The sequence below is a fragment of the Pseudomonas sp. B13(2017) genome (genome assembly GCF_002113245.1).
GTDB classification, from domain to species: Bacteria; Pseudomonadota; Gammaproteobacteria; order Pseudomonadales; family Pseudomonadaceae; genus Aquipseudomonas; species Aquipseudomonas putida_Z.
Genome location: NZ_NEJX01000022.1, coordinates 56672 through 111150, shown reverse-complemented (window position 1 = coordinate 111150; position 54479 = coordinate 56672). Strand labels below are relative to the sequence as shown.

At 61.6% G+C, this 54479-nt stretch carries 40 protein-coding genes, 6 tRNA genes and 1 pseudogene (1 of these 47 cut by a window edge); 21 read left to right on the top strand and 26 right to left on the bottom strand.

The window, feature by feature from the left end:
• Positions 1 to 515: 515 nt before the first annotated feature.
• The 10 genes from CAG44_RS23735 to CAG44_RS23690 all read right to left on the bottom strand — a co-directional run bounded on the left by CAG44_RS23735 (position 516) and on the right by CAG44_RS23690 (position 10396).
• The gene (locus CAG44_RS23735; protein WP_085592512.1) at positions 516 to 1925 is read right to left on the bottom strand and encodes an amidase; all 1410 of its coding nucleotides are present in this window, start codon (positions 1923 to 1925) and stop codon (positions 516 to 518) included.
• Position 1926: 1 nt separating this feature from the next.
• Positions 1927 to 3204: a Zn-dependent hydrolase gene (locus tag CAG44_RS23730; RefSeq protein ID WP_085693109.1), complete on the bottom strand. Its 1278-nt coding sequence runs from the start codon at positions 3202 to 3204 to the stop codon at positions 1927 to 1929.
• Between the two features lie 153 nt (positions 3205 to 3357).
• Positions 3358 to 4053, bottom strand: a complete 696-nt coding sequence (locus tag CAG44_RS23725; protein ID WP_085693108.1) for an ABC transporter ATP-binding protein — start codon at positions 4051 to 4053, stop codon at positions 3358 to 3360.
• The gene (locus CAG44_RS23720; RefSeq protein WP_085693107.1) at positions 4053 to 4805 is read right to left on the bottom strand and encodes an ABC transporter ATP-binding protein; all 753 of its coding nucleotides are present in this window, start codon (positions 4803 to 4805) and stop codon (positions 4053 to 4055) included. The genes CAG44_RS23725 and CAG44_RS23720 overlap by 1 nt, the downstream gene beginning before the upstream one ends.
• Entirely contained in the window at positions 4805 to 5824 is a 1020-nt protein-coding gene (locus CAG44_RS23715) for a branched-chain amino acid ABC transporter permease (protein ID WP_039614951.1), read from the bottom strand. Before CAG44_RS23715 ends, CAG44_RS23720 begins: the two co-directional genes overlap by 1 nt.
• 1 nt (position 5825) lies before the next feature.
• Positions 5826 to 6686, bottom strand: a complete 861-nt coding sequence (locus CAG44_RS23710; protein ID WP_039614952.1) for a branched-chain amino acid ABC transporter permease — start codon at positions 6684 to 6686, stop codon at positions 5826 to 5828.
• A gap of 65 nt (positions 6687 to 6751) precedes the next feature.
• A complete protein-coding gene (locus CAG44_RS23705; protein ID WP_085592517.1) occupies positions 6752 to 7954 on the bottom strand; it encodes an ABC transporter substrate-binding protein in 1203 nt (400 codons plus the stop codon).
• A gap of 90 nt (positions 7955 to 8044) precedes the next feature.
• Positions 8045 to 8809, bottom strand: coding sequence for a FadR/GntR family transcriptional regulator (locus CAG44_RS23700; RefSeq protein WP_047934916.1), 765 nt, complete (start codon positions 8807 to 8809; stop codon positions 8045 to 8047).
• Positions 8810 to 9051: 242 nt separating this feature from the next.
• Positions 9052 to 9282: a PP0621 family protein gene (locus CAG44_RS23695; RefSeq protein WP_046617024.1), complete on the bottom strand. Its 231-nt coding sequence runs from the start codon at positions 9280 to 9282 to the stop codon at positions 9052 to 9054.
• A 94-nt stretch (positions 9283 to 9376) separates the two neighbouring features.
• Complete coding sequence (locus CAG44_RS23690) at positions 9377 to 10396, bottom strand: outer membrane protein assembly factor BamD (RefSeq protein WP_025337604.1); 1020 nt, start codon at positions 10394 to 10396, stop codon at positions 9377 to 9379.
• Between the two features lie 147 nt (positions 10397 to 10543).
• Here CAG44_RS23690 and rluD point away from each other — a divergent pair, with 147 nt between their 5' ends.
• From rluD to CAG44_RS23645, 8 genes are all read left to right on the top strand, one after another.
• Positions 10544 to 11506 (top strand): 23S rRNA pseudouridine(1911/1915/1917) synthase RluD, encoded by a 963-nt coding sequence (rluD, locus tag CAG44_RS23685; protein WP_025337605.1) that lies wholly within the window; start codon positions 10544 to 10546, stop codon positions 11504 to 11506.
• Positions 11503 to 12243, top strand: coding sequence for a peptidoglycan editing factor PgeF (pgeF, locus tag CAG44_RS23680; protein WP_085693106.1), 741 nt, complete (start codon positions 11503 to 11505; stop codon positions 12241 to 12243). Before rluD ends, pgeF begins: the two co-directional genes overlap by 4 nt.
• Before the next feature lie 250 nt (positions 12244 to 12493).
• On the top strand, positions 12494 to 15058 hold the full coding sequence (clpB, locus tag CAG44_RS23670) for an ATP-dependent chaperone ClpB (RefSeq protein ID WP_025337607.1): 2565 nt from the start codon (positions 12494 to 12496) through the stop codon (positions 15056 to 15058).
• 386 nt (positions 15059 to 15444) lie between these two features.
• A tRNA-Asn gene (locus tag CAG44_RS23665) sits at positions 15445 to 15520 on the top strand.
• A gap of 4 nt (positions 15521 to 15524) precedes the next feature.
• Positions 15525 to 15601: transfer RNA gene (locus CAG44_RS23660), tRNA-Pro, on the top strand.
• Positions 15602 to 15607: 6 nt separating this feature from the next.
• A tRNA-Lys gene (locus CAG44_RS23655) sits at positions 15608 to 15683 on the top strand.
• 47 nt (positions 15684 to 15730) lie between these two features.
• Positions 15731 to 15807: transfer RNA gene (locus tag CAG44_RS23650), tRNA-Pro, on the top strand.
• Positions 15808 to 15812: 5 nt separating this feature from the next.
• Positions 15813 to 15888, top strand: a tRNA-Lys gene (locus CAG44_RS23645).
• A gap of 230 nt (positions 15889 to 16118) precedes the next feature.
• On the opposite strand, the gene CAG44_RS23640 is transcribed toward CAG44_RS23645, so the two are convergent.
• The 3 genes from CAG44_RS23640 to CAG44_RS23630 form a co-directional block, all read right to left on the bottom strand.
• Positions 16119 to 17414 (bottom strand): NAD(P)/FAD-dependent oxidoreductase, encoded by a 1296-nt coding sequence (locus CAG44_RS23640; RefSeq protein WP_025337608.1) that lies wholly within the window; start codon positions 17412 to 17414, stop codon positions 16119 to 16121.
• Between the two features lie 84 nt (positions 17415 to 17498).
• The gene (locus CAG44_RS23635; RefSeq protein ID WP_013970765.1) at positions 17499 to 17672 is read right to left on the bottom strand and encodes a DUF3094 family protein; all 174 of its coding nucleotides are present in this window, start codon (positions 17670 to 17672) and stop codon (positions 17499 to 17501) included.
• A 133-nt stretch (positions 17673 to 17805) separates the two neighbouring features.
• Complete coding sequence (locus CAG44_RS23630; RefSeq protein WP_013970766.1) at positions 17806 to 18435, bottom strand: DUF1780 domain-containing protein; 630 nt, start codon at positions 18433 to 18435, stop codon at positions 17806 to 17808.
• Between the two features lie 133 nt (positions 18436 to 18568).
• Between CAG44_RS23630 and CAG44_RS23625 the strand changes: the two genes are divergently transcribed.
• Positions 18569 to 19276 carry an energy-coupling factor ABC transporter permease gene (locus tag CAG44_RS23625; protein WP_085693104.1) on the top strand — a complete coding sequence of 236 codons (708 nt, stop codon included), beginning with the start codon at positions 18569 to 18571 and terminating at the stop codon, positions 19274 to 19276.
• 74 nt (positions 19277 to 19350) lie between these two features.
• Here the strand turns inward: CAG44_RS23625 and yacG are convergent, their stop codons facing one another.
• The 4 genes from yacG to CAG44_RS23605 are packed head-to-tail and all read right to left on the bottom strand — an operon-like array spanning position 19351 to position 22248.
• Positions 19351 to 19551: a DNA gyrase inhibitor YacG gene (gene yacG, locus CAG44_RS23620; RefSeq protein ID WP_003260624.1), complete on the bottom strand. Its 201-nt coding sequence runs from the start codon at positions 19549 to 19551 to the stop codon at positions 19351 to 19353.
• Positions 19548 to 20171 (bottom strand): dephospho-CoA kinase, encoded by a 624-nt coding sequence (coaE, locus tag CAG44_RS23615; RefSeq protein WP_075043664.1) that lies wholly within the window; start codon positions 20169 to 20171, stop codon positions 19548 to 19550. The genes yacG and coaE overlap by 4 nt, the downstream gene beginning before the upstream one ends.
• The gene (locus CAG44_RS23610; protein WP_085693103.1) at positions 20171 to 21037 is read right to left on the bottom strand and encodes an A24 family peptidase; all 867 of its coding nucleotides are present in this window, start codon (positions 21035 to 21037) and stop codon (positions 20171 to 20173) included. The genes coaE and CAG44_RS23610 overlap by 1 nt, the downstream gene beginning before the upstream one ends.
• Before the next feature lie 2 nt (positions 21038 to 21039).
• On the bottom strand, positions 21040 to 22248 hold the full coding sequence (locus CAG44_RS23605; RefSeq protein WP_085693102.1) for a type II secretion system F family protein: 1209 nt from the start codon (positions 22246 to 22248) through the stop codon (positions 21040 to 21042).
• A gap of 216 nt (positions 22249 to 22464) precedes the next feature.
• Between CAG44_RS23605 and CAG44_RS23600 the strand changes: the two genes are divergently transcribed.
• From CAG44_RS23600 to CAG44_RS23590, 3 genes are all read left to right on the top strand, one after another.
• Positions 22465 to 22875 carry a pilin gene (locus CAG44_RS23600; protein WP_085693101.1) on the top strand — a complete coding sequence of 137 codons (411 nt, stop codon included), beginning with the start codon at positions 22465 to 22467 and terminating at the stop codon, positions 22873 to 22875.
• Between the two features lie 71 nt (positions 22876 to 22946).
• Positions 22947 to 23022, top strand: a tRNA-Thr gene (locus tag CAG44_RS23595).
• An 84-nt stretch (positions 23023 to 23106) separates the two neighbouring features.
• The gene (locus CAG44_RS23590; RefSeq protein WP_085693100.1) at positions 23107 to 23715 is read left to right on the top strand and encodes a DUF6538 domain-containing protein; all 609 of its coding nucleotides are present in this window, start codon (positions 23107 to 23109) and stop codon (positions 23713 to 23715) included.
• Between the two features lie 42 nt (positions 23716 to 23757).
• On the opposite strand, the gene CAG44_RS28580 is transcribed toward CAG44_RS23590, so the two are convergent.
• Positions 23758 to 25218 (bottom strand): hypothetical protein, encoded by a 1461-nt coding sequence (locus CAG44_RS28580; RefSeq protein ID WP_143516033.1) that lies wholly within the window; start codon positions 25216 to 25218, stop codon positions 23758 to 23760.
• A gap of 1851 nt (positions 25219 to 27069) precedes the next feature.
• Between CAG44_RS28580 and CAG44_RS28575 the strand changes: the two genes are divergently transcribed.
• Complete coding sequence (locus tag CAG44_RS28575; protein ID WP_143516031.1) at positions 27070 to 27660, top strand: SLATT domain-containing protein; 591 nt, start codon at positions 27070 to 27072, stop codon at positions 27658 to 27660.
• 207 nt (positions 27661 to 27867) lie between these two features.
• On the opposite strand, the gene CAG44_RS23580 is transcribed toward CAG44_RS28575, so the two are convergent.
• A complete protein-coding gene (locus CAG44_RS23580) occupies positions 27868 to 28503 on the bottom strand; it encodes a 3'-5' exonuclease (RefSeq protein ID WP_158091156.1) in 636 nt (211 codons plus the stop codon).
• A gap of 281 nt (positions 28504 to 28784) precedes the next feature.
• On the opposite strand from CAG44_RS23580, the gene CAG44_RS23575 reads away from it, so the two are divergent.
• The gene (locus CAG44_RS23575) at positions 28785 to 30068 is read left to right on the top strand and encodes a nucleotidyltransferase (RefSeq protein ID WP_085693098.1); all 1284 of its coding nucleotides are present in this window, start codon (positions 28785 to 28787) and stop codon (positions 30066 to 30068) included.
• Between the two features lie 6 nt (positions 30069 to 30074).
• Positions 30075 to 30803: an SLATT domain-containing protein gene (locus CAG44_RS23570; protein ID WP_085693097.1), complete on the top strand. Its 729-nt coding sequence runs from the start codon at positions 30075 to 30077 to the stop codon at positions 30801 to 30803.
• 609 nt (positions 30804 to 31412) lie between these two features.
• Here the strand turns inward: CAG44_RS23570 and CAG44_RS23565 are convergent.
• Positions 31413 to 32186, bottom strand: a complete 774-nt coding sequence (locus CAG44_RS23565; protein WP_085693096.1) for an NYN domain-containing protein — start codon at positions 32184 to 32186, stop codon at positions 31413 to 31415.
• Positions 32187 to 32818: 632 nt separating this feature from the next.
• Here CAG44_RS23565 and CAG44_RS23560 point away from each other — a divergent pair.
• The gene (locus CAG44_RS23560) at positions 32819 to 33046 is read left to right on the top strand and encodes a hypothetical protein (RefSeq protein WP_085693095.1); all 228 of its coding nucleotides are present in this window, start codon (positions 32819 to 32821) and stop codon (positions 33044 to 33046) included.
• 200 nt (positions 33047 to 33246) lie between these two features.
• On the top strand, positions 33247 to 33447 hold the full coding sequence (locus tag CAG44_RS28570; protein WP_143493949.1) for a hypothetical protein: 201 nt from the start codon (positions 33247 to 33249) through the stop codon (positions 33445 to 33447).
• A 101-nt stretch (positions 33448 to 33548) separates the two neighbouring features.
• On the opposite strand, the pseudogene CAG44_RS23555 reads toward CAG44_RS28570, so the two are convergent.
• A pseudogene (locus tag CAG44_RS23555) lies at positions 33549 to 34827 on the bottom strand (flavohemoglobin expression-modulating QEGLA motif protein).
• A gap of 174 nt (positions 34828 to 35001) precedes the next feature.
• Between CAG44_RS23555 and CAG44_RS23550 the strand changes: the two are divergent.
• Positions 35002 to 35931, top strand: coding sequence for a malate dehydrogenase (locus CAG44_RS23550; RefSeq protein ID WP_085693094.1), 930 nt, complete (start codon positions 35002 to 35004; stop codon positions 35929 to 35931).
• A gap of 59 nt (positions 35932 to 35990) precedes the next feature.
• On the opposite strand, the gene CAG44_RS23545 is transcribed toward CAG44_RS23550, so the two are convergent.
• The 5 genes from CAG44_RS23545 to CAG44_RS23525 form a co-directional block, all read right to left on the bottom strand.
• Entirely contained in the window at positions 35991 to 36308 is a 318-nt protein-coding gene (locus CAG44_RS23545) for a DNA-binding transcriptional regulator (protein ID WP_075043684.1), read from the bottom strand.
• Position 36309: 1 nt separating this feature from the next.
• The gene (locus CAG44_RS23540; protein WP_237140965.1) at positions 36310 to 36537 is read right to left on the bottom strand and encodes a type II toxin-antitoxin system RelE/ParE family toxin; all 228 of its coding nucleotides are present in this window, start codon (positions 36535 to 36537) and stop codon (positions 36310 to 36312) included.
• Positions 36538 to 37067: 530 nt separating this feature from the next.
• Complete coding sequence (locus CAG44_RS23535; protein ID WP_085693092.1) at positions 37068 to 38021, bottom strand: arsenic resistance protein; 954 nt, start codon at positions 38019 to 38021, stop codon at positions 37068 to 37070.
• 278 nt (positions 38022 to 38299) lie between these two features.
• Positions 38300 to 39553, bottom strand: coding sequence for a serine hydroxymethyltransferase (glyA, locus tag CAG44_RS23530; RefSeq protein ID WP_025337620.1), 1254 nt, complete (start codon positions 39551 to 39553; stop codon positions 38300 to 38302).
• Positions 39554 to 39837: 284 nt separating this feature from the next.
• Entirely contained in the window at positions 39838 to 43668 is a 3831-nt protein-coding gene (locus tag CAG44_RS23525; protein ID WP_085693091.1) for a bifunctional diguanylate cyclase/phosphodiesterase, read from the bottom strand.
• Between the two features lie 248 nt (positions 43669 to 43916).
• On the opposite strand from CAG44_RS23525, the gene CAG44_RS23520 reads away from it, so the two are divergent.
• The 3 genes from CAG44_RS23520 to CAG44_RS23510 form a co-directional block, all read left to right on the top strand.
• Positions 43917 to 44324, top strand: coding sequence for a hypothetical protein (locus CAG44_RS23520; protein WP_085693090.1), 408 nt, complete (start codon positions 43917 to 43919; stop codon positions 44322 to 44324).
• A gap of 210 nt (positions 44325 to 44534) precedes the next feature.
• Complete coding sequence (locus CAG44_RS23515) at positions 44535 to 46265, top strand: ShlB/FhaC/HecB family hemolysin secretion/activation protein (RefSeq protein WP_085592556.1); 1731 nt, start codon at positions 44535 to 44537, stop codon at positions 46263 to 46265.
• Between the two features lie 23 nt (positions 46266 to 46288).
• Positions 46289 to 54479 carry the 5' portion of a hemagglutinin repeat-containing protein gene (locus tag CAG44_RS23510; protein ID WP_085693089.1) on the top strand. Its footprint extends 4961 nt past the window's final position, so the window shows 8191 of its 13152 coding nt (coding positions 1-8191); the start codon lies at positions 46289 to 46291; the stop codon falls past the right edge of the window.

The following is a 54479-nucleotide window of genomic DNA, read 5'->3' as shown; positions in this document are numbered from 1 at the left end:
ATTGCCGGGGCCGCTTTGCGGCCCTTTCGCCGGCAAGCCAGCTCCCACAGGTCCACCTACAGCCTCGGGACCTGTGCTTTGCCTGTGGGAGCCGGCTTGCCGGCGATGAGGCCAGCAAGGCCAATAAATATTCCAGCCGGCGGGGCCAATAGAGTACTCAACCGGTAGGTTGAGCTGAGATTGCCGGGGCCGCTTTGCGGCCCTTTCGCCGGCAAGCCAGCTCCCACAGGTCCACCTACAGCCTCGGGACCTGTGCTTTACCTGTGGGAGCCGGCTTGCCGGCGATGAGGCCAGCAAGGCCAATAAATATTCCAGCCGGCGGGGCCAATAGAGTACTCAACCGGTAGGTTGAGCTGAGATTGCCGGGGCCGCTTTGCGGCCCTTTCGCTGGCAAGCCAGCTCCCACAGATCCACCTACAGCCTCGGGACCTGTGCTTTGCCTGTGGGAGCCGGCTTGCCGGCGATGAGGTCAGCAAGGCCAATAAATATTCCAGCCGGCGGGTCCAATAGAGCACTCAACCGGTAATCGGTGCCTGCAAGTGCCGGCTAGGGTAATGCTGCTCATAGACCTTGCACACCCGCAGTACCTGCTCATCGGCAAAGCGCCCGGCCACCACCTGCAGCCCCACCGGCAACCCCTCGCGGGTGAACCCGCACGGCACCGAAGCCGCCGGCTGCTGGGTCAGGTTGAAGGGATAGCTGAACGGCGTCCATTCCATCCACTGCGTCATCCCCGACTCCGGCGGCACATTGTGCCCTGCCTCGAATGCCACCAGCGGTAGCATCGGCGATACCAGCAGGTCATGACGCTGGTGGAAGGCATTCATCTTCGCGATCAACTCTGCGCGTGCCTCCAGGGCCTGGGTGTAGTCACCCAGACTGATTCGCGCTCCCTGTTCGGCAATCCAGCGCAGCCCTGGGTCAAGCTGCGCCCGCTGTTCATCGCTGAACGCACTGGCCAACCGCGCCGCCCCGGCAAACCACAGGGTATTGAACGTCTCCAGCGGGTCGCCGAACCCCGGGTCGACTTCCTCAACCTGTGCGCCCAGCCGTGCCAGGCGCTGCACGGCCTGGGCCACCAGTGCCTGGATCTGCGGGTCGACCTGCACGTAACCGAAGTTGGCACTGTAGGCGATGCGCAGGCCGCTCAGGTCCTGCTCCTGGCCCAGCCACGGCGCCTGCCTGGGTGCGCCGGCCAACCCGTCACGGGCATCGGGGCGGGCGACGCAGTCGAGCATCAGTACCGAATCGTCGACGGTGCGCGTCATCGGCCCCAGGTGCGACAGCACGGTCATGGCACTGGCCGGCCATTGCGGTACGTAGCCGAAGGTCGGCTTGATGCCGAAGGTGCCGGTAAAGGCGCAAGGGATGCGAATCGAGCCGCCGGCATCGCTGCCCTGGTGCAGCACGCCCAGGTTCAGCGCGGCTGCCGCCGCGGCGCCACCAGACGAGCCGCCGGCGGTCAGCCGGGTATCCCAGGGGTTGCGGGTGATGCCGTACAGCGGGTTGTCGGTCACCCCCTTCCAACCGAACTCCGGCGTGGTGGTCTTGCCCACCAACACAGCGCCGGCTTCGCGCATGAAGGCCGTGAAGGGCGCATCGACTTCCCACGGGCCGGCACCCGAGGTGGTGCGCGAGCCCTTGCGTGTGGGCATGCCCCGGGTCAGGGTCAGGTCCTTGATCGAGGCGGGTACGCCATCCAGCCGGCCGCAGGGCTCGCCACGCTGCCAGCGCTGTTCGCTGGCGCGGGCGGCGGCGCGGGCTCCTTCGCCATCGACATGACAATAGGCGTTGACCGCCGGGTTGTGCAGGTCGATGCGCGCCAGCACATCGTCGATCACCTCGACCGGTGACAGTTGGCGGCGCTGGTACAACTCGAGCAGTTCGACGGCGGTGAACTCGCCAATCGCGGTTTTCTGGGTCATCTCAACGGGCTCCCGGGTTGGCGGCCTGGAACATGGCGCGCAGCAGCACGTCGCAGCCATCGGCCAGGTCCTGTGGCGCGGCATTTTCGATTTCGTTGTGGCTGATGCCGCCCTCGCAAGGTACGAAAATCATCCCGGCTGGGCCCAGTTCGGCGAGGAAGATCGCGTCGTGGCCGGCGCCGCTGACGATATCCATGTGGCTCAGGCCCAGCTCCCGCGCGCCTTGGCGCACGGCGTCAACGCACTGCTCGGCGAAGTACAGCGGCGGGAAGTCGGCGGTTGGCGTCAGCTCGAAACTCAACCCGTGCCTTGCCGTGCTGGTTTCAATGGCCGCGCGTACTTCGCTGACCATGGTGGCGAGGTGCTCGGGGTCGAGGTGGCGCAGGTCGATGGTCATCTGCACCTGGCCGGGGATGACATTGCGCGAGCCCGGGTGCAGGTTCAGGCAGCCGACGGTGCCGCAGGCATGCGGCTGGTGGGCGTGGGCCACGCGGTTGACCGCAGCCACCACCTCGGCGGCACCGACCAGGGCATCCTTGCGCAGGTGCATCGGGGTCGGGCCGGCATGGGCCTCGACGCCGGTCAGTACCAGGTCGAACCATTTCTGCCCCAGGCAGCCCTGGACCACGCCAATGGTGGTGCGCTGGTCTTCCAGCACCGGGCCTTGTTCGATATGTGCTTCGAAGTAGGCACCGACGGCATGCCCGGTGGGCACGCGGGGGCCGGCGTAACCGATGCGCTGGAGTTCCGCGCCTACCGACAGGCCCTGGTCGTCGACCTTGGCCAGGGTCTCCTGCAGGCCGAACTTACCGGCGAACACCCCCGAGCCCATCATGCACGGCGGGAAGCGCGAGCCTTCCTCGTTGGTCCATACCACCACTTCCAGCGGGGCTTCGGTGGTCAGGTCCAGGTCGTTCAGGGTGCGCAGCACCTCGAGGCCGGCCATGACCCCGTAGCAGCCGTCGAACTTGCCGCCGGTGGGTTGGGTGTCGATGTGGCTGCCGGTCATCACTGGCGGCAGGGCCGGGTTGCGCCCGGGGCGGCGGGCGAAGATGTTACCGATGGCGTCGATGCTGACCGTGCAGCCGGCGTCTTCGCACCAGCGCACGAACAGGTCGCGGGCCTGGCGGTCGAGGTCGGTCAGGGCCAGGCGGCATACGCCACCCTTGGCGGTGGCGCCGAGCCGGGCCAGGTCCATCAGCGATTGCCAGAGGCGATCGCGGTTGACCAGCGGGCCCTGGCCGAGCAGATGCTGCGATGGATCGATGCGGGTGTTCATGGTTCATCTCTCCTGAAATGACTGGGTTGCTTGTGCCGGCCTCTTCGCGGGCTTGCCCGCTCCCACAGGGATCTCACCTCTCTCAGGCCGGTGGAGTACCTGTGGGAGCGGGCAAGCCCGCGAAGAGGCCAGTACAGGTAAACGAGGCCTGTATCAGGCGCTAAGGGCCAGGTAACGGTTCTTGATGCTCGGATCCTCGCGGAACTGCGCCGCACTGCCCTGGTAGGCGACGCGACCCTGTTCCAGCACGTAGTGGCGGTCAGCGAGGGCGTCGCAGACCATCAGGTTCTGTTCCACCAGCAGGATCGACAGGCCTTCGTCCTTGAGCCGCCGCAGAATCCTCACCAGTTCGTCGACGATCACCGGGGCCAGGCCTTCGGTGGGCTCGTCGAGGATCAGCAGCTTGGGGCCGTTGAGCAGGGCGCGGGCGATGGCCAGCATCTGCTGCTCGCCGCCGGACAGGGCGAAACCGCCGTTGCGGCGCCGTTCCTTCAGCCGCGGGAACATGCTGTACACGTCTTCCAGCTGCCAGCGGCTGTCCTTGCGAACGGCAATCCTCAGGTTCTCCTCCACGCTGAGCTGGCGAAAGATGCCGCGGTGCTCCGGCACCAGGGCAATGCCGAGCCGGGCGATATCGAAGATTTCGCGGCCGACCAGCTGCTGGCCGTTGAAGCTGATCTGCCCCTGCCGTGGGCGGACGATGCCGAGGATGCTGCGCAGGGTGGTGGTCTTGCCGGCGCCGTTGCGCCCCAGCAGGGTCACCAGTTCGCCAGCCTCGACCTTGAGCGAGACGCCTTCGAGCACATGGCTCTTGTCGTAGTAGGAGTGGATCGAATCGACATTGAGCATCAGGCGGCCTCTCCAAGGTAGGCGGTGCGGACACGCTCGTCGTTGCGCACCTGTTCAGGGGTACCCTCGACCAGGATCTGGCCGTGGCTCATCACCGTGATGCGCTGGCTGATCGACATGACGATGCTCATGTTGTGCTCGATCAGCAGCACGGTGTGGTCGCGGCCGAGGTCGCTGATCAAGTCGGTCATCACCGGGATGTCGTCGATGCCCATGCCCGAAGTGGGTTCGTCGAGCATCAGCAGGGTGGGTTTGGCGCAGATCGACATGCCCACCTCCAGCACCCGTTGCTGGCCGTGCGACAGCTCGCCGGCCAGGGTCTCGGCGCGGGCGGCAAGCTTCAGGCGCTCCAGCACCTGGTCGGCGGTGTCCCAGTGGCTGCGCTTGTGCTCGACGCTGCGCCAGAAGTTCAGCGCACCCAGGCCATCGCGGCCCTGGGCGGCCAGGCGCAGGTTCTCGCGCACCGACAGGTTCTGGAACAGGCTGGTGAGCTGGAACGAACGGGCCATGCCCAGCGCCACGCGCCCGTGGGACGGCTTGCGGATGATGTCCTGGCCGTTGAACAGGATCTTGCCCGCGGTGGCCTGGCGCTCGCCGGTCAGGCAGTGGAACAGGCTGGTCTTGCCGGCGCCGTTGGGGCCGATGATGGTGTGGATGGAGCCGGCGCGAACCTTGAGGTCGACACTCGCAACCGCCTTGAACGGCCCGTAGGCCAGCTCCAGCTGGCGGGTTTCCAGGAGGTAGTCGCTCATCACAGAGTCTCCTTGGTCTTGGCCTGGGGTTTGTCATTGGCATTGCGGTTAGCCAGCAGGCGCTTGCCCAGTTCGGCCAGGCCGCCCCACAGGCCGCCACGCATGAACACCACCACCAGGATCAGGATCACCCCCAGCAGCATCAGCCAGCGCGGCCACAGCTCCGACAGCACGTCGCCCAGCAGCACGATGGCGCCGGCCCCCAGCAGCGAGCCGAACAGCGAGCCGGTGCCACCCACGATGGTCATGATCAGGATGTTCTCGCTCATCATCAGGTCGATGTTCGACAGCGGCGCAAAGTGCAGCAGCATGGCGTACAGCGCCCCGGCGATACCGGTGATGGCGCCCGACAGCATGAACACCAGGATCTTGAAGTGGCGGGTGTCGTAGCCGATGGCTGCGGCGCGGGTCTCGTTTTCGCGGATGGCCAGCAGGGTGCTGCCGAATGGCGAGCGGATCACCCGCAGCGCGCCGGCAAAGATCAGCAGGAACAGCACCGCGACGAACACATAGAAGTGCCGTGGGTCGGCCAGGTCGACCAGCACATGGCCGGCGATTTCGATGTTGGGCCGGGGCACATCGAGCAGGCCGTTGTCACCGCCGGTCCAGCCGCTGAGGGTGTAGGCCAGGAAGTAGGCCATCTGGCTGAAGGCCAGGGTCAGCATGACGAAGTAGATACCCGTGCGGCGGATCGCCAGGGCGCCTACCAGCAGCGCCAGGAAGGCACCGAACACTGCTGCGCCCAGCAGCGCGGCGAACATGCCCCACTGCAGGTGGATCATCAGCAGCGCCGCGCCATAGGCGCCTACGCCAAAGAAGATGCCCTGGCCGAACGACAGCAGGCCGGTGTAGCCGAGCAGCAGGTTGCAGGCCAGCGCCGCCAGGGCAAAGATCAGGATCTCGGTGGCCAGGGTGGCCGATGGCAGCAGCAGCGGCAGCGCCACCAGGCTGGCGACCACCAGCAACAGTAGGGCCGGGGCGCGGCCCTTGGCGACTGGCAATGGGTTTTTCTCGCTCATCTCAGGCTCTCCCGAACAGGCCATAGGGACGGACCAGGATCACTGCGGCCATGGCGCCGTAGATCATCAGGCTGGCGCCTTGCGGCCAGAGGCTGGTCATCATGCTTTGCACCACACCCACCAGCAGGCCGCCGACCAGGGCGCCGCCGAACGAGCCCATGCCGCCGATCACCACCACCACAAAGGCGATGCCGAGGATTTCCGGGCCGACGAAGGGCTGGGCGCCACGCAGCGGTGCGAACAGCACGCCCGCCACGCCGGCCAGGCCCACGCCCAGGGCGAAGGTCAGGGAGAACAGGCGGAAGATGTTGGTGCCCAGCAGCGACACGGTTTCGGTGCTTTCGCTGCCGGCCCGCACCAGGGCGCCGAAGCGGGTGCGCTCCAGCAGCAGCCACAGGCCAAGGCCGATCAGCGCGGCGAAACCGATCAGGAACAGCCGGTAGTAGGGGTAGATGAAGTCACCGACGATCAGCACCCCGCGCAATTCCGGCGGCACGGCGATGTTCTTGCCCACCGGGCCCCAGATCAGTACCGAGGCTTCCTGGATGATCAGCGCGATACCGAGGGTGACGAGGATCTGGAAGGTGTGCGGCAGGTGGTAGATGCGCTTGATCAACAGGCGCTCGACCGCCCAGGCCAGCGCCGCCACCACCAGCGGTGCGATCAGCAGGGCCAGCCAGAAGTTGCCGGTAATGGCCACGGCGGTGTAGCACAGGTAGGCGCCCAGCAAGAAGAACGCGCCGTGGGCGAAGTTGACGAAGTTGAGCAGGCCGAAAATGATCGTCAGGCCCACGGCGATGAGGAAGTAGATCATCCCCAGGCCCAGGCCGTTGAGCAGTTGGAACAGGTACAAATCGAGCATGAGCGTGCCCTCGACAGCGCGCGATGCGGCTGCCTGTACGAGTGTTTGTGACTGACGCCGCGGCCTCAGGCCAGGGCGCAACCGGTGTGGTCGACTTCGACGAACGAGCGGCCCGAGCTGATGACTTCGGCCAGGTCGTCCTCATCGCGCATCTGCCCCTGGGGCTTGCCGCGCAGCAGGTAGTAATCCTTGAGCACCTGGTGGTCGCCCGGGCGGATCAGTTCTTCGCCGGTCGGGCCCTGGAAGCGCATGCCCTGCAATGCCGCGGACACGGCGGCGCCATCCAGGCTGCCGGCCTTGATGATGGCTTCGAGCATGACCTTGGTGCCGATGTAGTCGGCCGCCAGCGGGTAGTTGGGGTTGATGCCATAAGCCTTGCGGGTGGCAGCGACCAGCTGCTGGTTCAGTGGGGTATCGACCTGGTGCCAGTACTGCGCGCCCAAGTACACGCCTTCGAGCACGTCGCTGCCCAGCTCCTGGAACTGATCGAGGCCGGCGGACCACACAATCAGCACTTTCATGCGCTCCTTGATGCCGAAGTTCACTGCCTGGCGCAGGGCGTTGGACGCCTGGCTGCCGAAGTTGAGCAGCACCAGCACGTCGGGCTTGGCGGCGATGGCGTTGGTCAGGTAGCCGGAAAACTCCTGCTCCTGCAGCGAGTGGTAGCTGTTGCCGATGTGTTCCACACCGAGCTCGGCGAACACCTTGCGGGCGTTGTCCAGCAGGGCATCGCCGAACACGTATTGCGGGGTGATGGTGTACCAGCGCTTGGCCTGTGGCAGCTGGCGGATCATTGGCACCAGCGTTTCGCGGATGGCGCCGTAGGTGGGCACCGACCAGCGGAAGGTCGAGGCATTGCAGTCCTTGCCGGTGATTTCGTCAGCGCCGACCGGGGTCATGAACACGCCGCCGGCCTTGTGGATTTCCTTCGACACCGCCAGTGCCGAGGACGACAGGGTGCAGCCCTGGAAGAAGCGGGCGCCATCCTGGCCGATGGCTTCCTGCACCTTGCGCACCGCCTTGCCGGCGTTGCCTTCGGTGTCGATGACCTTGTACTTGAGCGGGTGGCCGAGCAGTTGCGGGTATTCGGCGATGGCCAGGCGTGAGCCCATGTCGGCGTACTTGCCGTAGCTGGCGAAGGCGCCAGACATGGATTTGAGCCCATAGAAGGTCAATGGTTGCTCGGCGAATGCCCGGTGCGCCCCCAGGGGGAGGCTACCTAAGGCACCCAGGGCAAGGCCTGCCTTGAGCAGGGTACGTCTTTGCATGAGTAACTCCTTGGTTGTGGTTATTAGGCAGGAGTGGCAATGACAAAGCGGGTACGGCCGGGCCTGTGTGCAGGCCTCTTTCCAGGCGGATCAGTGGTGGTGTTCGAACTCCAGCAGGAAGTTGCGGGCAACCTCGCCTTCCAGCGCGGTCATGTGGTGTTCGGCGTCGCACATGTGTTCGTGCATCAGCCGGCGTACGGCGGGCTCGTCGCTGGCGCGCAGGGCGGTCAGCAATTGCTTGTGGTAGGCGATGTTGGCAGCGGCGAACTGCTGGCGCTTGGGCAGGTAGGCCTTTTTCAGCACCACCAGGTCGCGCAGCAGGTCGTTGAGGAACACCGCCATGAAACGCAGCAACGGGTTGGGGCAGCGGTCGGCCAGCAGGGTGTGGAATTCCAGCTCCGCCAGGCGCTGTTCGCGCTGGCCTTCCTCGCTGTCTTCCGGGGCGCTGCAGAAGTCGATGTTGGCCTGCAGCGCGGCGTAGTCGGCTTCGCTCAGCTTGCCCATTACCGATACCGCCAGCTCCACCTCGATGACCTTGCGCAACTGGTACACCTGTTCGCCGTCCAGGTGCTGGAAGTGCAGGTAGTTGCGCAGCGCGCGGCTGGCAGGTTCGGTGCCGACTTCATTGAGGTAGGCGCCGCCGCTCGGGCCGGTGCGGGTGCTGACCAGGCCCTCGACTTCCAGGGCCTTGAGCGCTTCGCGGGCGGTTCCCTTGGAGCACTCGAAATGCTCCATCAGCTCACGTTCGGTGGGCAGGCGGTCGCCGGGGTGCAGCGCTTCGGTGACGATCGAGCGCTTGACCGATTCGACGATCACATCGGACAGCTTCTGGCGCTTGCGTTTGGGTTTGAGCATTTCGCTATTTTTCATATTTATGCGGATAAATAGGATTTAGCGAGTTTTGCCGGGGTGGGTCAATGCTGGCGGCGGGGGAGGGGTCGCAAATGATGCGAAAGGGTCGGGGAGGGATAAGTGATGTTGGATTCACTGGCCTCTTCGCGGGCACGCCCGCTCCCACAGGTACTGCAAAAGGCTCAAGGCCTGCAGGGTTCCTGTGGGAGCGGGCGTGCCCGCGAAGGGGTTCAGGTGATTCAGGTTCAGTTCTGGCGCCCTGGGCCCTGTTGCAGGTGCGCCTGGCTGCAATACCACTCGTTGCCCTGCTGCAGCGCCCGGTCATTGGGCAGGTGCACGCCGCAATGGGCGCAGCGCACCATCTTCAGCGGCGCATCCAGCTTGGCCTCGGGGTGCGACTGTTGGCTGGCTTTGAACTTGCGCCACAGCCAGAACGCTGCGGCGATCAGGGCGATCCAGAAAAGTAGGCGAACCATGGTGTCCAGCTTGTCGGTTGAAGAAGCCGACAGTCTAGGACGCGGCCAATAAAAAAGGGAGGCCCAAGGCCTCCCTTTCATGTACCGCTGCGTATCAGTCGAACAGACCAAAGGTCATGTAGCTGAACCAGGAGCGGTCTTTCTCGGCTTCCTTCGGCCCTTCCGGCACGATCGGGTCACCGTTCTCGTCAGTCGGCAGCAGCTCACGTGGCATCTCGTCACGTGCGTCCTGGAACTGCTTGACCACGTCCTGGTTGGCGCGGGTTTCACCCGGCGGCAGCGGGGTTTCGGTTTCGATCAGGCCCAGGGTCGCCTTGGACAGCCAGCCGCGGCCGTCAGACTCGGTCTGCTTTGGCTGGAACTCGCCATCTGCCAGGCTCGGGTGGTCCGGGTAGTTGAGCTTGAGGGTTTCCAGGCTGGTGGCGGCCAGTTCGTCCAGGTGCATCTTCTGGTACGCCTCGACCATCACCGCCAGGCCGTCGCCGACCGATGGGGTTTCCTGGAAGTTCTCCACCACGTAGCGGCCACGGTTGGCGGCGGCTACATAGGCCTGGCGGCTCAGGTAGTAGTCGGCCACGTGGATTTCGTACGAGGCCAGCAGGTTGCGCAGGTAGATCATGCGCTGCTTGGCGTCGGGCGCGTAGCGGCTGTTGGGGAAGCGGCTGGTCAGCTGGGCGAACTCGTTGTACGAGTCGCGGGCAGCACCCGGGTCACGCTTGGTCATGTCCAGCGGCAGGAAGCGCGCTACCAGGCCACGGTCCTGGTCGAACGAGGTCAGGCCCTTGAGGTAGTAGGCGTAGTCGACGTTCGGGTGCTGCGGGTGCAGGCGGATGAAGCGCTCGGCAGCCGACTTGGCAGCCTCGGGCTCGGAGTTCTTGTAGTTGGCGTAGATCAGCTCGAGCTGCGCCTGGTCGGCATAGCGGCCGAACGGGTAGCGTGACTCCAGGGCCTTGAGCTTGTTCACGGCGCTGGTGTAGCTGGAGTTGTCCAGGTCAGCTTGCGCCTGCTGGTACAGCTCGGCCTCGCTGAGGTTCTCGTCAATCACTTCTTTATTGGAGGAACAGGCCGCGGTGAGCCCGAGGATGGCGATCAGCAGCAGGTGTTTCACTTGCATGGCGGCTTGCGTCCCTTTGACGGCCGCTGTCTTGGGCGGTGCCGTCCTGTTATGATGAGCGCCCCGGCCAACCCCGGGACAAAAGAAGTCGTATTTAACCACAAGCTCGCAGCCGAAACCAAAGGCTGTGCGCCCGCCGAATCGAGCATGTCCGAGATCATTCAACTTAGCGCAGAGGTCCCGTCCGAACTGGGCGGTCAACGCCTCGACCAGGTCGCCGCCCAATTGTTCGCCGAGTACTCGCGTTCCCGGCTGACTTCGTGGATCAAAGAAGGCCGCCTGACGGTCGATGGTGCCGTGGTGCGCCCTCGAGACCTCGTCTATGGTGGCTCGCAACTTGTCCTGGAGGCCGAGCAAGAGGCCCAGGGCGAGTGGGTCGCCGAAGATATCGAGCTGGATATCGTCTACGAAGACGACCATATCATGGTGATCAACAAGCCTGCCGGGCTGGTTGTGCACCCGGCCGCCGGGCATGCCAGCGGGACTTTGCTCAATGCACTGCTGCACCACGTGCCTGACATCGTCAACGTACCGCGCGCCGGTATCGTCCACCGCCTGGACAAGGACACCACCGGCCTGATGGTGGTGGCCAAGACCTTGCAGGCGCAGACTCGGCTGGTCGAGCAGATGCAGGCGCGCAAGGTCAGCCGCATCTACGAGTGCATCGTGATTGGCGTGGTCACTGCCGGCGGCAAGATCGATGCCCCGATCGGCCGCCACGGCGGCATGCGCCAGCGCATGGCGGTCACCGACGGCGGCAAGCCGGCGGTCAGCCACTACCGTGTGCTCAAGCGCTTCCGCTCGCACACCCACGTGCGGGTCAAGCTGGAAACCGGCCGTACCCACCAGATTCGCGTGCACATGGCTCACGTTGGCTTCCCGTTGGTCGGCGACCAGACCTACGGCGGGCGCTTCCGCATTCCGCCGGCAGCCAGCCCGACCATGGTCGAGGCGGTGAAAACCTTCCCGCGCCAGGCACTGCATGCGCGCTTCCTGGCATTGGCCCACCCGATTACCGGTGAAGTCATGAAGTGGGAATCGCCGCTGCCGGATGACTTCGTCTGGTTGCTGTCGCTGCTGAACCAGGACCGCGAGAGCTTTGTCGGATGAGTGGCCTGACGCAGTCGCTGCTGTTCCCCGACTGGCCAGCCCCGGCCTCGGTGCGCGCCTGTGTCACCACCCGCCAGGGCGGCGTCAGCCTGCCGCCCTATGAAACCTTCAACCTTGGCGACCATGTAGGGGACGACCCTGCCGCGGTGGCCGAGAACCGTCGTCGCCTGAGCGACGAATTCGCCATCCAGCCGGCCTGGCTCAAGCAGGTGCATGGGCTGGTGGTGGCGGATGCCGACCCGGCCGTGGTGGCCGAGGCCGACGCCAGCTGGACCGACCAGCCTGGCATTGCCTGCACCGTGATGACTGCCGATTGCCTGCCTGCGCTGTTCTGCGACCGGGCCGGTACCCGCGTGGCCGCGGCGCATGCTGGCTGGCGCGGGCTTGCCGGTGGTGTGCTGGAGGCCACCTTGGATCGCCTGGCACTGCCGCCCGAAGAGGTGCTGGTGTGGTTGGGGCCGGCGATTGGCCCGCAGGCGTTCGAAGTGGGGCTGGAGGTGCGTGATGCCTTTACGGCGGTGCACCCGGAAGCGGCCAGGGCCTTTGTCGATGGTGCCCGGCCGGGCAAGTTGATGGCCGACATTTATGAGCTGGCGCGTATTCGATTGGCGGCGCGTGGGGTGACTGCTGTTCATGGCGGTGGCTTGTGCACGGTCAGCGATGAGCGGTTCTTCTCCTATCGCCGTACCCCGCAAGGTGGGCGCTTTGCTTCCCTGGTGTGGCTGGAACCTCGCTAGCCTGCGCCGGCCTCTTCGCGGGCACGCCCGCTCCCACAGGTACACCACAGGTTTAAAAGGTTGCGGACTCCTTGTGGGGGCGGGCATGCCCGCGAATGGCCCAGCACTAATCCAACAGGTTGACCCCGGTCAACCCCGCTACGCTTGAATCTTCCAGAATCAGCCTTATCTATAAGGTCATCTCAGGCAGGTTTCTTCATAAACAGGCGCTGTCCATCGCTCCGACCTGCCCTTTAAAGGAAGGTACCCCATGCGAATAGACCGTTTGACCAGCAAGCTGCAGCTTGCAATATCCGATGCCCAATCCCTGGCCGTTGGCATGGACCACCCTGCCATCGAGCCCGTGCACCTGTTGCAGGCACTGCTCGAGCAGCAGGGCGGTTCGATCAAGCCGCTGCTGATGCAGGTAGGCTTCGACATCAACAGCCTGCGCCAGGCGCTGGTGAAAGAACTCGACCAGCTGCCGAAAATCCAGAACCCCACCGGCGACGTGAACATGTCGCAGGACCTGGCGCGCCTGCTCAACCAGGCCGACCGCCTGGCCCAGCAGAAGGGTGACCAGTTCATTTCCAGCGAGCTGGTGCTGCTGGCCGCCATGGACGAGAACAGCAAGCTCGGCAAGCTGTTGTTGAGCCAGGGCGTGACCAAGAAGGCCCTGGAAAATGCCATCAACAACCTGCGCGGCGGCGCGGCCGTCAACGACGCCAACGCCGAGGAATCGCGCCAGGCGCTGGACAAGTACACCGTCGACCTGACCAAGCGTGCCGAAGAAGGCAAGCTGGACCCGGTGATCGGCCGTGACGACGAAATCCGCCGTACCGTGCAGGTGCTGCAACGCCGTACCAAGAACAACCCGGTGCTGATCGGTGAGCCTGGCGTAGGCAAGACCGCCATCGCCGAAGGCCTGGCCCAGCGCATCATCAATGGTGAAGTGCCCGACGGCCTCAAGGGCAAGCGCCTGCTGGCGCTGGACATGGGCGCGCTGATTGCCGGTGCCAAGTACCGCGGCGAGTTCGAAGAGCGCCTCAAAGGCCTGCTGAACGAGCTGTCCAAGCAGGAGGGCCAGATCATCCTGTTCATCGACGAACTGCATACCATGGTCGGCGCCGGCAAAGGCGAGGGCGCCATGGATGCCGGCAACATGCTCAAGCCGGCCCTGGCCCGTGGCGAGCTGCACTGCGTTGGCGCCACCACGCTGAACGAGTACCGCCAGTTCATCGAGAAGGACGCGGCCCTGGAGCGCCGCTTCCAGAAGGTGCTGGTCGAGGAGCCGAGCGAGGAAGACACCATCGCCATCCTGCGTGGCCTGAAGGAGCGCTATGAAGTGCACCACAAGGTGGCCATCACCGACGGCGCCATCATTGCTGCGGCCAAGCTCAGCCATCGTTACATCACCGACCGCCAGCTGCCGGACAAGGCCATCGACCTGATCGACGAAGCGGCCAGCCGCATCCGCATGGAGATCGACTCCAAGCCGGAAGTGCTCGACCGCCTCGACCGTCGCCTGATCCAGCTGAAGGTGGAATCCCAGGCGCTGAAGAAGGAAGAAGACGAAGCGGCAAAAAAACGCCTGGAGAAGCTGACCGAGGAAATCGACCGGTTGGAGCGGGAATACGCCGACCTGGAAGAAATCTGGGCTTCCGAGAAGGCCGAGGTGCAGGGTTCGGCGCAGATTCAGCAAAAGATCGAGCAGGCCCGCCAGGAGCTGGAGACCGCCCGTCGCAAAGGCGACCTGAGCCGCATGGCCGAGCTGCAGTACGGGGTGATCCCGGACCTGGAGCGCAGCCTGCAGATGGTCGACCAGCACGGCAAGACCGAGAACCAGTTGCTGCGCAACAAGGTCACCGAGGAAGAAATTGCCGAAGTGGTGTCGAAGTGGACCGGTATCCCGGTGGCCAAGATGCTCGAAGGCGAGCGTGAAAAGCTGCTGAAGATGGAAGAGCTGCTGCACCAGCGCGTGATCGGCCAGGGCGAGGCGGTAACCGCGGTGGCCAACGCCGTGCGCCGTTCGCGTGCCGGGCTGTCCGACCCGAACCGGCCGAGTGGCTCGTTCCTGTTCCTCGGCCCGACCGGGGTGGGCAAGACCGAGCTGTGCAAGGCGCTGGCCGAGTTCCTGTTCGACACCGAAGAGGCGATGGTGCGCATCGACATGTCCGAGTTCATGGAGAAGCATTCCGTGGCTCGCCTGATCGGTGCCCCACCAGGCTATGTAGGGTATGAAGAGGGCGGTTACCTGACCGAGGCGGTACGGCGCAAGCCATACTCGGTGGTGCTGCTGGACGAGGTGGAGAAGGCCCACCCGGATGTGTTCAACGTGCTGCTGCAGGTGCTGGAAGACGGCCGCCTGACCGACAGCCACGGGCGCACCGTGGACTTCCGCAACACCGTGATCGTGATGACCTCCAACCTGGGCTCGGCGCAGATCCAGGAACTGGTGGGTGACCGCGAGGCACAGCGTGCGGCGGTGATGGATGCGGTGGGTTCGCACTTCCGTCCTGAATTCATCAACCGTATCGACGAAGTGGTGGTGTTCGAGCCACTGGGCCGCGAGCAGATTGCCGGCATTACCGAAATCCAGCTGGGCCGCCTGCGCAGCCGCCTGCTGGAGCGCGAACTGTCGCTGAGCTTGAGCCCGGAGGCGTTGGACAAGCTGATTGCCGTGGGTTACGACCCGGTGTATGGCGCACGGCCGCTGAAGCGGGCGATCCAGCGCTGGATCGAAAACCCGTTGGCGCAGTTGATCCTGGCAGGCAAGTTCATGCCTGGGACGGCGATTACCGCCAAGGTGGAAGGCGACGAAATCGTCTTCGGCTGATCTGTTTCACCATGAGCCCCGCATCTGCGGGGCTTTTTTTTGCCTGTGGGAGCGGGCATGCCCGCGAAGAGGCCCTCACAGCCCCAGCAAATCCGGGCCTTTCCGGCGTCCCGGATAACTTGCTGAAATTTTTGAAATTTTTGCTTGCATCTAAAATCGAGTGCCCCTAATATACGCCGCGTTGTCAGGCACTAAGCGAATCACCAGCAACATCGGTGACCGCAAAACAACTTACAAATCAGTAAGTTGAATGAAAAAAAGTGGTTGACAAGCAAAACGAAGAATGTAGAATAGCCGGCCTCAGCAGCGACAACGCGAAAGCGGGTAGCCAAAGAGACCGAAGCTAACACAAGCTTCGAAGCTGTAAAGATGTACCGAAGTTCAGTTCCGCGATAGCTCAGTCGGTAGAGCAAATGACTGTTAATCATTGGGTCCCTGGTTCGAGTCCAGGTCGCGGAGCCAATCTCGGGGTGTAGCGCAGTCCGGTAGCGCGCCTGCTTTGGGAGCAGGATGTCAGGAGTTCGAATCCCCTCACCCCGACCATTTTCCGGGTCGTTAGCTCAGTTGGTAGAGCAGTTGGCTTTTAACCAATTGGTCGTAGGTTCGAATCCTACACGACCCACCATGTAAAAAGGGCATCTCAAGCGAGATGCCCTTTTTCTTTAAGTATCACGGGGTGTAGCGCAGTCCGGTAGCGCGCCTGCTTTGGGAGCAGGATGTCAGGAGTTCGAATCCCCTCACCCCGACCATTTCCGGGTCGTTAGCTCAGTTGGTAGAGCAGTTGGCTTTTAACCAATTGGTCGTAGGTTCGAATCCTACACGACCCACCATGAAAAAAAGGGCATCTCGCATGAGATGCCCTTTTTTTTGCCTCGAATTTATCCAACCAAAAATGCCCCCTTCGGTGCATCTCGGCGATCGTCTTGCAAGAGGGCTACCGGCCCTATCGCCGGCAAGCCAGCTCCCACCAGGAGCTCCACAGACCTCGAGTCTTGTGCAGTCCCTGTGGGAGCTGGCTTGCCGGCGATGAGGCCAGTACAGGCAACCGCTATTGCATGTGTCAGTGCAATTTCAGGCGCGGCTCGGTACCCCGGCCAATCTTGCTACCCAGCATCATCAACGCCGTACGGAAGAACCCGTACAACGCCATCTGGTGCATCCGGTACAGCGACACGTAGAACATCCGCGCCAGCCAGCCCTCCAGCTTCACGCTGCCCATCAGGTTACCCATCAGGTTGCCCACCGCCGAAAAGCGCGACAGCGACACCAGCGAACCGTAGTCCTTGTACTCATAGGTCGGCAGCGCCTTGTTCTCCAGCCGCGCCTTCAAGCTCTGCGCCAGCATCGAAGCTTGCTGGTGCGCCGCCTGGGCACGTGGCGGCACGTTGCGGTCGCTACCCGGTTGCGGGCAGGCGGCGCAGTCACCGAAGGCAAAGATATTGTCGTCGCGCGTGGTCTGCAGGGTAGGGCGCACAACCAGCTGGTTGATGCGGTTGGTTTCCAGGCCATCGATGTCCTTGAGGAAACCCGGCGCACGGATACCGGCCGCCCACACCTTCAGGCTGGCCTGGATCACTTCACCGTCCTTGGTTTTCAGGCCATCCTCGGTCACTTCACTGACGGCGGCATTGGTCATCACCTTCACCCCGAGCTTTTCCAGGGTCTTGTGCACCGGCACGCTGATGCGCTCTGGCAGTGCCGGCAACACGCGCGGGCCTGCTTCGATAATGGTGATGTGCATGTCCTTGGGCTGGATGCGGTCCAGGCCATAGGCCGCCAGTTCGTGGGCCGCGTGATGCAGCTCGGCGGCCAGTTCCACACCGGTGGCACCGGCGCCGACGATGGCCACGCTGATCTTCTCGCTCGCCACATCACCGGCATGGGCACGCAGGTAGTGGTTGAGCAACTGCTGGTGGAAACGCTCGGCCTGCTTGCGGGTGTCGAGGAACAGGCAGTGCTGCGCCGCGCCCAGGGTGCCGAAGTCGTTGGTGTTGGAACCCACGGCAATGACCAGGGTGTCGTAGCCCAGGGTGCGCGCAGGCAGCAGCTCGCGGCCCTCTTCGTCGAGGGTGGCGGCCAGTTGAATCTGTTTGCCTTCACGGTCCAGGCCGCTCATGCGCCCCAGCTGGAAGTTGAAGTGGTTCCACTTGGCCTGGGCCACGTAGTTCAGTTCGTCTTCCGAGGAGTTCAGCGAGCCGGCGGCCACTTCGTGCAGCAGGGGCTTCCAGATGTGCGTGAGGTTGGCGTCGACCAGGGTGATCTCGGCCTGCTTGCGCTTGCCCAGGCTTTTACCCAGGCGGGTCGCCAGTTCCAGGCCGCCGGCGCCGCCGCCGACAATCACGATGCGATGAGTCATGGGGATATCTCATAAGGTTTACGGAATTCGTGGCCCCGGGGGCCGGCCGCAAACTGCACGAGGGGAGGGCGAGCGCGAAGCAGCTCATAGCACCAGTCCACTGAGCAGGCGGCTGATGAGACCCAACCCGATTGTCACGGCCACCACCAGCACAAGGAGCAGCCAGGGCCGGAAGGGCCTGCGCTCGACTTGGTGCTGGGGGGCTCGCAGATACTCATCGACACGACGCTGATCTTCCGGATTCAGGCGGCTGGTCATGGTAGGGCCTCGTCAGGTAGACGTTTGTGACTGCGTAAACGCTACAGCGTTCACGCAAGCGCTTGAAACAAATGATAATGCTTTCTATATCTGGCGCCGAGTGTACGCCATCGCAAACATTCGCTGCACTGGATCAAAGACTGATGCCCACGTCGAAAACAATGCTGCGGCCCAGGTTGCCGCGCAGGAAGTCCGGCGCGTCGGGGTGGGCGAACAGCACCCGGGCAAAGGTCGGCCCCACCAGCGACAGCGAGCGCCAGCCCTGGCGCAGGTATTCGGTGGGTGGCGGGAAGTGGGTGTTGAGGTCGAGCACTTCGCGCTTGAGGCTGGCGAAGGCAATGATGTCCAGCTCGTTCAGCTCCAGCCCGCGTTCCCGGTAGTTGTGCGCCTTCTTGCGCAAGGTCGGCGCCAGCCGCCCCAGCAGCTCGGTGGCACTGATGCGCCGCGGGCGCGCCTCGCGGCGTACAAGCTGCGCCAGGGAGAATGCACTGCGCCGGCGCTGCAGTTCTTCGCGCCATTCATCGTTTAGCCGGCGGCCCTCGTCGAGCACGAAAAACACCTCGAATGCAGCGTCGCGGAATAGCACATCTGGCGGTTCTTGCCCGGCCGGGGTGAAGTCCTCGCTGCGGTAGGGGATGTTCAGCCCCTGCAACAGGCGTTGGCACACCCAACGCTCCCGCTCCCACTTGCGGGCGTTGGAGAGAAAGGCATTGGCTTGTTCCGCCTGGATGGTAAGCAGGCGCAGGTAGTCTGAGTCATCCATGCAGACAAGCTTAGCCGCTAATCGGTGACGATAAGATGCTGTTTGTGCGCAGGAATCAGCCCGGTACCGGCGCACTGTTGCGCTACCCCTGCCAGATGAAATGGAGAATGGGTGTAGACTCGGCTTTATCCACATGGCTGCAAGGGGCATTCCTCAGGTGATCAGCGCGCAGGTGTTGTCCGGCACCACCCTTACGCTTGGCTGGCTGGGATATGTGCCGTTGCTGATCTGGGCGGTCAGCCAGGTGCGCTGGGTTGAGCTGTTCACTGACCGGCGCCGCCAGCATCTGCTGTTTGGCACGGTGTTCTGCCTGTTTGCCTTGTGGTTGGTGCGGCGCGATTTCGATACCGGGGTGTCGTACCACTTCATTGGCATGACGGCGGTCACGCTGTTGCTGGACTGGCCACTGGCGGTGCTGGGCGGGTTCATGGCCCAGCTCGGCTTGCTGGCGCTGGGGCGCCAGGACCTGGCGGCGCTGGGGGTGAATGGCTTGTTGCTGGTTGGCCTGCCGGTGCTGATAGCCGAGGCGTGCGCGATAGGGGTCGAGCGTGCCCAGCCGCGTAACCTGTTTGTGTATATTTTCTGTTCAGGGTTCTTCCCGGCGGCACTGACCGTGCTGGCCTGCCTGTTGGCTGCGCTGGGGCTGTTGTGGCTGGACGGGCGCTTCGCCATGCCGGAGTGGCTCAGCGATTTTGTCGGCTACCTGTGGCTGATGATGTTCCCCGAAGCGTTCATCAACGGCACGGTGATCAGCGCGCTGGTGGTGTTTTGCCCGGAGTGGCTGGAAACCTTCAACCGCACGCGGTATCTGCAGGCGCCGTGGAAGGAGGATGATCGTTGATTCTCTGGTGGCTGTACTGGCCCTTTCGCGGGTTCACCCGCGAAAGGGCCCTGAAGGACAACTTGGCTATCGGATCAATGCCGCGGCTCCAGGTCCCCCGAGTACAGCTCATCCTCGGACTCTTCCGCCCCCGGAATCTTGTGCTCCTCCGCCGCCCAGGCGCCCAAGTCGATCAGCTTGCAACGGTCCGAACAGAATGGCCGGAACGGACTTTTCTCGTTCCATTCCACAGGTGCGCCACAGGTCGGGCAATCGACGGTCAATGGCTGGCTCATGGCTGGCCTCCTCGTAAAGTCAGGTAAAAGTGGTGCAGGCGGTCAATCTGCTGATGCAGCGCGGCCAGGTCGCCGTCATTGACCACCACATCATCGGCATGGCGCAGGCGCTCCTCGCGGGCCAGCTGGGCCTTGAGAATGGCCTGCACCTGCTCGGCACTGGTGTTGTCACGCGCCAGGGTACGCGCCACCTGCAGCTCCTGCGGCGCATCGATCACCAGCACCCGCTGGGTCTTCTGGTACTGGCCCGACTCGATCAGCAGCGGCGACACATACACCGCATACGGCGACTCCGCCTTGGCCAGGTAGCTGAAAATCTCCTGCCCGATCAGCGGGTGCAGCAATTGCTCCAGCCATTTGCGCTGCGCCGGGTCGGCGAAGATCAGCTGGCGCAGGGCGGCACGATCGAGTTGGCCGTCCGCCTGCAGCACGCCGGCGCCGAAGCGCTCGACGATGCTGGCCAGGGCCGGGCGGCCAGGCTCGACAACCCAACGCGCCGCCTGGTCGGCATCGACCAGGTGCACGCCAAGCTCGACGAAACGCTCGGCAGCGGCGCTCTTGCCGCTACCAATGCCGCCGGTCAGGCCGAGAATCCAGGGGGTAAAGGCCGCAGTGGTCATCAGAATCCAAGCAGTTGTGTGTATGAAGCGTATATTTCATCACCCCAGAGCACGGCAATCCACCCCGCAATCGCCAGATAGGGGCCGAACGGGATCGCCGTACCCATGGCATGCCGGCGCAGACGCAGCAGACACAGCCCAGCCAGCGCCCCAACCACCGACGACAGCAGCAGGGTCAACGGCAACACCTGCCAGCCACCCCAGGCCCCGATCAGCGCCATCAGCTTGAAGTCGCCATAGCCCATGCCTTCCTTGCCAGTGACCAGCTTGAACAGCCAATACACCGTCCAAAGGCTGAGGTACCCGGCCACCGCGCCCCACAGCGCGCTGGTCAGCGGGATGTAGAGGCCGAAGGCGTTGACGATCAGCCCCAGCCACAGCATCGGCAGCACCAGCGCATCCGGCAGCAACTGATGCTCGGCATCGATCAGGCTCAGGGCCAGCAGGCACCAGGTCAGCGGCAGCGCCAGCAAGGCCTCGGGCGAAGCACCAAAGCGCCAGGCCACCACCAGCGACAGCAGCGCGCTGGCCACCTCCACCAACGGGTAGCGCGGGCTGATGCGGGTTTTGCAGGCTGAACAACGCCCGCGCAAGGCCAGGTAGCTGATGACCGGAATGTTCTCCCACGCGCGAATCCGATGCGCGCAATGGGGGCAGCGCGAGGCAGGTAGCCACAGGTCGAAACGCTCGTGCGGCGTGATCGGCAATTCCAGCATTTCCTGCGCCTCACGCTGCCATTGCCGCTCCAGCATGATCGGCAGTCGGTAAACCAGCACATTGAGAAAACTGCCCACCACTAGGCCCAGCACCGTGGCCAGGGTGAGAAAGTACGCCGGCTGCTCAGCCAGCAAAGTCCATAAAGTCATGTTCAGATCAAGCTACCCAACTGGAAGATCGGCAGGTACATCGCCACCACCAGGCCGCCCACCAGCAGGCCCAGGACCAGCACGATGGCCGGCTCCAGCAGGCTGGTCAACTGGTCCAGCGCCTGGCTGACCTGTTCCTCGTAATGGCTGGCGGCTTTTTCCAGCATCTGGTCCAGCGTGCCGCTGGATTCCCCGATGGCCGTCAGTTGCACCAGCAGCGGCGGAAACAGCGGCTCAGCGGCCATCGCCTGGTGCAGCCCCTGCCCATTGGCCATGCCCTGACGCAGCCGCAACACCGCCTGTTCATGCAGGTCGCCGCCACTGACCCTGGCCACCGTGCCCAGCGCATCCAGCAACGGCACCCCGGCGGAGTAGGACGTTGCCAGGCTGCGCGCAAAGCGCGCCAGCGCCGCCTGCCCCAGCAGCGTGCCGAACACCGGCAAACCCAGCACCCGGCGAGATATCCACAGGCGCGCTGGCGGGTGCTGCCGGTAGAGCTGGCGCATGGCAACACCCAGCACCACACCCATCACCAGCAACAGCGGCGCAAACCGGCTCAGCCCTGTGGACAAGTCGATCACCCATTGGGTAAATGCCGGCAACGCCACGCCCATGCCCGAGAACATACTCTCGAATTTCGGAATCACCTCCAGCAACAGGATCGCCGACACCCCCAGCCCAGTCAGCAACAGCAGCAACGGGTAGATCATCGCCTTGCGCACCTTCTTGTGCAGCACCCGACGCTGCTCCAGCATGCCTGCCAGCTGTTCCAGCTGCCGGTCGAGCGTGCCGGACTGCTCCCCCACCCGCACCAGGTTGCAGTACAGCGCATCGAACCAGCCCGGGTGGCGCTGCAACGCATCTGCCAGCCCCAGGCCCGAGGCCACATCCTGTTTCAATCTATCCAGCAATGCCGCCTGCGCCGCATCACAGCCACTGCGCCCCATCACCTCGAACGCCTGCAGCAGCGGCACCCCGGCCTTGAGCAAGGTCGCCAGCTGCCGGCTGAACCCCGCCGGGTCGGCCTTTGCCCGCCGTTTCGGCAAACTGAACGTCAGCCCACCGGCAGGCCGCAAACTGGCGACCTTGATGCCCTGGCGAATAAGCCCGGCACGCACATAAGCCGGGCTGCGCCCGGACGTTTGCCCGCTGACCGGTGTGCCGTTGGCGTCGGTGCCGTGCCAGGTGTAGAGGAGTGTGGATTGGGTCATGCAAAGGTCCTTTTTCTGCCCGTGCGACAAGCCTGGAAACAGCTTGCCGCGCCCATGCAAGGGCGTGCCTCCGAGATGCTCACTAGAGTAGTTCAGCGAAGACGACGCCCGAGCGGGCAGGGGTGACAAAAGGTGTCTGTTCAGGCCTACTGCGCCGCTGCCAGCCGGGGTCGAGCCTGACCTCAACGAGTACGCGTATCAAAAAGGAAAACGTTCATGAAAGGGCAACGCGGTATCACCCTGATCGAACTGATGATCGTCGTCGCGATCATCGGCATTCTGGCGACCATCGCCTTACCGATGTACACCAACCACCAGTCACGCTCCAAGGCCGCGGCCGGGTTGCTGGAGATCAGCGCGCTGAAGACGGCGATGGACCTGCGGCTGAATGATGGGAAGGATGTGCCGGATGTGGCCGCGCTGGGGGGCCAGCCGGCGACGGCGCACTGTGCGATCACGGCTAGCGGCAAGGCGGCGGATGGCACCGGGAGCATCGTGTGCACGCTGGTGGATGCGCCGGCCACTGTGCTCGGCAAGGCACTGACCCTGACGCGTTCGGCTACTGGGTGGGCGTGTACGACCAACATCGAGGAAGACCTGGCGCCGAAGGGGTGCAAGGCGCCTTGAGGGTGGGGCAATAAACTAGCGGAAACAGGGGTTTGCGTAACGGGTGCGAGCAGTGGTACGTTGCGCTACACGCCGGTGTAGCTCAGTCGGTAGAGCAGCGCACTCGTAACGCGAAGGTCGCAGGTTCGATTCCTGTCTCCGGCACCATGAAATCTCCATAAAACCCTTTAAAATCAAGGGGTTGCGACCTCTAAAGCCCCTCTCGCGTGGTACCTTTGTGGTAACTACTCGATGAAAGCTAGCTTTGGCTCCCTCCAAGTGAACCTCCGCTACACCTACTCCCGCAAAGGGACGCTGTACTATCAGCGACCCATTCCGAAAGAACTCCAGCCCCGATACGGCAAAAAACTCGTGAAGGTGAAGCTTAAGAGCGCGGATGTGCTCCTGGCTAGCCGCGAGGTGGATCGCTTGAACCGACAGGTTGAGGCTGAATGGGAGGGCCTGAGGGCGGAGCCGACATCCTCCCCACAAGCTATCAGGGCCCACGCCGTGTCTCTCCTCCGTGATTGGGGGCTCGCCGATCAGCCCGCGAAGAATGACCCTTCCATCGTCGAGGTGTTTTTCGACTTCCTGGATGGCAAGCGGCCAAATCACGCAGTGGAAGATGAAGATCAGCGTGCGCAACCCAACCCCGTGGACTCCCTCTCACCCACTGAGCGGGAAGCGGCAAAGCTGCTGGCTGGACGGGTTGAGGTACGTCTGAGCGATGCACTGGAGTTCTACCTGAACACCCACACGAAGCGTGACGATGCCAAGTTCTCCGCAGATGCTCGGCGGGTGTTCGATGGACTGATGAATGTGATTGGTGACAAGCTCTTTGAGTCCTCTCGCAGCCCATAATTCAAATATTTGAGTTGTTGGTAGCTGCGAGAGGTTGGGGTTTTAGTCTACTGTCCAGCCAAGTTGTCTGGCATATGACTGGAGTTTGTTAAGAGCATACTGCGCCACCGTAGACCGATTCCCTGAGTCCAGGAATTGCCCTTTGCGCCAGGTATATTCGATACAAAGCACGCGATCTTCGTAGTGAATTGCATTGTCTGGGATTAGGGCGCAATAGGGAAGCTTTGTTTCGGATGTCACCTCGATAAAACCTATCTCTGAAGCCTCCAAGGTCTTCTCGACAGCGGTCTTCATTATTTTATTGAGATTTTTGTCTTTTCCGAGGTTAAAACCTTGCTCTGAAAGTAGCTGAAACGCTGTCGCGGCCTCATCTCCTGGTGTTCCTCTTGACTCATGCCGGGAGATTGAAAGCTCGCATATCATCTTTCCGAAGTCAGATCGAGATAAGTCTCGAACACCTCTGCCTGGGCCGTACCTTCGGTATCCAACTTCGTCGAAGAGGGGCATGGATTCAGAAAAATTACGAATTGATGACGCGGCGGCCGTTGGTGCTAGGCAAAGTGCGTGAGCGTTCAGTTGAACAATTGTGCGTGTCAAAAGCCCTCGCCTATGGCTCCACCACTTACCTATCTCGCTCTGCGCGGTTACGGAGATGAGAGCGTGTGAGTCAAGGAGGCCATAGTGAGATGGGGAGGTTAACTGGGTTAGCACTCCAGGGTCTGCGCTCTCGCTTGCATAGACGATGAGCATCGAGACAGGCTTTTCCAGCTCAGCTCTGAGGTCAAGAATTCTTCTATTGAAGTCTTGGGAGATTTTGCGTAAGAAGGTTCCTAGGCTGTGGAACTCATCGGGGTTGTAGTTTTCTGGATCAACACCGAGTTCTTCAAGATTGTTTATGCGGTTCGCAATAGACAAGGTGTGTTTAGCAATTTCCACCCATCCACTTTTCTCAGGGCCTTTGCATACGAGCGGAAGAGGGATCGCTGTTGGACCTGCAATCGCTACGTATCTATCTGCTAGCTTTGTCGCTACTTCACTACTGGTTTCGGGCCAGAAAATTAACGCGGGAACACCAGCCGCGTTGGTCCTAAGGAAACGTTTGAGTGTCGCAAGTTCAGCATCGCTAGGTGGAGAGTTTTCGCGGTGGTCAATGTTAATGGGGATGATTTTTTTGTTGTTTGCAGGTAGACCTACAGAGAATTCCTTAACTGCTTGGACCAAGCCTTCAAAGGTAAGGTCGCCCTCATAGAGGCAGGTGGGACCAAACTCTGTGGGAACCCATTGACTTACGTTCATCGCGAACGTCGTTTTGCCGATGCCTGTAGTTCCCACCAGAGGAACTAAAATTCCCTCATCTCGAGAATAAATATCGCTGGCCAAGGATTGTAGCGCAGAGATATTTTCCGATGACGGGGCGGTCAGTAAGTTGGCAACTTCAGTTCCAAGCCGGGTTACTAAACGCTCATAGCGATCAGGTAAAGAAAGATCTTTAAGCAGATGCATAGCTGACCATCCTGTCTAGCGCCATCTTGCTTCCTTAGCGCGGTTAAGGTGAAGAATTAGATGCTATCAAAATGCCACTTTTTCGGCTAGAGGCGTTCGAACAGGTGGAGCGCAGCCCGCTCGGACCAACGGAGGTATTCATCTATAGGCAAGGACATACATTGCTGCGCAGGCCTGCTTTCGGAGCGTATTCCTATGCTCGTGGTTGAGGCCTCGTGGTAATCCTGTGGTAACCTCGCCAGCCCTGCACGCGATTGCACCCGATTCCATTGGTCGCCACACCCCGGTTCGATTCCTATCGTTTCTGTCTCCGGCACCAGATCTTGTTGGCACGATGCAGGTTTTCCTAGTTTCGGCTCTTCCAAAAATGCCCGCCTTGTGCGGGCATTTTTGTCTCTTCCTCAATCTGCTTTTGGTCGATCTGGCTATCTTCAATCCACCGCTTCGTCTGAGTGAATGGGCCGCGGCTTTTCACTTACGATTGCACGGGTTTCTAGATAATGGGTGGCTGGCATTTTGCTTTCGCCCAGTGTTTTCGGGGTGTTTGGCAAAATTTTTTAAGATAGTGTTTTCACCGGTTAGATATATCTCAGATGGCCTGCCTGGTCACCATAGCCAGCAGACACTCCGCATTACCCTGAGGGAGCGAGTTCACTCGCGAACACCGGCGAAGCCGGAGCCATTCACCGAGGTGCTTTCTTCCCGGATAACCCAGCCCTCCAGGGATAGCCTCAGGCAAAGGGGCATGCCATACCTGCAGAGGCAACTGTCGTGCTCAATACGAAAATGGATAGCGTGATCCCTGTGGGAGCGGGCGTGCCCGCGAACACGGGCGAAGCCCGTGCCATGCACCGAGATGCTGACCCGCCGTAGGCGCGTAGAAAGAACAGTGCCAATGCAATTTTCACCAGCGACCCTGTGGTACGAGCCCTGAAAACCACGGCAATCATTTTTGGCGAATCTCCCCAAGCTGATAGCTCGCATGTTCCCGACCCATGTGATGGACGCCAATTCCAGTACACCGCTTTCGTGTGTCGGACGCTCCTCTTTACTTCGCGGTCCTGCAGCAACCTATCCGCTTGGACGAATCCTGCGCCGACCAGTGCCCGTCTCTTTCTGTGGAAAGAAACGGGCACTTCCAACACCGCTGCAGCCCTGATCGCACATGGCTTTGCGGCATTTCCCCTCGTGGCAATCGGCGTGACAAACGCCGATGTCACCAGCAACAGTCATGCAGATGATGGTGCCGCAGATCAGGGAATGGACTGCGCCTGACTGACAGTCAGGCATGCCCCAGTCACCGCATTGCTGCTTGCACCTGGCTCAGGATCTCGCGGCACTGGTCTCGTCAGCCAATGCAGCCTCCACCCGCCCACCGGTAACGGTGCTCACGAGGCCAGATCATGAGATGCCCTTGCTCCCGGACGTAAGGAGCCGCCAGTCCCGCGTAGAGAACACTCCCCACAGGTCGCAGGGGCCTTGATCCCTGATAACACTCAGCATTCTTGGCGGGATGACGTGGGGGAAGGACTGGAGAGCAGAATATGAGGTGAGCGACATGGGACTGGTGGGTAGACGCGATGGCCGCAATTTCGGCTACTCGTTCGTCGCTTAGAGAAGCCATGACTATTCAAGTGCCTGCGATCGCGCTAATGCAGTCGGTCGACTCGGTGGAGCGCGCTACCTCAGAGACGTTGACAGGCTGTTTCTCTGATTCGTGGTTCATTTCTAGTACGCAGGAACATCCATAGGTTTCGTCAATTTCACCTGTATCAACAAAATACTTTAGTGGAAAAAATCCCTCTATCTGGTAGATTGCCGCCGTTCGCAGATGGCAGGAAAAATGTTGGTATGTCGACACAGGACTTAACAAATGACGACGCTCAGTATGCTCTGGTTGCTGCCGAGATGGAGAGGCATCGAGAAGATACTGAAATCTCGAAACTAGGTCATTGGGCTGCCGCGTCGACTTACGAAAGGCGGCACAAGGTCTACCTAGGATTTCCTGCAACAATTGGTTCTTTACTTCTCACTTGGTTGCTTTCTTCGGATGTTAAGAAGATATTCGAGAGCTCTGGAGATGGGTGGGTCGTTGGCATGGTGCCGGTAGGCCTTAGTCTAATTGTTTCTCTTTTGACGGGGGTCGGTGCTTTTTTAAACTTTAATGAGATGGCGATCAAGCATAGAAGCGCTGCAGAAAGTCTACATTCACTCTGGCGTGACTGTCTTAATTGGAAAACAGACTTCCCAAATTCGAAGAAAGTTGCTGACGCGGTTTCGGCGGTTCAGCGCTATCGTCAACGCCTCAATGATATCAATCGAGATGCCCCCCAGATTCCATACTGGGCCTACAAAAAAGGCAATAGGCAGAAGGCACAAGGCTCTACTCGCTATATTGCTCAGAAAGACGGCTGTCAATGTAATTGTAAAGGCGTTCAGTGAAGAGGCTTTTAACCAAGTAGGTGGATTTTCTTGGCCTCGGACAATAGCATTGCTGTCTCACAAAGTTTATGCGGGCCCTTGAGTGAACAAACACTTAAGGATCTGGTGCTCTCGATGACATGACACGGCTTGTACCGATGATTGTTACGGTATGTCAGACGAACTTCTGAATCAAGCCGGTGCACGAATGATGCTGATCCGACGGTACTAATTGCTGTCGAAGAGCATCGTTAGTAGGCGCGCTAAATTTCGAGCGTCATCGCATGCTCGATGATGAGCACCGTCCCAAGCGATCCCCATCGATTCTGTGGCCTCCTCCAGACTAGGTGCTGGAATGCCGAGGGCATGGCTGTAAAGCTCATCAATGCCTAAATGCTCGAGTTCTGTCAATGATGAGGAGATGTTCAGCCTTGTGGAGTCTTGCCTCAGTTGATCTGCATCGTAGCGTCCCCAAGAGCACCATATTGCGCCTTCTGTGAGATAGGGTTCAATGAAAGTATTCAGCTCTTGATTGACTTTTGAGAATGTCATTGCCTTATCCACATCTACCTGCTGGATACCTGTCAGAGTCGTGCAGAAACGCGTCAATTTTGGGTGAGTGGTGGGGCGGACCAAACGGGAAAATTCAGCCACCATCGACAGGTTGTTGACGCGGTCTAAGGCGATAACGCCAACTTCGATGATTTCCATGTCTTCCGCTTGAATGGAAGGCTGCCAGTGTGATGCTTGGGTGCCTGGCATGACATCATCGCAAGTCGCTTCCAAGTCCACGCAAAAAACGTAGCGAGAACCTTTAAGACGATCCTTGAAGAGGGTGATCGCTTGGGGGTAAGAGAGCTGCATTATGTCTTCCCTCATGTACGGGCATTGATTTTCTTGAAATCGTAACCTGTTGGAAATTACGGATGATAGTCTTCTGTAAGTACAGAGGACTGCTACTGCACAGGAAGGTTCAGGTGTTGAGTGGGGGCTTCAAACGTTTTACACTCTCCACGAAAATGCTAAAGCGATACCATACAGTTTGACGTCAAAAAAACGCCGCTGAAATCCTAGCATTTTACTCGCGTATACAGACCACATGCTATGCCTTTGTGCGTCAAGATCAGTTCACAAGGAACGAGAAATTGAGTATTGCCGAGAAATTTCAGACTTTTCTATCAAATATAAAAATCGATAACGATGAGCAGATCAGTTGCCGCTATGGTGATATCACGTCATGTTTAAATAAATATTTCCGTGATACGTCGTCGTCTACGGCTAATAATCTACAGGTTGGGTCGTATGGGCGCTGGACAGCTATTCGCGGCGTATCAGATTTAGATATGATTTACATTATGCCGTCAGGGAAGTGGGATGACTATAACGTTGTTGGTGGTCAAGCCAAGTTATTGTCGGATACAAAGGATGCGCTGAAAGCTCGGTATCCGAGGACTGATATTTTTGTTGATAGTCCTGTTGTGCGTGTCTTATATACAAATTTTCATGTCGAAGTTCAGCCCGCATTTGAACAAGATGACGGGAGCTTTAAGTTTCCTGATACCCGCAATGGCGGTAGTTGGAAGGTGACAAAGCCTCGGGCTGAGATTGAGGCAATGAAGGAGGCCAATATCGAGAAAAATCGAAATTTGCGTCGACTTTGCAAAATGGCTCGAGCATGGAAAAACAAACATGGCGTTGCGATGGGCGGGCTGCTAATCGACACGCTAGCCTATAACTTCCTGAAGTCAACTGATTCGTACGATACTAAGAGCTATTTGTACTACGATTGGATGAGCCGAGATTTCTTCAAGTATTTGGCGGATGAGCCGGAAAAGGAGCGTTACGCAGCACTGGGCAGCGGGCAGCATGTCAAGGTCAAGGAATCGTTCCAAAAAGCGGCAGAGAAGGCATATGACCTTTGCATCAAGGCCATCGCGGCTGCAGGCAACGATACTGAAAATGCTAAATGGCAGAAGGTATTTGGTACTCGTTTCCCTGCTCCTGAAAAGCAAATTGCTAAAGCCTCGGATCGAGTGTTCCGCGAAACAGAAGAATTTGTTGAGGATCAGTTCCCCGTCGACATTCGTTATAAGCTTAAGATCGACTGCGAGGTTACTCAGAACGGTTTTCAACCCCGTACGCTTAGAAGTATGCTGGGGAAAAATTTCAAGCTCAGCGCTCAGAAGTCGCTTAAGTTCGAAGTCGTCGACATCAAAGTGCCTGGTTCATATGACATGTACTGGAAAGTCCTCAATAGGGGGGATGAAGCAGAGCGTCGCGACTGTATTCGTGGGCAGATCGTAGCGGATGGTGGGCGTCAAACCGTATCGGAACATACAAATTTTGCGGGTGATCATATTGTGGAATGCTATGCGGTTAAGAATGGGGTTGTTGTGGCGAAAGATCGGATTCACGTCCCTATTGAGTGATCTGAAATGAATAGAGATGCATTGCTGAAGTCTATTGCAGAGCTAGGCTATAACGTCGGTATCGGGTGTAAAAAGCATTGGGCTACTCTTGATATTGTCGATAAGGTTCCTGGCTTTATAGGGTTTGTCTCAATGGCTGTGGGTGTTTTTGCGCTTGTTATCGACGAGTTAAGCGCGAAAGTTCCTTCGGCAATTATGCTGGTGTTTGGTATATGCGCTCTTTATATATCTTATTATGATCACAAGAAAGGGGATTATGAAGCCGCCGCGCAGAAGCTTACGGAGCTTCTTGATGAGCTTCGAGATTTTTATCGAGAAGTGCAAGGGCTCGCTACGCCACCTACTTCTGTGCAAATTGATAAGTTACAAGACCTTAGAAAGACTTACTACAAGGTTTGCTTGAGTAAGCAGATTCTTTTTAGTGATTGGTATGCTCATTATAAGTTTTTCTGGCAGCATCAGATTAGCTGGATGGATGAGCAATTGAGGTTTAAACTTATTCGGGACAAGCTTCCTCTGTCGCTGATGTTTTGGGTTGTAGTTGGTATGGCTGTTTCTGCTTACGAATTGCAGGATAAAACATTTAAATTTGTGAGTAAGGCTGAGGCACAAAGCGCCCAGGCTAGGGTCGGTCAGAAGAGTCATTTAGGAAAATTTACAATGACTTGGGCGGCGTGCTCGGTAGATAATGTTGAGCATGGTGAGTTACTGAAAATCCCTCACGTTGTACGCTAGTTTGTATGGGACTTGGAGTCATTGCTAAGTTTGTGCTTGGAGTGACTTCAAAATCCGAGTAAGCAAATTGATGTCCCTCGCGAAAAGACAGTTTTCATGCCGGTGAAGTGTCTGTGTATTGGTTGAGGTGACTTAAGTGTATGTTCGGTTTTATCAAATTTCTAAGCGGTAAAGAGAAGTGCTGTCTTATGGGTGATCTGCACTAGTTTTGTGAAATGATACTCGTGTTTTTATTTCGAAGCTTGCTCTATGCTTAGATATGCAGTTGTTCAGCGCGAGCCTCTATGCGTTGCTGAGCCAAGCTTTTAAGGTTTCTTTGGTGTCTAACTGTCTATGTGTTGCAATCGGTTGTGTTCAGGGGTGATACGTTGCTGTTACTGAATAATTGATTTGTTATCTTATAGAGCGCTTGCTCAACTCCAGTTGAAAGCCTAAATATTAAAATCCTGAGGGGGTTAGTCTGGGCTAGAGAAGCTCAGTAAGTGCGTCAGGCCTAAGTCTGGCGATCGTCTAAGGATAGTTTTAGAGGTAGAAAACATCATCGCTTCGAATTATATTCATTAAAATCAATGGCTTTTGTGTCGATACGATTCCAGTCTCCGCACGCGTTCATGAGGTGGAAAATTCAGTTTGGGAGTTCGTTATCGGGTTCGATTTCCGAGCAGCTTTGATGAACATCGCCGTACCACCTTGCCGCATATCGATCTCGAACAGCCCTGAGGTTCGAATCAGATCGCTAAGGGTCCGATGCCCGTAGTTCACGGCTGAAAACGAGCTGTTGTTGCGGATAAAATTACCGACCTGGCTGAGGCGCGACCAGCCTGTGTCATCGGCGGTCTTCTCTGCAGCCGTTCTCAGCAAGCGCACAAGTGATGTGTCATTGCGAAGCTCGTTTCGGGTGCGTTTACTGCTTTTCGACGCTTCGCCTTCAACTGCTTTCTCCTGATCATCGCCAAGCAGGTTCTCTGTGTAGATAAACTGCGAGCAGGCATCTACAAAAGGCTTCGGTGTCTTTTTCTCCCCAAAGCCGTAGACCGGCAAGCCGTTTTCCAGCAGCCGAAGCACCAACGGTGTGAAATCGCTGTCGCTTGTCATGAGCGCAAAGGCATCGACGTTTTTGCTGTATAGCAAATCCATCGCATCGATGATCATCGCTGAGTCAGTGGCATTTTTGCCCTGGGTGAAAGCAAATTGCTGCATGGGGCGGATGGCGAACGGGTGGATCTTTTCGACCCAGCCAGCGAGGAGGGGAGAACTCCAGTTCCCGTGTGCATGCCTGATGTTGACCACGCCGTACTTGGCCAACTCATCGAGCACGCCCCCGATGGAAGCATGGCTCACATTGTCGCAGTCAATCAGCAGTGCTATCCGTTTCGACTCCACGGTGTGCCCCCGTCAGTCCCTGTGTCACCAAACTCTAGCTCAACTGCCTTGGCAGCACTTTCAATGTTCATATCGTGCACCTCATCTCACCTTGGGGATTTCAGCTGAGCCTAGTTCGCTGCATTCGAAGTTTGAATGGGGATTTTGATGTACATGATCGGATGTGGATTTATGGTTGCGTTCAACGCTGTTCGCACATAATTCAGAGACGTTTCCTACAGCTTTGACACTTGCTTGGCCGAGATACATGAGGCTAAATTTCCTCCGTCGCGGAAAATTCCGTGACCGGGCGTAGGAACCCGTTGGTAAACTTGGCGCACGCACTAGGCGCCCTGCACCACAGCTGGCGCTTTTTTTGTGCCTGCCGTGCTGTGTCATGGCGGCTGTGTGTGGGCAGGCTTCGGCCTGGCCGGGTTTCCAAGTTTCCCGGTATTCCTACCCCATGCACAGCTGCCACCCAATCCCGTAGGAAGGATCGTGGCAGCTCCAACTAAAACTTGGAGTGTCATGCATGCTTATCTCAAGTCCATCCAGGATCCACGCATTCGTTCTCCACCGTCGTTCCTCGACGGCCCTCAGCGATCTCACCTCCAGTCAATCTCGCTCCGTCTCTGCAGCCAGGGAGGTGCACCATGACTGACCAAGAACGCCTATCCACCATCCAAAGCTACGCCTGGACCCTGGAACTGCTAGGCGAAGCCCTGGTCCAGCACGACGAAATGCTGGAGTGCGAACACAACCCACACCTGAGCTTTCGCAACACTGCCGGTATCCATCAGGCGATCCGGATCATCAGCCGTTTGGCCAGTGAGCAGTGTGGGAAGGTGATGGAGCGAAACGGGCAGGACTCTGTGAGTTAGGAAGGATCATTGATGAGCGGCGGGGCCAGATATAACCATTGCGGCTGGCCCTCTGCTCAAGGCCGCCTGGTGGTTTATTTCTGTCGGGTAGGGTTATGGGGCTGCTGCGCAGCCCATCGCAGGCAAGCCAGCTCCTACAGGGGGCGCATTAATTCATGGATATGTGTTTTACCTGTGGCAGGGTGCAGGTGGTGGTGTGGATGGCACTGGTACCTGAGCACGACAAGCTGGCTTACCGGAAGAAAGTGGATTTTGTTGATTGGCGGATTCGAGGCTGGCGGATCGTTCTGGACCAGGTGCGGGTTGGCCTTTTGCTTGTGGCCGGAAGTATTTCAGATGCGTTGTTGGGGCTGCTGCGCAGCCCATCGCGACGCAAGGCCGCTCCTACAAGTACTGCGTGATTTTTGAGTACTGGTCATGGCAAGTGGCGGTGGGGGATGGCACGGGCTTTGCCCGTGTTTGCGAGTGAACTCGCTCCTACTGGAGTAGTGATGGCTTCAGGTCACTGGGCACTGGCGTCCGCTTCGTGCTCGTCGGCAAAAGGCCATGAACATCTGCAGGTCGAGCACATCGAGTCTGATCTGGGCAATGAAGGCCGAGAAGGCCAGGTTGGCGGCGAGGCGGCGCATGTCGCTGGCCCAGGCTGGTACATAGGTCGGCGCTCGGAGCCAGCCAGACTCGAACAGCGGCGCAAGGCGCACGGTATCGGCCAGGCTCAGGCGCCCTGCAAACAGGCGGCCCACCAGCTCCGGGCGGTTGTCACGGATCGCCACGCGCAGCAAGGTATGCACACCCAGCAAGCCGGTGAGGTAGGCGGCGTCCTTGGTAAAGGCCGAGCCGCCACGCAGATCGGCACCGCGGAAAATCCGTTGGGTGGAGCGGAAGGACTCTTCCGGCGATTGGCCGGCTTGCAGAAAACCTTCGAATACCTGGATGAAATCCGCGCCATCCAGTGCCTGCTGCACCGCGAGCACGCGCAGGGCAACACGGCGCAAGCGGTTGATGTCCATGCTGCCAGTGAACAACTCGGCCAGCGTGGCAATGCCCTCCTGGGTCTGGGTGGTGCGCGGCGCACCAAGGCCCAGGCACTTGAGGTTGGGCTGGTTGGCGCCATTCTGTGCAGTAGCCACATGCACGAAGGCTTCGTGCTGCAACAGTTGCTGCTTGTCCAGTTCGCTGAACAGGGCACTGGCACGCAACCGGATGCGGCTGCTCCCGGCGATCGCCTTGGCGGCCAGGGCCGGGTCCAGCACGATCCTGACCCGACCGGCACCGAAAAAGCGGTCCAACTCTGGCTGCATCCAGGCGGCGAAATCCTCGGCCGGGATGTCGGCCTCGCTCGGCGGAATCTGGTCACCGCCGAGCAGGGCGTCGGTGGTCGTGAGGAAGAAACGGGCCGCGTCGAGCATGGTCAGTTTCTGCTTGGGATAGAAAAAGTCCGGGCGGCGGTACAGCGCCGAGGAGTATCGGGTAAATGCGGGCGTGCCGATGGCCCCTAGCATGCGCCCGGCGGTGGCATAGCTACGCGCTGTTGTGGCCAGGAAGTGCCCGGCCGGGTGCCCCTGATCGCACTGCCCGATAAATGCCTCCAGTGCGGCAATATCGGCGCTGTGGTCGCGTGGTTGCAGCGCCACCTTGGGCAACTGCGCCTTGCCGGCGCGCCATTGCCTCAGGAATTCCTCTTCGACGCCGTCCGGCCAGGCCAGTGCCTCGAGCACGCGGATTTTGCGAGTCAGCCCTGGCAATGCGGAATCGAGTTCGGGCAGCGAGGCAGCACTCATGGAGGTGTCCTTGGGAGACCAGCTTTGATCGCAACAGCATAGTTGTTGCCGACCCGCTGCGCGGTAGCAGCGAGAGCCTCACATCACCTTCGAGTGGCCTTTTCGCCTCAGCGGGCAATACTTCTGTGTATTGCAGGCGTGTTCCTGGTGGCGCGCGCCGCTGGGAGGTGTCACGTGAACAAACTGACAATCGTGGGTGCCGGCATGGTCGGCGAGGCGGCGGCGCAGATCATCGCCCGGGAAGAGTTGTGCCGGGAGTTGGTGTTGATGGATGTGCAGGGTGAGTTGGCCCAGGGCAAGGCGCTGGACGTGTGGCAGGCGGCAGTCGAGTCGGGTTCCGACACCCGGGTTCACGGCGGGGCCAAGGCTGACATGCTGGGCGGGTCTGATCTGGTGGTCATTACCGCAGGCGTGCCGCGCAAGCCTGGGCAGTCGCGTCAGGACGTGCTGAGCATCAACCTGCCGATTATCGATAGCATCATGGCGGACATCAAACAGCATGCACCAACGGCGACGGTGCTGGTGGTGTCGAACCCGGTCGATGTGCTCACCTATCGCGCCTGGAGCCTCAGCGGGCAGGGGCGCAGCAAGGTGTTTGGCCAGGCAGGGGTGCTGGATACCGCGCGCATGAAGTGTTTCATCGCCGAGCAGACCGGGTTTTCTGCCCGGGATATCACGGCGCTGGTCCTGGGCGGGCATGGCGACAGCATGGTGCCGCTGATGCGCTATTGCCAGATCGGCTCGGTGCCGCTGTCGCACTTCCTTTCCAGCGAGCAGATCGAGCAGATCGTCGACCGCACCCGCAAGGGTGGTGGCGAGATCCTGGGGCTGAAGAAGCTGGGTAGCGCCTGCGATGCGCCGGGCGTGGCGATTGCGCAGATGGTGGATGCGATCGCCAATGGGCGAAACCGCATCTTGCCGGCGGTGGCGATTCTGGAGGGCGAGTACGGGCGAGCGGATATCGCCATGGGTGTGCCCTGTGTGCTGGCAGGGGAGGGGCTGGCGCGGGTGATCGAGTTGCCGCTGGATGCGCAGGAGCAGGTGATGTTCGACCAATCGGCTGATCAGGTGGCGCGGGATATTGCTGAGATGAAGGCGCTGTGAATGGGGAAATGCTTGATCGCCGACGCGCAGCCGGCGATCAAGCCCAATTGGACCTGTGGTCAGATCGCGGCCAGCTCCAGTGACAGCTCAGGATGCTTGAGGATCAGGCGCATCAGGCACAACACACCGCCTGGCGGCACGAAGCGACCTTGCTCCCAGTCACGCAGCGTCGCGACCGGTGTTGCAATACGCTCGGCGAATGATGCCTGGGTTAGCCCACAGCGTTCGCGGGCCTGGCGAACCAGAATCTGCTCAGGCGTGGTTACTCGCCCAGCGCCAATCTTGGCTTCCTTGAGCGCTTGGCGCAGGTCAGGCAATGGCTCGCCCGCATCAGCCTCAATGGCCTTGGCAACACTTTCTATATCGATGTCACGCATTTCACACCACCTTGCTGATTTCAGCGGGGCTCATGTTGGCACGTTCAGCCTTCGCATAAACCGTAAGCAACAGCACAATTTCATCTTCATTCAGGTTGAAGTAGATCACCCGTGTGCCACCGGACTTACCAGAGCCTGCGCGGGTCCATCGAACTTTTCGTGCGCCGTCCGCACCGGGTACTACATCCCCCGCGAGCGGATTGACCGCAATCCAGTCGATGAAAGCCACGCGTTCTTCGTCAGACCACAATTTGGCAGCGGCTCTTTGGAACGTAGGCGTTTCAATTACTGCATGCATATGGATGTACGGGATTCCCTTATAGCATGCAACGTTGAATACGGATGCTCAAAGGGCGGAACGGCGATGGGAGGAACGCTGTAGCGTGCCAGGTCAACCCTGGCGCCAGCCACTGAACCCGCTCCCTGAGCTCATCGAGCACATGCTGCATGCGCTCGTCCGGATCATTCTCCAGACTTGGTAGCAGGGAGGCCTTGTCGGTTGATTTGCCGGATATGTCCGAAGTGGCGTTCGAGCAGATTTCTACTCGGGCGTTTGAGTGATCATTCGCCTCGCTGTGGCGAAGTGAGGCTTCGACTCCTGGGATCTTGGGGCCGCGTCGCGGCCCTTTCGCGACACAAGGCCGCTCCCACAGGTACAGCGACAACCTCGAGATCAGCGCTGCACCTGTGGGAGCTGGCTTGCCGGCGATGAGGCCAGCGCAGGCAGCACAGACTGTTGCTCTGGCGTGCGCTGGCGGTTCAGCGCACCAGCAGCGGCACTGCCCGCACGTAAACCAGTTCACACACCAGCTCCACCAGCGTCTGGGTAATCACCGCAGCGGCGGCCAGCCCGCGCATTTCTTCGGGCAGCGCCAGCGCCAATGGCAGCACCACCAGCGAGTTGCGCGTGGCGGCGCTGAAAGTTACCGAGCGTGCCTCGGTCACCGGCAAGCGCAGCAAGCGCGCCGCAACAAACCCAAGCACCGGCGCCAACAGCATGAAGCCGATGTACACCGGAATCACCGGCAGCAAACGGTCGAAATCACGCAGTACCACGGCAATCTGCGAGGCGATCACTACCACAAGCACCAGGGCCATGGCGGGTACCGGCATCCACGCCCAGGCGTCGTTCCAGGTCGAGACCGTGCGCGAGCGACGGGCGCCGGCGCTGGTGAGCACGGCAAGCGCCATAGGCAGTACGATCAGCAGCACGAAGGCTTCCACGAACGGGGTAATGGAGATGGCCACGTTGCTGCTGTCACCCAGCATCAGGGCCAGGTAGAGCGGCAGCAGCGCCAGCTGCACCAACAGCAGCACGGGGGTGGCGGCCAAGGTCAGGCGGGAGTCGCCTTTGCCGATGTGGGTGAACACCACCACGTAGTCGATGCACGGCGTCAGCAGCACCAGCAAGGCGCCGACGAGTACCGCCGGGTGTGCCACCAGCCCACGGGTGATGGCCCATACCAGCAGCGGCACGAAGATGAAGTTGGCCAGCAGCAAGGCGCTGATGAAGCGGCGGTTGCTCAGGCCTTGGCGCAGGTCGAGGAAAGGGATCTGCAGGAACATCGCGTACATCAGCACGGCGATGGCGGGGGTGACCAGGACTTCCATGTGGCGCGCAGTGTCGCTGGCCAGCACGCCGAACGCGACGGCGGCCAGCACGGCGACGAAGTAGATCGGGACCTGGTGGGTTTCGAGTTGCTCTCTGGTCAAGGTACGGCCTGTGCTCGGTGGTATGGAGGAGGCACAGGGTAATACCTGCTGCCAGTAGGGGGCGCGGTTTTTTGTGGGAGCGGCCTTGTGTCGCGAAAGGACCGCAAAGCGGTCCCGGCGATCTCGATGGTGAAAGTGCAATCGTGGGGCCGCTGCGCGCCCCTTTCGCGACACAAGGCCGCTCCCACATTGACCGCATCGACTTCAAGTCATGCCGCCTGAGTCAAACGAAAAAGCCCGGCACTAGGCCGGGCTTTTTCCTGTCAGGCAATCGCCAATCAGTTGCCGTAAACCGGCAGCTTCTTGCAGATGGCCTTGACCTTCTCACGCACGGCGTCGATCACCGCTTCGTTGTTCAGGTCAGCCAGGATGTCGCAGATCCAGCCAGCCAGCTCGCGGCACTCGGCTTCCTTGAAACCACGGGTGGTAACGGCTGGGGTGCCGAAACGCAGGCCCGAGGTGACGAACGGGGAACGTGGGTCGTTCGGTACCGAGTTCTTGTTGACGGTGATGAAGGCTTTGCCCAGGGCGGCGTCAGCGTCCTTGCCGGAGATTTCCTGCTTGATCAGCGACAGCAGGAACAGGTGGTTCTGGGTGCCACCGGAAACCACGTCGAAACCACGCTCGATGAACACGCTGGCCATGGCCTGGGCGTTCTTCACGACCTGCTGCTGGTAAGCCTTGAACTCAGGCTGCAGGGCTTCCTTGAAGCAGATGGCCTTGGCAGCGATGACGTGCTCCAGCGGGCCACCCTGGGCGCCAGGGAAGACGGCGGAGTTCAGCTTCTTTTCGATCTCTTCGTTCTTGCGAGCGAGGATCAGGCCGCCGCGCGGGCCGCGCAGGGTCTTGTGGGTGGTGGTGGTGACCACGTCGGCGAACGGAACTGGGTTCGGGTACACGCCAGCGGCAACCAGGCCGGCAACGTGGGCCATGTCGACGAACAGGTAGGCACCAACCTTGTCGGCGATGGCGCGGAAGCGGGCGAAGTCCAGCACTTGCGAGTAGGCCGAGAAGCCGGCAACGATCATCTTCGGCTTGTGCTCGACAGCCAGGCGCTCGACTTCGTCGTAGTCGATCAGGCCGTTGCCGTCGATGCCGTACTGGATGGCGTTGTACAGCTTGCCCGAGGAGCTTACCGAAGCACCGTGGGTCAGGTGGCCACCGTGGGCCAGGCTCATGCCCAGGATGGTGTCACCGGCCGACAGCAGGGCCAGGTAGACGGCGGCGTTGGCCTGGGAGCCAGCGTGCGGCTGGACGTTGGCGTAGTCGGCGCCGAACAGTTCCTTGGCACGGTCGATGGCCAGTTGCTCGACGACGTCGACGTACTCGCAACCACCGTAGTAGCGCTTGCCCGGGTAGCCTTCGGCGTACTTGTTGGTCAGGACCGAGCCCTGGGCCTCCATGACTGCCGGGCTGGTGTAGTTTTCCGAAGCGATCAGCTCGATATGCTCTTCCTGGCGCAGAGCTTCTTGCTGCATGGCTTCGAAGAGCTCGGCGTCGTACTTGGCAATGGTCAAATCACGGCTGAACATGGCGGTCCTCAAGGATCGGGGTGAATTGGGGGGGCATTCTAACCGATTGATTCGCGGCTGGCATATGAAGTGGCATCAAGTCGCGGACCAATGGGCTTCATGTTGCATCCCGCGCCGTGTCTGGGCTGGGCGGGGGTTGGAGTTGACTCGCAGGTCCGTTTTTGGGGGCGCTTTGCGCCCCATCGCCGGCAAGCCAGCTCCCACAGGTACTGCACAGGGCTTGAGGTCTATGCGGTCGAGGTGGGAGCTGGCTTGCCGGCGATAGGGCCAGTGCAGGCAACTGCTCAATGGAACATGAAGAGCTTCTCGTTGGCGAACTGCGCCTCGAACTGGTTCGCCGGCATCGGCCGCCCGAACAGGTAGCCCTGCACCTCGTCGCAACCATGCTCGCGCAGGAACTCCAGCTGCTCGTGGGTTTCCACCCCTTCGGCAATTACCGCCAGGTTGAGGCTGTGGGCCATGGCGATGATCGCCCGGGCAATCTGCGCATCCTGCTCGCCTTCAGGCAGGCCGTCGACGAAGGTGCGGTCGATCTTCAACACATCGATCGGGAACTGCTTGAGGTAGTTCAGCGACGAGTAGCCGGTGCCGAAGTCGTCCACCGCGATGCTCAGGCCGAGGTTTTTCAGGCTGGCGAGAATCTGCATGGCTTCGTTCACTTCGCGCATCAGGATGCTTTCGGTCAGCTCCAGCTCCAGGCACGCCGGTGGCAGGCCGGTTTCTTCCAGAATGGTGGCAATGCGCGTGCCCAGCTGGCCGTCGGAGAACTGCCGCGCCGAGATGTTCACCGACACCTTCGGCACGCGCACCTTGGCCTTGTGCCAGGCCTTGAGCTGGCGGCTGGCCTCGCGCAGCACCCAGTCGCCGACGTCCACCACCAGGCCCAGTTCTTCGATCACCGGGATGAAGTCGCCCGGCGGCACCAGGCCGCGGGTCGGGTGGCGCCAGCGCAGCAGGGCTTCGGCGCCGGTCAGGCGCTTGCCGTCGCCGCTGAACTGCGGCTGGTAGTAGAGGATGAACTCGTTCTGCTCCATGGCGTGGCGCAGGTCGCTCTCCAGCTCCAGGCGTTCCAGGGCACTGGCGTTCATCTCCGCCTGGTAGAACTGGAAGTTGTTCTTGCCGCGCTCCTTGGCGTGGTACATGGCGGTGTCGGCGTTTTTCATCAGCTGGCTCAGCTCGCTGCCGTCCTGCGGGCTGAGGGCGATGCCGATACTGGCGGTAACGAAGAACTCGCGGTTTTCCAGCACGAACGGCCGCACCAGGCTGCCGAGGATGTTCTCGGCCACGTGGATGGCGCGGTTGAGTGCCATTTCACGGGTAGCGCGCGGTTGCAGCAGCAGGGTGAACTCGTCGCCGCCCATGCGCGCCACGGTGTCGTCGTTGTCCACGCAGGCCAGCAGGCGCTGGGCCATGTCCTTGAGCATGCGGTCGCCGGCAGCGTGGCCGAGGGAGTCGTTGATCGGCTTGAAGCGGTCCAGGTCGAGGAACATCAGCACCACCCAGGCCTTTTGCCGCTCGGCCTGCTGCAGGGCGTTGTACAGGCGGTCCTGGAACAACGTGCGGTTGGGCAGGTGGGTGAGGGCGTCGTAGTAGGCCAGGCGGTGGATGCGCTGTTCGCTGGCCTTGCGCTCGCTGATGTCGGTGAAGAAGCACACGTAGCTGGCCAGGTCGCCTTCGTCGTCCAGCACCGCGGTAATGCCGACCCAGGCCGGGTAGTGGTCGCCGTCGCGGCGCTTGAGCCACACCTCGCCCTCCCAGCTGCCGCGCTGGTACAGCTGCTTGACCACGTAGCGCAGGTGGCCTTCCTGCTGCTCGTCGACGGTAAGCAGGCCCGGCAACTGGTCGAGCACTTCGCTGACGGCGTAGCCACTGACGCGGCTGAACGCTTCGTTGGCCTGGACGATATAGCCGGCCGGGTCGGTGATGAGGATGGCCGAGGTGGAGTGCTCGAATACCGTCGCGGCCATGCGCAGGTCTTTTTCGGCGCGGCGTTGTTGGCTGATGTCGCGGCCCACCCCGAGCACGCCTTCGAAGCGTTCTTCATCGTCCCACACCAGCACCAGGCGCAGTTCGATGGGGATCTTGCGGCCGTCGGCGCGCAGGCAGTCGAACAGGAACAGTTGGGTGGGCAGCTGGCTGCGTAGCTGGGCCAGCTGGGCCGGGTCGCCCATGGCCTTGCTGACGCGCTCCATCAGGCTGTAGATACCGGTGAGCTGGGACGGGTTGGCGACGATCGATTGCCAGCCGTTGGCAAAGATCCAGTCGGCCTGGTAGCCCAGCACGCCCTGCACCGAGGGGCTTACGTAGTTGAGCTGGAGCAGCCTGTCGGTGGAGAAGATCACGTCGCTGATGCTTTCGGCGAGCATGCGGTAGCGCTGTTCGCTGTCGCGCAGCGACTGGCTGGCCTCGATCTGCACCGTCACGTCCTTGCCCACGCCGATGATGCGCGTCACCAGGCCGTCGGCGTCACGGGTCAGCACTTGTTCGCGGATGTCGTAGCAGCGCCAGCCGCCATCACGGTGGCGGAAGCGCAGCTGGCAGTGCAGCGGTTGGTCATGGCCGCTGTCGCGTTGTTGCTGGCGCAGCGCCTGGTAGTGCGCGGCGTCCTCGGGGTGCAGCAGCAGCTCCCAGAAGCGGTCGCCCATCTGCGCCAGCTCGGTACGGTCGTAGCCCAGCGTTTGGCCGAGGTGGCGGTTGCTGAAAATCATCCGCTGGCTGAGCACGTCCTGCACGTACAGCTGGTCGGGCACGGTGCGCACCACGTCCGACCAGAAGCTTTCGCGCTCCAGCAGCGACAGCTCCACCTGTTTGCGGCTGGTGATGTCGCTGATGCTGAGGATGACTGCCTGGTAATCGCGGCGCTGCTGCGGCAGGCGGGCCATCAGCCACAGGTGCAGCTCGCCACCCAGCGGCGCCGGCAGGCGCACTTCCAGCTCCAGCAGCGGGCGCTGCTCGATCAGCGCGTCGATCAGTTGCATGCCAATGCTGTCGCGGCCATCGCCAGTGCCGTCGATCAGGCGCTGCCAGGCGCCTTCGTGGCTGTCGATATTCAACAACTGGCGGGCCACCTGGTTGATCTCGGTGATCTTCAGCTCCAGCAGCAGCGAGCGGCGCAGGCTGGGGTCCAGGGCCAGGCTGTGCTTGAGCGCGGCAGGGTTGCGCAGGTGGTAGCGGTCGAGTTGGCCGGGCAGGCTGGACAGGTCGAGCACACACAAGGCCACGCCGGTGCCTTCGAAGATTTCCTGGTAGCGCCGGCGGTCTTCCTGCAGCGCCCGTTGGCGGCGGCGCATGTTGATCAGGGCCAGCACTGGCAGCAGGGCGCAGAACAGCACCAGCAGGCATTTGCCGAGCAGCGCCGGCAGCAGCTTCTGCTGGGCCAGCTTGGCGTCGAACAGGCCGCGCAACTGCCAGGTACTGTTGTCGATGAAGGCCAGCATCACGCTTTGCAGCGGCTCGTTGCTGGTATCGGCCGGCGCATGGCTTTGCAGTACCTCGCCGTTGCGGCTGTTTTCCAGCAGCCATAGCGGGTGGCCGGCACCATCCAGATGGAGGGTGAGGGTGCGGTAGTAGTCCGGCGACAGGCGCAGCAGCCAGTAGCCGCGGCCCTGTTCGGTGGCCTGGCGTAGCAACAGGTAGAGGGTGCGGTTGTCGGCCGAATTGGTGAAGAAGTACGGGCTGCCCTGGTTCAGCCTGAGCAGCTCGTCAAGCAAATGGCGGTCGGGGCTGCCGGCCAGGCTGTCGGCCTGCACCTGCCCGGTAGCGTCTAGCCAGGCCATGCTCTGCAGGGCCGGCAGGCGCTCGCGCAGGGTGCCCAGCAGGCTGGGCAGGGCCGAGGGCGTCGGCGCCTTGACGTAAGGCTGCACCACATTCACGGCCTGCTGGGCCTTGAACGCCATGTTCAGGCTCAGGTGGTCGGCCAGTTCGGCGGTGGCATCCAGGCTCTGTTTGCGCAGGTCGGCCTGGGTATGGTTGAACTGGGCGAACAGCTGCCACAGCAGCAGGCCCAGCAGGATCAGGGCCAGCAGCGCCAGCGCACCCTTGATCGACCCGCGCAGCGAGGCGACGGGCGCCTGTGGCGCGGAACGCAATGACGACGGATGAGTAAGATTGGTCAAGCGTTGATCCTGCGATTGGGCTGGCGATGGCAGGGATGGATCATGCACGGTGTGTGCCGGTGTCTGGTTGCCAGACCGCGGTGGCGCACTATAAGGCCGGACACCCGAAACGAGCTAGCATGCCTAGGATTATGGCAAAGTGCCAGCCAATGTGACCGGTGGTGCCTGCCCGGTGGTTCGGCAAGCCCCTGCAACCTGTGCGAGAATAGCGCCCGCTTCAAATGACAACGCATCGGAGATGTTCGGTTTTGGTTACTCACTTTTCCTCCAATGGCCTCGATTCCGCCTGCGGGCGCAGCAGTCAGACCCTTGTCAGCACTGCCGTGACCGAGGACGTATCCTGCAAGTCCTGCCAGCGTTCGCTGAGCAAACCCGAGGCGGCAGCTGTCGCCAAGAGCAAGAGCCCTTCGCTGGCTGAACTGCGCAAGACCGCCAAAGCGGCAGCTGAGCCGGTGGTGGCTGTGGCTGCGGCCAGCAAGCCCGCCGCCAAGGTCGTCGGTACTGCGCCTGCGGCGGCCAAACCGGCCCAGGTGGCCGAACAGCAGCCTGCCCGTAACGGTGACTTCAGCGTGAAATCGGCCTGGGCCGCGCGCCTGGCCGAGCAGGGCGAGCGCTGCCGGTTGCCGCGCGGCAAGGCCAGGCAGCGTCACGTCTGAGCCATCTCAAGACCTGTGCGGTCCCTGTGTAGGGCTTCAGCCGCGAAGAGGCCGGCACAGGTCATGAGTTTCCCAATCATTCAATCGATCCTGCCTCCACCTTCAACCCTTGCTTACCCTACCGTGCGTCGATGGCTTATTGATGCCATGGGAATGCCCGAATAAACTCGTCGGCTTTTCGCTCTACCGCTCTATTTCGAAGGATCGAACATGTTTTTCCCCTCCCTGGGTCAGCGCGGCATGGGCTGGCTTGCATGCGCGTTTCTTGCCACTTTGGCAAATGTTGCCTCCGCTGCGCCGATGGGGACACCCGGCGACCAGGAGCTGATTCGTGACCGTCAGAACCGCCTGCTTGAAGAGCAGCAGCGGCGTCTGGAACAGTTGCAGGAGCTACCTGGCCGGGGCGCCGAGCCGGTCGCGCCGGTCAAACCCGATGACAGCCGCTGTTTTCCGATCAGCGATATCGTGCTGGAGGGTGCTGATGCGCTCTCCACGTCGGAACGCGAGCGCCTGCTCAAACCCTATCTTGGCCAGTGCCTTGGCGTCACGCAGCTGAACGCGCTGCTCAAGAGCGTTACCGATCTTTATATTCAGAAAGGCCTGGTCACCAGCCGTGCCTACCTGCCCCAGCAGGACCTGTCCAACGGCCGCCTGAAGGTCATCGTGGTGGAGGGCCGTCTCGAAGGCCTGAAGCCGGCAGAAGGCAGCAAGCTTTCCCCTCGTGAGCTGGCCATGAGCTTTCCGGGCGGCACCGGCGAGCTGCTGAACCTGCGTCAGATCGAACAGATGGTCGATCAGCTCAACCGCCTGCCATCGAACCAGGCACAAATGGAACTGACCCCGGGCAAGGCGGTGGGCGGCAGCGAGGTGGTAGTGCGCAACGCCCCGCAAAAGCCATGGCGCGTGGGCCTGTCGCGAAGCAACGATGGCCAGCGCAGCACCGGCGAGCAGCAATGGGGCAGCAGCCTGGAATGGGACAGCCCGCTTGGCCTGGCCGACCAACTGGTTTTGCGTGGCAGCCACGATGCCATCAGCGACCACCAGAAGACCTCGCGCAGCGCCATGCTCTACTACAACCTGCCATTGGGCTGGTGGAACCTCAGCTACAGCTACAGCCAGAGCGAGTACCGTTCGCTGGGCGAGGCTTCAGGCTTCAATTTCAAGCAGGACGGTGACAGCCAGAACCACCAGCTGCGGCTGGAACGGGTGATACACCGCGATGCAATGAGCAAGACTTCGCTCAACACCGGCCTGAGCTACTTGCGCACCAACAACTTCATCGAAGACAGCAAGCTGGACACCAGCAGCAACCGCTTGAGTGAAGCGCAGTTCGGCATCAACCACGGGCGGCGGGTCGGCAATGCGTTCGTCAACGTCGACCTGGGCATGCAGAACGGCATCGGTGCCTTCGATGCCCAGGGCGAAGACCAGCGCAGCAGCACCGGCAAGCGCCTGCCCAACGCTCGGTACCGCAAGTACACCGCTACGGTCAGCTACCTCCAGCCGTTCAAGCTGTGGGGTGAGTCGCTTGTGTTCAGCAGCCTGGTCACTGGCCAGCGCAGTGAAGACCTGCTGTTCAGCTCGCAACGCATGAGCCTGGGCAGCCAGTCCTCGATCCGTGGCTACAAGGACCAGAGCCTTAACGGAGACAGTGGCTATTACTGGCGCAACGATGTGCGCTGGAGCCGGCCGGTGGCCTGGGACTGGCTGCAACCCGTGCTGGCCGAATACGGTCTGGGGCTGGCCTACGACGTCGGCGCGATTCGCCATGATCGCTACAACAGCGGGCAAAGTGGCCGGCTGTCCAGCGATGCGGTCGAGCTGTTCGCTCGCGGCAAGCACCTGTCCGCCAGCGTGACCTTTGCCCACTCCCTCGAGCGGCCCGCCGCAATCGAAGCACGCGAGGCACCGGTTTACTTCCGCCTGGACATCTTCCTTTAACAGCGCTTTTCCCGAGTACCGACATGGACGTTCGTCAATTCGCCTTCCTGGCCCGTCAGCCTTCGGCTGCCCTGCAAACACGCCGCACCTTCTGGGGCCTGTCCAAGCGTGGGCTGGCTTTCATGCTGGCCAACATGATGTTCTGGCAGCCGCTGGTGGCCATGGCCGACGGCATCGTGGTCAACGGCAGTGGCACCAGCCTCGGCCAGGCAGGCAACGGCGTGCCCATCGTCAATATCGCTGCACCCAGCGGCGCTGGGCTGTCGCACAACAAGTTCAGTGACTACAACGTCGGCCAGCAAGGCGTAATCCTCAACAACGCCACCGGCCGCACCCAGGCCACCCAGCTGGGCGGCATCGTTCTCGGCAACAGCAACCTGGGCGGCCGTGCGGCCAGCACCATCCTTAACGAGGTCAATGGTGGCAACCCGAGCCAGCTCAAGGGTTACACCGAGGTGGCCGGGCAGTCGGCGCATGTCATTGTCGCCAACCCCTATGGCGTAACCTGCAACGGCTGCGGTTTCATCAATACCCCCAGGGCCACGCTGACGACCGGCAAGCCGGTAGTCGAAAATGGGCAACTGCAGCGCTATCAGGTGGAGCAAGGCAGTGTCGCCATCGAAGGCGCCGGGCTCAATGCCAGCAACATCGACCAGTTCGAGATCATCACCCGCAGCGCCAGAATCAACGCCCAGATCCAGGCCCGCCAGCTGGCGGTGGTCGCCGGCAGCAACGACGTCGATGCGCAGAGCCTGGCCGCCACCGCACGTGCCGCCGACTCGGCCCAGGCGCCGCAGTTGGCCATCGATTCCTCGGCACTGGGCGGCATGTACGCCAACACCATCAAGCTGGTAGGTACCGAAGCCGGCGTGGGGGTGAAGCTCGACGGCAAGCTGATTGCCAGCGGCGGCGATATCCAACTCGATGCCAACGGCCAGCTGCGCATGGCCGAGGCCACCGCGGCCAAGGGCTCGGTGGCGATCACGGCCAGCCAGCTCGATGCCCAGGGCGGGGTATATGTCGGCAACGAACTGAAAGTGCGCACCCAGGGCGACCTGAACAATCGCCAGTCGCTCGCTGCCGGTCAACGCATCAGCCTGGACAGCGCAGGGCGGCTGAGCAACCAAGGCATCATCGAAGCGGGCGTCAACGCCGACAACAGCCGCAACACCACCGGCGACGCACGCCTGAACGCCAGGCACATCGATAACCATGGCAACACCGTGGTGGCCAGCCGCAATCTCAGCGTCACGGCGCAGCAAAGCCTGAACAACCAGGGCGGTACGCTCGGCGCCCGGTCTCGCCTCAGCGCAAGCGCCGATACCCTCGACAATCGCAACGCCGGCAGGCTGCTCAGCAGCGGCCAGGCGGACCTCACAGCCTCACGCCTGAACAATGCCCAAGGCGGGCTGATCGACGGCGCCAGCGTGAACGCCAAGGTTGGCCAGCTGGACAACGCCGCCGGTAGCGTGCGCGCGGGCCAGCACCTGGCTCTGACAGCCAGCGGCGCGGTGGATAACCGTGGTGGCCAGCTGACCAGTCTGCAGACTCTGAACCTCAACGCTGGCCAGGTAAACAATAGCGACAGCGGGCGCATTGCCAGTAACCAGGCACTAAGCGCCAGTGTCACGGGCCTCGACCAGCACAACGGCGGCAGCCTGACCAGCGTCAGCGAGCTGAGCCTGAACCTGAACAAAGGCCACCTGAACAATCAGGGCGGCCTGATCAATGCGCCACGCCTGACCCTGAACAACCTCGACACGGTGGATAACCACAAGGGCGAAATCTCCAGCGCCCAAGCGTTTGCGCTGGTGGCGCGCAGTCTCGACAACAGCCTTGGCAAGCTGCTCGGCAACCAGAACCTGAGCCTGTATCTGGACCAGGCACTGAACAACGACGGCGGGCTGGTTTCCGCTAACGGCATCAATGTGCGTGCCGCCAGCCTGGATAACCATGCGGGCACCCTGACCAGCCGTGCCGACCTGGCGCTGCAAGTGACCGGTAACAGCAACAACCAGTCAGGCGAGATTTCCAGCGTCGGTACCACCACCCTCAAAGGTGGCAGCCTCGACAACCGCGGTGGCCAGGTCACCGGCGATGCGGCCTTGCAGGTAGCGCTGGGCGACGCCCTGGACAATCGCCGAGGCCTGCTCGGATCGGCCGGGGGCGTCCACCTGCAGGCCGCCAGCCTGGACAACCGCGAGGCCGGCAACCTGGTCAGCGACGCGGGCCTGAGCGCCGAGGTCACCCACTTGCTGGACAACCAGCAAGGCGAGATCAGCGCCAAAGGCGACATCGACCTGCGCGCGGCCAAACTCGACAACCGTGCCGGCAAACTGCGCGCCGGCCAGCAGGCGAGCCTGAATGTCGAGCAACTGGACAACCGCCAGCAAGGGCTGCTGAACAGCCTGGCCGCACTCAGCTACAAGGGTTTGCAACTGGACAACCGTGGTGGCCTGCTAAGCGCCGCCGGGCCGGTGCGCCTGCAAGCCGGCAGCCTGGACAATAGCGGCGGTCGTATTTCCAGTCAGCGCACACTGGTGGCCCAGTTCGGGCAAATGATCAACCAAGGTGGCGAGCTGGTTGCCCAGGGCGACCTGTTGCTGGCCGGCAGCCACCTGGACAACCGCGCCAAAGGCTTGATCGGTGGCACCAGCGCGTTACGGCTGAATGTTGCCGAAATCGACAACCGTGGCGGAGAAATCTCCACCACCAAGGCGTTGGCCATGCAAGGCACCCGCCTGGACAACAGCAACAGCGGCAAGGTCCTGGCCGGCAGCGCCCTGCAACTGCAGATGACCGAGGTGCTCAACCGCAACCTGGGCCTTCTGTCGGCCACCGGGCCGCTGACCCTAAGCGGCCAGCAGCTGGACAACGGCCAAGGGCGTCTGGTCAGTGGTGGCGACCTGGACGTTGGCCTGGTTGGCGGGTTAACCAACCAGCAGGGACTGATCAGTGCCGAAGGGCGCCTGGGCGTTACCGTCGGCAAGCTGGACAACAGCAGCGGCAAGCTCTCCAGCGCTGCCGGCCTTTCGCTGACCAGCGCCGGCACGCTGCTCAACCGCAACGGCTCGATCACTACCGACGCCGGTCTGGCGCTGACCAGCCAAAGCCTCGACAACGGCCAGGCCGGCTTGCTCAGCAGCAAAGGCGCGGCCAAGGTCGTTACCGGCACCTTCGACAACGGCGAGGGCGCGCAACTGGTCAGTGGCGACCGCCTCGACCTTGAGGCCGGCCAGCTCAATAACGGCCAGGGCAGCCGCATCGCCAGTGAAAAGGCGCTGGTCGCCAGCGTCACCGGCCTCGCTCAGGACGGTGGCCAACTGTTCAGCAAAACTGCGCTGACCCTCGACCTGAACCACGGCCAGCTGCGCAACCGGCAGGGGTTGATCAACGCGCCACTGCTGGTGCTGAACAACCTTGCCAAGGTGGATAACCAGCAAGGCGAAATCTCCAGTGCCCAAGCATTCACCCTGGCAGCACGCAGCCTGGACAACAGCAACGGCCGGCTGATCGGCCAGCAAGGCCTGACCCTGCGCATCGACCAGGCACTTAACAACCTCAAGGGCCTGGTAGCGGCCAGTGGCCTGGACCTGCGCAGCGCCAGCCTAGACAACAACCTGGGCCTGATCAGCAGCCGCGCCGGCCTGGGCCTGGCCGTCGACGGCGAACTGCGTAATCAGGGCGGTACGCTGATCGCAGATGATCGCCTGCACATGCAGGCCGGCAGCCTGCTGAACCAGCAGGGGCAGGTTTCCGCTGCGGGCGAGTTGCAAGCGCGAATTGGTACCCTCGATAACCAGGCCGGTGTGCTGGTTGCCTCTGGGTACCTGAAACTGTCCGGTGACCAGCTCGACAACCGCCAGGGTGGCCTGATCGGTGCGAGCCAGGGCCTGGACTTGCAGGTGGCGGCGGTAGACAACCGCGCCGGGGAGCTGTCGAGCAAGGCAGACGTCATCCTCGGCGGTACCCGCCTGGACAACAGTGACGGCGGCAAGGTGCTGGCCGACGGCAAGCTGCAAGTCGCCGTCGCCGAGGTGATCAACCGTAGCAAAGGCATGCTCTCGGGCAAGGCCGGGCTGGGCTTGACCGGCAACAGCCTGGACAACGTCGGCGGCCTGCTGCTCAGCCAGCACGCCATCGATGCCACGCTACAAGGCACACTCGACAACCGTCAGGGCCTGATCAGTGCCGAAGGTAGCTTGGGCCTGGCGAGCAACGCACTCGACAACCGCGGCGGCAGTGTTTCCAGCGCGGGGGCGATGACCCTCAAGCACACCGGCAACGTCCTCAACCAGGGCGGGGAATTGGTTACCGATGCGGCGCTGCAACTGAGCGCGGGTCAGGTCACCAACACCGACCTGGGAACCATCAGCGCCAAGGGGCCGGCCAGCATCGACGCCGGCAGTCTCGACAACAGCCGCAAAGGCCGGATCGACAGCGGCGCCAGCCTGGGCCTGATCACCGGCCAGCTGAGCAACCGCGATGGCGGCCGAATTGCCAGCGTCGGCGCCCTGTTGGTCAACGCCAGCGGCCTTGACCAGCAAGGTGGACAGCTGTTCAGCAACAGCGCATTGACCCTGGACCTCAACCATGGCCAGCTGGATAACCGCCACGGGCTGATCAACGCCCCGATGCTGGTGCTGAAGAACCTCGATGGGGTGAACAACCAGGGCGGCGAGATCTCCTCGGCTCAGGCCGTCACCCTGGCTGCTCGCAGCCTGGACAACAGCAGCGGCAAGGTGCTGAGCAATCAGGCGCTGACCCTGCGTATCGACCAGGCCTTGCAAAACATCAAAGGCCTGGTCGCTGCCGAAACCCTGCATACCCGTGCTGCAAGCCTGGACAATACCGGTGGCACGCTGACCAGCCGTGGTGGCCTCGACCTGCAGTTGGCCGACAGCCTGAACAACAGCCAGCAAGGCCTGATCAACGCCGCTGGCCTGCTGGACATTGCAGCCCGCGCTGTCGACAACCAGGCAGGCTCGCTGTTGGGCAACGCCATCCGCATCGATTTCGGCAGTGCCACTGGCGACCTGAACAACGATGGTGGCCTGATCACCACCGATGGCCCGCTGGCTCTCGACCGCCTGCGCGACCTGAGCAACCGCGGCGGTGAAATTTCCTCGCGGCAGGACCTTGCCCTGGCCGGCCGTGCCCTGGACAACAGCGCTGGCAAGCTGATCAGCAGCGGCCAGCTGAATGTCACCGCCCAGCGCCTGCTGAACCAGGGTGGACTGGTCTCGGGCTGGCGAGGCCTGGGCGTAAATCTGGGCAGCCTCGACAACCGCAACCAGGGCACCCTGTCCAGCCGCGATGGCGCGTTGGACGCCGCAGTCAGCGGCGACCTGCAGAACAGCGCGGGTGGCGCGCTGGTCAGCCAGCAAACCCTGAACGTGGCAGCGGCGAACCTCGATAACAGTGGTGCCGGCATCCTGTCCAGTGGCGGCGCGCAGCGCCTGACCATCAGCGGGCTGCTGAACAACGGCCAGGGTGGCCTGATCGACAGCGGCGCGGCGCTGGCCCTCAACGCCATGGCCCTGGGCAACGTCGCCGGCAGCATCAGCGCCCGGCAGGCACTCGAAGTGAATGCCGGTAGCCTGGACAACAGCGCCGGCAGCCTGATTGGCAATGCGGCCGTCACCCTCAAGCTGCTCGGCGCCCTTGCCAACAACAACGGCAAGCTTGCCAGCGCCGGCCCCCTGCGCATCGACAATGCCACGCAAATCGACAACCAGGGTGGCCAGATCGCCAGTCAGGGCCTGCTGAGCCTGTTCGCCAGCAGCCTGGACAACCGCAATCGCGGTACCGTGGCGGCCAGCCAGCAACTGACCTTGGCCGTTGACGGCCAGCTGCTCAACAGCGCCGACGGCCTGATTTACAGCCAGAACGGCGGCGCCGATGTGCGTGCCGCCAGCTTTGGCAACACCAAGGGCACTTTGCAGAGCCAGGGGGCCTTGCAACTGGTGACCGGTGATGTCGACAACCAGAGTGGCCGTATTCTGGCCGACGCTGGCAACCTCGACGTCACGGCCGGCAACCTGGACAACCGTGGCGGCGTGCTTTCCAGCCTGCAAGGCAAGTTGGTCGCCGACCTGCGCGGTGTGCTGAACAACGGTTATGACCTGAACAACAACCGCCAGGGTGGCGTCACCCAGGCCCAGGCCCTCGACCTCAAGGTACTGGGTGGCATCGACAACTATGGCGGGCGAATTGCTGCACAAGCTGGCGATGCCTTGGTCAGCACCGCCGATTTCGACAACCGCAACGGCGGCCTTTATGCCCAAGGGCTGGTCAAGGTTACAGGTGGCAATTTCGACAACAGCGGCGACAACGATGGCCAGATCGCCGGCCAACGCATCGACCTGGACCTCAGCGGTGCGCTGAATAACCGCCTGGGCATCATTGAAAGCGACAGTACCCTGGTCATCAAGGCGGCCAGCCTCGACAACCAGACCGGCCAGTTGCGTGCCTTGGGCACAAGCGGCGCCACCCGCCTGCAGATCGGCGGCCCGTTCGACAACCGCAACGGCACGCTGGAAACCGCCAACAGCGACCTCAGCCTAGGCGTTGGCAGTTTCCTCAACGCTGGCGGCAGCCTGCTGCACGTGGGCAGCGGCACTTTCGACATCAGCACAGCCAATGTCACGGGCGCCGGCGGTAGTATCGTCACCCGGGGCGGCCTCACCCTCAACGCTGACAGCTGGAGCAACAGCAACGTTATCCAGGCCGGGCGCCTGACGCTCAATGTCGGCAACTTCAGCCAGACCGCCAACGGCCAGTTGCTGGCCAGCGAAGCGCTGGTCGGCAGCGGCAGCGACTGGAGCAACGACGGCCTGATCGCCAGTGACGGCAGCCTCAGCCTCGATCTGGCTGGCACCTACGCCGGCAACGGCCGCCTGACCAGCCGTGGCGACCTTGGCCTGAGCGCCGCACAGGTCAACCTGAGCAACACCGGCAGCATCGCCAGCGGTGGCACCACCAGCCTCTCGGTAGTCGGGCAGTTGAACAGTGCCGGCCGCCTGACGTCTGCTACCGGCTTCACCCTCGTGGCAGGCGGCGTCAACAACCAAGGCACGCTGGGTGCCGGCGAAGCGCTGAGCGTGACCACCGGCGCCCTGGTCAACAGCGACCAGGGCCTGATTTTCAGCGGCAGGGATATGGGCCTGCGGGTCGCCAGCCTGACCAACAGCTATGCCGACGTCTACAGCCTGGGCGCCCTGACCATCGACCGGGATGGCCAGGGCGGCTTGGCCAACAGCATCGTGAACCGTTCCGGCTCGCTGCAGAGCGACCTGTCGATGAGCCTGGCAGCGAGCACCATTCAGAACGTGCGGGCGGTGCTGCAGACCGACAACAAGGGCCTCTACACCGCCCGCGTTGGCGAGGTGGCCTGCATCGAGGGCTACAACGCCGGCGACTGCGGCGGCAAGCGCAACCACGTCTGGGAGATCGTCCAGCGTGACAAGTTCGAGGTGACCGACGCCAGTGCCGCCTCCAGCATCACCACCGGCGGCAACCTGACCATCCGGGGCGGCGACCTGCTCAACAGCAGCAGCACCATCGCCGCTGCCGGTAACCTGGTGGCCAGCGTCGATAACCTGACCAACAGCGGTGTGGAAACCGGCGAGACCGAAACCACCCGCATCTTCCGTTCCGAACGTACCCGCAACGCCGGGGCCTGGTACCAGCTGGCCAGCTCGATCACCAGCAAGTACTGGTACGAGAGCGCTGGTTACGACCCTGCCAACCTGGGTGGCTTGCAAGCTGACCTGGCCAGGTTCATCGGCATGACCGAAGCGGAGCTGGTGAGCCTTGGCAGCACCCGCAAACTAGCGGCTGGCGACCAGAGCTATGCCGCCATCATGCAGGCCAATGGCGCGGTGAACATCACCGCCGGCAACGGCATCGACAACAGCGTCGTGCGCCCGGGTTACGCCTACATCGGTAGCGGCGCGCGTACCGATACCACCGCACCCGGTACGGCGTTTTCCACCCGCATCACACTCAACCAGCAGCTGCCGCCGGACCTCGCCCAACAACAGGTCAACCCGTTGGCGCTGCCCGGCTTCAGCCTACCCACTGGGCAGAACGGCTTGTTCCGCTTGAGCAGCGAGGCCGGCAGCACGACCGCCAGCGGCCCGCAAAGCTGGAGCATGGGCGGCGCCAGCCTGAGCGTCGCGCAGCGCCAGCAACCCTTGCCGCTGGCCCAGG

Coding starts and splice junctions, on each gene's coding strand:
- CAG44_RS23720 (WP_085693107.1), bottom strand. CDS start 4,805: ATGAGCGACTACCTCCTGGAAACCCGCCAGCTGGAGCTGGCCTACGGG.
- CAG44_RS28575 (WP_143516031.1), top strand. CDS start 27,070: ATGTCGACACAGGACTTAACAAATGACGACGCTCAGTATGCTCTGGTT.
- CAG44_RS23570 (WP_085693097.1), top strand. CDS start 30,075: ATGAATAGAGATGCATTGCTGAAGTCTATTGCAGAGCTAGGCTATAAC.
- CAG44_RS23710 (WP_039614952.1), bottom strand. CDS start 6,686: ATGCTCGATTTGTACCTGTTCCAACTGCTCAACGGCCTGGGCCTGGGG.
- CAG44_RS23715 (WP_039614951.1), bottom strand. CDS start 5,824: ATGAGCGAGAAAAACCCATTGCCAGTCGCCAAGGGCCGCGCCCCGGCC.
- CAG44_RS23690 (WP_025337604.1), bottom strand. CDS start 10,396: ATGCAAGTGAAACACCTGCTGCTGATCGCCATCCTCGGGCTCACCGCG.
- CAG44_RS23735 (WP_085592512.1), bottom strand. CDS start 1,925: ATGACCCAGAAAACCGCGATTGGCGAGTTCACCGCCGTCGAACTGCTC.
- CAG44_RS23605 (WP_085693102.1), bottom strand. CDS start 22,248: ATGACCCAATCCACACTCCTCTACACCTGGCACGGCACCGACGCCAAC.
- CAG44_RS23730 (WP_085693109.1), bottom strand. CDS start 3,204: ATGAACACCCGCATCGATCCATCGCAGCATCTGCTCGGCCAGGGCCCG.
- CAG44_RS23695 (WP_046617024.1), bottom strand. CDS start 9,282: ATGGTTCGCCTACTTTTCTGGATCGCCCTGATCGCCGCAGCGTTCTGG.
- rluD (WP_025337605.1), top strand. CDS start 10,544: ATGTCCGAGATCATTCAACTTAGCGCAGAGGTCCCGTCCGAACTGGGC.
- CAG44_RS23640 (WP_025337608.1), bottom strand. CDS start 17,414: ATGACTCATCGCATCGTGATTGTCGGCGGCGGCGCCGGCGGCCTGGAA.
- CAG44_RS23610 (WP_085693103.1), bottom strand. CDS start 21,037: ATGACTTTATGGACTTTGCTGGCTGAGCAGCCGGCGTACTTTCTCACC.
- CAG44_RS28570 (WP_143493949.1), top strand. CDS start 33,247: ATGGCACTGGTACCTGAGCACGACAAGCTGGCTTACCGGAAGAAAGTG.
- CAG44_RS23560 (WP_085693095.1), top strand. CDS start 32,819: ATGACTGACCAAGAACGCCTATCCACCATCCAAAGCTACGCCTGGACC.
- CAG44_RS23590 (WP_085693100.1), top strand. CDS start 23,107: ATGAAAGCTAGCTTTGGCTCCCTCCAAGTGAACCTCCGCTACACCTAC.
- CAG44_RS23625 (WP_085693104.1), top strand. CDS start 18,569: ATGGCTGCAAGGGGCATTCCTCAGGTGATCAGCGCGCAGGTGTTGTCC.
- coaE (WP_075043664.1), bottom strand. CDS start 20,171: ATGACCACTGCGGCCTTTACCCCCTGGATTCTCGGCCTGACCGGCGGC.
- CAG44_RS23635 (WP_013970765.1), bottom strand. CDS start 17,672: ATGACCAGCCGCCTGAATCCGGAAGATCAGCGTCGTGTCGATGAGTAT.
- CAG44_RS23700 (WP_047934916.1), bottom strand. CDS start 8,809: ATGCTCAAACCCAAACGCAAGCGCCAGAAGCTGTCCGATGTGATCGTC.
- CAG44_RS23630 (WP_013970766.1), bottom strand. CDS start 18,435: ATGGATGACTCAGACTACCTGCGCCTGCTTACCATCCAGGCGGAACAA.
- CAG44_RS28580 (WP_143516033.1), bottom strand. CDS start 25,218: ATGCATCTGCTTAAAGATCTTTCTTTACCTGATCGCTATGAGCGTTTA.
- CAG44_RS23580 (WP_158091156.1), bottom strand. CDS start 28,503: ATGCAGCTCTCTTACCCCCAAGCGATCACCCTCTTCAAGGATCGTCTT.
- pgeF (WP_085693106.1), top strand. CDS start 11,503: ATGAGTGGCCTGACGCAGTCGCTGCTGTTCCCCGACTGGCCAGCCCCG.
- CAG44_RS23515 (WP_085592556.1), top strand. CDS start 44,535: ATGTTTTTCCCCTCCCTGGGTCAGCGCGGCATGGGCTGGCTTGCATGC.
- CAG44_RS23600 (WP_085693101.1), top strand. CDS start 22,465: ATGAAAGGGCAACGCGGTATCACCCTGATCGAACTGATGATCGTCGTC.
- CAG44_RS23705 (WP_085592517.1), bottom strand. CDS start 7,954: ATGCAAAGACGTACCCTGCTCAAGGCAGGCCTTGCCCTGGGTGCCTTA.
- CAG44_RS23545 (WP_075043684.1), bottom strand. CDS start 36,308: ATGCGTGACATCGATATAGAAAGTGTTGCCAAGGCCATTGAGGCTGAT.
- glyA (WP_025337620.1), bottom strand. CDS start 39,553: ATGTTCAGCCGTGATTTGACCATTGCCAAGTACGACGCCGAGCTCTTC.
- yacG (WP_003260624.1), bottom strand. CDS start 19,551: ATGAGCCAGCCATTGACCGTCGATTGCCCGACCTGTGGCGCACCTGTG.
- clpB (WP_025337607.1), top strand. CDS start 12,494: ATGCGAATAGACCGTTTGACCAGCAAGCTGCAGCTTGCAATATCCGAT.
- CAG44_RS23725 (WP_085693108.1), bottom strand. CDS start 4,053: ATGCTCAATGTCGATTCGATCCACTCCTACTACGACAAGAGCCATGTG.